This window comes from Campylobacter sp. (genome assembly GCF_052170435.1).
Classification (GTDB): domain Bacteria; phylum Campylobacterota; class Campylobacteria; order Campylobacterales; family Campylobacteraceae; genus Campylobacter_A.
Map to the genome: position 1 here is coordinate 168,899 of NZ_JBQNAN010000001.1, position 57,671 is coordinate 226,569.

General features: G+C 45.7%; 55 protein-coding genes and 1 other RNA gene (2 of these 56 running past the window's edge). 44 read left to right on the forward strand and 12 right to left on the reverse strand.

Going from position 1 to position 57,671, the window contains the following annotated elements:
- Positions 1-186 carry the 5' portion of a helix-turn-helix domain-containing protein gene (locus tag ACTTJF_RS00915; protein ID WP_442550349.1) on the reverse strand. 78 nt of this gene lie to the left of the window's left edge, so the window shows 186 of its 264 coding nt (coding positions 1-186); its start codon is at positions 184-186; its stop codon lies off the left edge, out of view.
- A gap of 172 nt (positions 187-358) precedes the next feature.
- On the opposite strand from ACTTJF_RS00915, the gene ACTTJF_RS00920 reads away from it, so the two are divergent.
- The 26 genes from ACTTJF_RS00920 (at position 359) to ACTTJF_RS01045 (ending at position 24,845) form a co-directional block, all read left to right on the forward strand.
- Positions 359-745: a helix-turn-helix domain-containing protein gene (locus tag ACTTJF_RS00920; protein ID WP_148820059.1), complete on the forward strand. Its 387-nt coding sequence runs from the start codon at positions 359-361 to the stop codon at positions 743-745.
- A complete protein-coding gene (locus tag ACTTJF_RS00925) occupies positions 745-1,044 on the forward strand; it encodes a hypothetical protein (RefSeq protein ID WP_442550350.1) in 300 nt (99 codons plus the stop codon). The genes ACTTJF_RS00920 and ACTTJF_RS00925 overlap by 1 nt, the downstream gene beginning before the upstream one ends.
- Positions 1,045-1,053: 9 nt before the next feature.
- The gene (locus ACTTJF_RS00930) at positions 1,054-2,595 is read left to right on the forward strand and encodes a restriction endonuclease (protein WP_442550351.1); all 1,542 of its coding nucleotides are present in this window, start codon (positions 1,054-1,056) and stop codon (positions 2,593-2,595) included.
- A gap of 104 nt (positions 2,596-2,699) precedes the next feature.
- Positions 2,700-3,743, forward strand: a complete 1,044-nt coding sequence (locus ACTTJF_RS00935; protein ID WP_442550352.1) for a hypothetical protein — start codon at positions 2,700-2,702, stop codon at positions 3,741-3,743.
- 63 nt (positions 3,744-3,806) lie between these two features.
- The gene (locus ACTTJF_RS00940; RefSeq protein WP_442550353.1) at positions 3,807-5,501 is read left to right on the forward strand and encodes a portal protein; all 1,695 of its coding nucleotides are present in this window, start codon (positions 3,807-3,809) and stop codon (positions 5,499-5,501) included.
- 178 nt (positions 5,502-5,679) lie between these two features.
- Positions 5,680-6,216: a hypothetical protein gene (locus ACTTJF_RS00945; RefSeq protein ID WP_442550354.1), complete on the forward strand. Its 537-nt coding sequence runs from the start codon at positions 5,680-5,682 to the stop codon at positions 6,214-6,216.
- Positions 6,216-6,734: a hypothetical protein gene (locus tag ACTTJF_RS00950; protein ID WP_442550355.1), complete on the forward strand. Its 519-nt coding sequence runs from the start codon at positions 6,216-6,218 to the stop codon at positions 6,732-6,734. Before ACTTJF_RS00945 ends, ACTTJF_RS00950 begins: the two co-directional genes overlap by 1 nt.
- A 15-nt stretch (positions 6,735-6,749) precedes the next feature.
- Positions 6,750-7,676 (forward strand): SU10 major capsid protein, encoded by a 927-nt coding sequence (locus ACTTJF_RS00955; protein ID WP_442550356.1) that lies wholly within the window; start codon positions 6,750-6,752, stop codon positions 7,674-7,676.
- Between the two features lie 2 nt (positions 7,677-7,678).
- A complete protein-coding gene (locus ACTTJF_RS00960) occupies positions 7,679-8,323 on the forward strand; it encodes a hypothetical protein (RefSeq protein WP_442550357.1) in 645 nt (214 codons plus the stop codon).
- On the forward strand, positions 8,320-10,182 hold the full coding sequence (locus ACTTJF_RS00965; protein WP_442550358.1) for a hypothetical protein: 1,863 nt from the start codon (positions 8,320-8,322) through the stop codon (positions 10,180-10,182). The genes ACTTJF_RS00960 and ACTTJF_RS00965 overlap by 4 nt, the downstream gene beginning before the upstream one ends.
- Position 10,183: 1 nt before the next feature.
- Positions 10,184-10,786, forward strand: coding sequence for a DUF7338 family protein (locus ACTTJF_RS00970; protein ID WP_442550359.1), 603 nt, complete (start codon positions 10,184-10,186; stop codon positions 10,784-10,786).
- 82 nt (positions 10,787-10,868) lie between these two features.
- Positions 10,869-11,249 (forward strand): hypothetical protein, encoded by a 381-nt coding sequence (locus ACTTJF_RS00975; RefSeq protein ID WP_442550360.1) that lies wholly within the window; start codon positions 10,869-10,871, stop codon positions 11,247-11,249.
- Complete coding sequence (locus tag ACTTJF_RS00980; protein WP_442550361.1) at positions 11,233-11,499, forward strand: hypothetical protein; 267 nt, start codon at positions 11,233-11,235, stop codon at positions 11,497-11,499. Before ACTTJF_RS00975 ends, ACTTJF_RS00980 begins: the two co-directional genes overlap by 17 nt.
- A 90-nt stretch (positions 11,500-11,589) precedes the next feature.
- A complete protein-coding gene (locus tag ACTTJF_RS00985; protein ID WP_442550362.1) occupies positions 11,590-11,955 on the forward strand; it encodes a phage holin family protein in 366 nt (121 codons plus the stop codon).
- Positions 11,945-12,127: an anaerobic ribonucleoside-triphosphate reductase gene (gene nrdD, locus ACTTJF_RS00990; protein ID WP_442550363.1), complete on the forward strand. Its 183-nt coding sequence runs from the start codon at positions 11,945-11,947 to the stop codon at positions 12,125-12,127. Before ACTTJF_RS00985 ends, nrdD begins: the two co-directional genes overlap by 11 nt.
- On the forward strand, positions 12,114-12,668 hold the full coding sequence (locus ACTTJF_RS00995; protein WP_442550364.1) for a glycoside hydrolase family 108 protein: 555 nt from the start codon (positions 12,114-12,116) through the stop codon (positions 12,666-12,668). The genes nrdD and ACTTJF_RS00995 overlap by 14 nt, the downstream gene beginning before the upstream one ends.
- A gap of 1 nt (position 12,669) precedes the next feature.
- The gene (locus tag ACTTJF_RS01000; protein WP_442550365.1) at positions 12,670-13,044 is read left to right on the forward strand and encodes a hypothetical protein; all 375 of its coding nucleotides are present in this window, start codon (positions 12,670-12,672) and stop codon (positions 13,042-13,044) included.
- On the forward strand, positions 13,044-14,198 hold the full coding sequence (locus ACTTJF_RS01005; RefSeq protein WP_442550366.1) for a hypothetical protein: 1,155 nt from the start codon (positions 13,044-13,046) through the stop codon (positions 14,196-14,198). Before ACTTJF_RS01000 ends, ACTTJF_RS01005 begins: the two co-directional genes overlap by 1 nt.
- Entirely contained in the window at positions 14,198-14,665 is a 468-nt protein-coding gene (locus ACTTJF_RS01010) for a hypothetical protein (RefSeq protein ID WP_442550367.1), read from the forward strand. The genes ACTTJF_RS01005 and ACTTJF_RS01010 overlap by 1 nt, the downstream gene beginning before the upstream one ends.
- Positions 14,655-14,957, forward strand: a complete 303-nt coding sequence (locus ACTTJF_RS01015; RefSeq protein ID WP_442550368.1) for a hypothetical protein — start codon at positions 14,655-14,657, stop codon at positions 14,955-14,957. The genes ACTTJF_RS01010 and ACTTJF_RS01015 overlap by 11 nt, the downstream gene beginning before the upstream one ends.
- The gene (locus ACTTJF_RS01020; RefSeq protein ID WP_442550369.1) at positions 14,954-15,604 is read left to right on the forward strand and encodes a hypothetical protein; all 651 of its coding nucleotides are present in this window, start codon (positions 14,954-14,956) and stop codon (positions 15,602-15,604) included. The genes ACTTJF_RS01015 and ACTTJF_RS01020 overlap by 4 nt, the downstream gene beginning before the upstream one ends.
- A 20-nt stretch (positions 15,605-15,624) precedes the next feature.
- The gene (locus ACTTJF_RS01025; protein WP_442550370.1) at positions 15,625-17,271 is read left to right on the forward strand and encodes a hypothetical protein; all 1,647 of its coding nucleotides are present in this window, start codon (positions 15,625-15,627) and stop codon (positions 17,269-17,271) included.
- Between the two features lie 134 nt (positions 17,272-17,405).
- The gene (locus ACTTJF_RS01030; protein ID WP_442550371.1) at positions 17,406-17,663 is read left to right on the forward strand and encodes a hypothetical protein; all 258 of its coding nucleotides are present in this window, start codon (positions 17,406-17,408) and stop codon (positions 17,661-17,663) included.
- The gene (locus ACTTJF_RS01035; RefSeq protein ID WP_442550372.1) at positions 17,653-18,426 is read left to right on the forward strand and encodes a hypothetical protein; all 774 of its coding nucleotides are present in this window, start codon (positions 17,653-17,655) and stop codon (positions 18,424-18,426) included. Before ACTTJF_RS01030 ends, ACTTJF_RS01035 begins: the two co-directional genes overlap by 11 nt.
- Positions 18,426-22,538 carry an LPD23 domain-containing protein gene (locus ACTTJF_RS01040; RefSeq protein WP_442550373.1) on the forward strand — a complete coding sequence of 1,371 codons (4,113 nt, stop codon included), beginning with the start codon at positions 18,426-18,428 and terminating at the stop codon, positions 22,536-22,538. Before ACTTJF_RS01035 ends, ACTTJF_RS01040 begins: the two co-directional genes overlap by 1 nt.
- A gap of 18 nt (positions 22,539-22,556) precedes the next feature.
- Positions 22,557-24,845, forward strand: coding sequence for a hypothetical protein (locus ACTTJF_RS01045; protein WP_442550374.1), 2,289 nt, complete (start codon positions 22,557-22,559; stop codon positions 24,843-24,845).
- Positions 24,846-24,882: 37 nt separating this feature from the next.
- Here ACTTJF_RS01045 and ACTTJF_RS01050 read toward each other — a convergent pair whose 3' ends face one another.
- The 3 genes from ACTTJF_RS01050 to ACTTJF_RS01060 all read right to left on the reverse strand — a co-directional run bounded on the left by ACTTJF_RS01050 (position 24,883) and on the right by ACTTJF_RS01060 (position 29,671).
- Positions 24,883-25,449, reverse strand: coding sequence for an ATPase (locus ACTTJF_RS01050; RefSeq protein ID WP_442550375.1), 567 nt, complete (start codon positions 25,447-25,449; stop codon positions 24,883-24,885).
- A gap of 898 nt (positions 25,450-26,347) precedes the next feature.
- A complete protein-coding gene (locus ACTTJF_RS01055; RefSeq protein WP_442550376.1) occupies positions 26,348-27,907 on the reverse strand; it encodes a hypothetical protein in 1,560 nt (519 codons plus the stop codon).
- A gap of 321 nt (positions 27,908-28,228) precedes the next feature.
- A complete protein-coding gene (locus ACTTJF_RS01060; protein ID WP_442550377.1) occupies positions 28,229-29,671 on the reverse strand; it encodes a nicotinate phosphoribosyltransferase in 1,443 nt (480 codons plus the stop codon).
- 254 nt (positions 29,672-29,925) lie between these two features.
- Here ACTTJF_RS01060 and pepE point away from each other — a divergent pair, with 254 nt between their 5' ends.
- On the forward strand, positions 29,926-30,636 hold the full coding sequence (pepE, locus tag ACTTJF_RS01065) for a dipeptidase PepE (protein ID WP_442550378.1): 711 nt from the start codon (positions 29,926-29,928) through the stop codon (positions 30,634-30,636).
- 265 nt (positions 30,637-30,901) lie between these two features.
- On the forward strand, positions 30,902-32,209 hold the full coding sequence (gene dcuC / locus ACTTJF_RS01070) for a C4-dicarboxylate transporter DcuC (RefSeq protein ID WP_442550379.1): 1,308 nt from the start codon (positions 30,902-30,904) through the stop codon (positions 32,207-32,209).
- Positions 32,210-32,400: 191 nt separating this feature from the next.
- Here dcuC and ACTTJF_RS01075 read toward each other — a convergent pair whose 3' ends face one another.
- Together ACTTJF_RS01075 and pepT are read right to left on the reverse strand one after the other, a co-directional pair.
- Positions 32,401-32,970 (reverse strand): tetratricopeptide repeat protein, encoded by a 570-nt coding sequence (locus ACTTJF_RS01075; protein ID WP_442550380.1) that lies wholly within the window; start codon positions 32,968-32,970, stop codon positions 32,401-32,403.
- Positions 32,971-33,355: 385 nt separating this feature from the next.
- Positions 33,356-34,591: a peptidase T gene (gene pepT, locus ACTTJF_RS01080; protein ID WP_442550381.1), complete on the reverse strand. Its 1,236-nt coding sequence runs from the start codon at positions 34,589-34,591 to the stop codon at positions 33,356-33,358.
- A gap of 136 nt (positions 34,592-34,727) precedes the next feature.
- Here pepT and ACTTJF_RS01085 point away from each other — a divergent pair, with 136 nt between their 5' ends.
- Together ACTTJF_RS01085 and ACTTJF_RS01090 are read left to right on the forward strand one after the other, a co-directional pair.
- Positions 34,728-35,057: a DUF6882 domain-containing protein gene (locus tag ACTTJF_RS01085; RefSeq protein WP_442550382.1), complete on the forward strand. Its 330-nt coding sequence runs from the start codon at positions 34,728-34,730 to the stop codon at positions 35,055-35,057.
- Positions 34,969-35,439 carry a hypothetical protein gene (locus ACTTJF_RS01090; protein WP_442550383.1) on the forward strand — a complete coding sequence of 157 codons (471 nt, stop codon included), beginning with the start codon at positions 34,969-34,971 and terminating at the stop codon, positions 35,437-35,439. The genes ACTTJF_RS01085 and ACTTJF_RS01090 overlap by 89 nt, the downstream gene beginning before the upstream one ends.
- A gap of 50 nt (positions 35,440-35,489) precedes the next feature.
- Here the strand turns inward: ACTTJF_RS01090 and ACTTJF_RS01095 are convergent, their stop codons facing one another.
- The 3 genes from ACTTJF_RS01095 to ACTTJF_RS01105 form a co-directional block, all read right to left on the reverse strand.
- Positions 35,490-36,860: a cation:dicarboxylate symporter family transporter gene (locus ACTTJF_RS01095; RefSeq protein ID WP_442550384.1), complete on the reverse strand. Its 1,371-nt coding sequence runs from the start codon at positions 36,858-36,860 to the stop codon at positions 35,490-35,492.
- A 115-nt stretch (positions 36,861-36,975) separates the two neighbouring features.
- On the reverse strand, positions 36,976-37,470 hold the full coding sequence (locus ACTTJF_RS01100; protein WP_442550385.1) for a peptidylprolyl isomerase: 495 nt from the start codon (positions 37,468-37,470) through the stop codon (positions 36,976-36,978).
- Positions 37,471-37,484: 14 nt separating this feature from the next.
- Complete coding sequence (locus tag ACTTJF_RS01105) at positions 37,485-38,192, reverse strand: YebC/PmpR family DNA-binding transcriptional regulator (protein WP_315017303.1); 708 nt, start codon at positions 38,190-38,192, stop codon at positions 37,485-37,487.
- Between the two features lie 117 nt (positions 38,193-38,309).
- On the opposite strand from ACTTJF_RS01105, the gene ACTTJF_RS01110 reads away from it, so the two are divergent.
- From ACTTJF_RS01110 to ACTTJF_RS01145, 8 genes are all read left to right on the forward strand, one after another.
- Positions 38,310-38,864, forward strand: coding sequence for a GNAT family N-acetyltransferase (locus ACTTJF_RS01110; protein ID WP_442550386.1), 555 nt, complete (start codon positions 38,310-38,312; stop codon positions 38,862-38,864).
- A complete protein-coding gene (locus ACTTJF_RS01115; RefSeq protein ID WP_276709847.1) occupies positions 38,861-39,064 on the forward strand; it encodes a heavy-metal-associated domain-containing protein in 204 nt (67 codons plus the stop codon). Before ACTTJF_RS01110 ends, ACTTJF_RS01115 begins: the two co-directional genes overlap by 4 nt.
- On the forward strand, positions 39,064-41,223 hold the full coding sequence (locus ACTTJF_RS01120) for a heavy metal translocating P-type ATPase (RefSeq protein ID WP_442550387.1): 2,160 nt from the start codon (positions 39,064-39,066) through the stop codon (positions 41,221-41,223). Before ACTTJF_RS01115 ends, ACTTJF_RS01120 begins: the two co-directional genes overlap by 1 nt.
- A gap of 49 nt (positions 41,224-41,272) precedes the next feature.
- Positions 41,273-41,830 (forward strand): hypothetical protein, encoded by a 558-nt coding sequence (locus tag ACTTJF_RS01125; RefSeq protein WP_442550388.1) that lies wholly within the window; start codon positions 41,273-41,275, stop codon positions 41,828-41,830.
- Positions 41,827-42,642, forward strand: a complete 816-nt coding sequence (gene lgt, locus ACTTJF_RS01130) for a prolipoprotein diacylglyceryl transferase (protein WP_442550389.1) — start codon at positions 41,827-41,829, stop codon at positions 42,640-42,642. The genes ACTTJF_RS01125 and lgt overlap by 4 nt, the downstream gene beginning before the upstream one ends.
- Before the next feature lie 105 nt (positions 42,643-42,747).
- Positions 42,748-43,446 carry a fumarate reductase cytochrome b subunit gene (locus tag ACTTJF_RS01135; protein WP_314068743.1) on the forward strand — a complete coding sequence of 233 codons (699 nt, stop codon included), beginning with the start codon at positions 42,748-42,750 and terminating at the stop codon, positions 43,444-43,446.
- 18 nt (positions 43,447-43,464) lie between these two features.
- Positions 43,465-45,483, forward strand: a complete 2,019-nt coding sequence (locus ACTTJF_RS01140; protein ID WP_314068742.1) for a fumarate reductase flavoprotein subunit — start codon at positions 43,465-43,467, stop codon at positions 45,481-45,483.
- Positions 45,476-46,195, forward strand: a complete 720-nt coding sequence (locus tag ACTTJF_RS01145; protein WP_002953066.1) for a fumarate reductase iron-sulfur subunit — start codon at positions 45,476-45,478, stop codon at positions 46,193-46,195. Before ACTTJF_RS01140 ends, ACTTJF_RS01145 begins: the two co-directional genes overlap by 8 nt.
- Positions 46,196-46,612: 417 nt before the next feature.
- Here the strand turns inward: ACTTJF_RS01145 and ssrA are convergent.
- Together ssrA and ACTTJF_RS01155 are read right to left on the reverse strand one after the other, a co-directional pair.
- Positions 46,613-46,970, reverse strand: a transfer-messenger RNA (tmRNA) gene (gene ssrA / locus ACTTJF_RS01150).
- Positions 46,971-47,036: 66 nt separating this feature from the next.
- On the reverse strand, positions 47,037-47,444 hold the full coding sequence (locus ACTTJF_RS01155; protein WP_442550390.1) for an Hpt domain-containing protein: 408 nt from the start codon (positions 47,442-47,444) through the stop codon (positions 47,037-47,039).
- Between the two features lie 85 nt (positions 47,445-47,529).
- Here ACTTJF_RS01155 and panB point away from each other — a divergent pair, with 85 nt between their 5' ends.
- From panB to ACTTJF_RS01180, 5 genes are all read left to right on the forward strand, one after another.
- The gene (panB, locus tag ACTTJF_RS01160; RefSeq protein WP_442550391.1) at positions 47,530-48,333 is read left to right on the forward strand and encodes a 3-methyl-2-oxobutanoate hydroxymethyltransferase; all 804 of its coding nucleotides are present in this window, start codon (positions 47,530-47,532) and stop codon (positions 48,331-48,333) included.
- A 196-nt stretch (positions 48,334-48,529) separates the two neighbouring features.
- On the forward strand, positions 48,530-49,417 hold the full coding sequence (locus ACTTJF_RS01165) for a tetratricopeptide repeat protein (RefSeq protein WP_442550392.1): 888 nt from the start codon (positions 48,530-48,532) through the stop codon (positions 49,415-49,417).
- A 333-nt stretch (positions 49,418-49,750) separates the two neighbouring features.
- Positions 49,751-50,770, forward strand: a complete 1,020-nt coding sequence (gene ruvB / locus ACTTJF_RS01170; RefSeq protein ID WP_442550393.1) for a Holliday junction branch migration DNA helicase RuvB — start codon at positions 49,751-49,753, stop codon at positions 50,768-50,770.
- Positions 50,771-51,037: 267 nt separating this feature from the next.
- On the forward strand, positions 51,038-52,078 hold the full coding sequence (locus ACTTJF_RS01175; RefSeq protein ID WP_442550394.1) for an AI-2E family transporter: 1,041 nt from the start codon (positions 51,038-51,040) through the stop codon (positions 52,076-52,078).
- A gap of 151 nt (positions 52,079-52,229) precedes the next feature.
- Positions 52,230-53,564, forward strand: a complete 1,335-nt coding sequence (locus ACTTJF_RS01180; RefSeq protein WP_442550395.1) for an OprD family outer membrane porin — start codon at positions 52,230-52,232, stop codon at positions 53,562-53,564.
- Between the two features lie 202 nt (positions 53,565-53,766).
- On the opposite strand, the gene ACTTJF_RS01185 is transcribed toward ACTTJF_RS01180, so the two are convergent.
- Positions 53,767-54,282 carry a ClbS/DfsB family four-helix bundle protein gene (locus ACTTJF_RS01185; protein ID WP_442550396.1) on the reverse strand — a complete coding sequence of 172 codons (516 nt, stop codon included), beginning with the start codon at positions 54,280-54,282 and terminating at the stop codon, positions 53,767-53,769.
- A 608-nt stretch (positions 54,283-54,890) separates the two neighbouring features.
- Here ACTTJF_RS01185 and napA point away from each other — a divergent pair.
- A protein-coding gene (napA, locus tag ACTTJF_RS01190) for a nitrate reductase catalytic subunit NapA (RefSeq protein ID WP_442550397.1) crosses the window boundary here: on the forward strand, positions 54,891-57,671 show its 5' portion. The gene runs 6 nt beyond the window's last position; the window shows 2,781 of its 2,787 coding nt (coding positions 1-2,781); it begins with the start codon at positions 54,891-54,893; its stop codon lies beyond the right edge, outside the window.

Genomic DNA, 57,671 nt, shown 5'->3' on the forward strand with positions numbered 1-57,671 from the left:
GGCGAGCTTTACCACCCACTCGTAGGGGATGAGCTTGCGGCCAAAACGCACCTCGTTAAAGATGTATTTCGTAGCCCCTAAAAACTCGCAAATTTGGTTTTGTTCTAATCCTAAAATCAACCTTACCCCCTCAAGCCTATCGCCCACGTTTGCAAGAACGATAACTTCGTTAGGTTTGTGCCTCATAAATAATCCTTTTTAGTCCAAAGTTTTGTTATAATTCGTAAAAACTTTTAATTTAACGCTTATTTTATTTTAGTGTTAAATTAAATACTTTGACTTAATTTGAACGTATTATACATTTATATGACTTATATGTCAAGTATTATACAGCCAAAAATTTAAAAAAGGGATAAAAATGGAAAATTTAGAAGCCGTTTTAGCGAGAATAAAGGGGGTGCTAGGGGTAAAGACAGATAAACAAATGTGTGAGGCTTTAGATATTCCGTATGGCACATTAGATACATGGAAACGTAGAAATAATATACCAAAAAGCAAAATTCTAGACATAGCACAAAAAATAGGAGTTAATATGGATGCACTTGTAAAAGGCTCTTTTAATCAGTTTGGTTTTAATAACAGCCAAAATTTTGGAACTATTATTTCTAATAGCCCAGCAAAAGAGAGCAATGAGATGATGCAGGAATTTGTTGAGTTGTTTAACAAATATGGTAATGCTGAAATGTTGAACGGTTTTATTGAAAAACTAAAAAAAATAGAAAAAATCTCAAAAGGAGAAATATAATGGAGACTCTTATTAATTGGTTTTTTAACTACATGAACTATAGGGCAGAAAATCCAAATAGCTCATATTATTTTGTAGCCCTTTGGATTGGTATTATTGTTATATCTTGGATATTAGGCATAATAAGAAAAAGAAAAAATAGGCAGCGCTTACATATGCTTGCAAAGCAAAAGCGTGAAGATAAAATAGAAATGATGGCTGAGGCAATGCGGCGAAGCGGAATAAAAAGCGGTATAAATATAGAAAATTCTTTTAACCAGTTTGGCGATGGCAATAATCAGAATTTTAAGTTGCAATAAATTAATATCATGAATATTGAAGACGCTCTCTTAAAGGTCTTTTTGGGCACTATTGCGTTTTTTGGGCTCTTATTTGTTGCAGATATCGTGTTGCGATATCTTGAAAATTTATTAAACAGTGTTTTTATTGTAAGGTCAATCAAAATTTTAGAAGAAAACGAAAAGGAACCGATTGCGGTAGATAGTAGAAATGTAGAATGTAATCCATCTGAGTATTCAACAAACAAATATGAGACATTGGAACATTGTTGCTTTCAGGAAGATATAAAAAAAGAACAAATTATAAATAATAATATTAAAAAAAAGATATCACAATACTGTGAATGGATAGAAAGTAATTTAATTCCAGAAAAGGCTCTACCGCTAGAGCAAGTTGAGATAGAAGAATTTAAAATAAATCAATATTTAAATGCAAAAAAAGACTATGAAAAAATAAGGGACATTGAGGCAGAGGATACTGATTTTTTAAAAAATAAATTGGTTATTTTTTATAATCTTTATAAAGAAATTAATCGTATATCCTGGCAAGTCAAAAAAACACTAGAGGAAATAAAAAATATAGAATATGAATTTGATAAAATAGACATCAATTTTTTTACGCATAAAGGTAGTAAAATTTTATTCTTTAGAAAAATGGGCTCCGATCAAGATTTCGTATTATCTATGCAAAAGTTATATTATGATTTTAAAAATGATAAGAATCTAAATATTGGTTTTTTGCATCAAAAGCTTTTTACATTTAGAGTGCTATTGGGTGTCAATAGGGATTTGTTGAAAAAATACAGCGGACAATGTAAACATGGGGTATATGGAGCATTCTTTTTTCCAAATGAGTGCGAAAAATGCAAAAAAGAGTATAACTCTTTTTTATATAAGCAAAAAGTACTATTTGACTATGAAAATAAGCTTGCAAATTTAACTCCTGAAGAGATAGGCAAGAGATATGAAAGATACATAGGATATTTATACGAGACAAACGGATACAAAGTAGAGTATAACGGTATAAAGATGGGCAAAAAAGACGACGGTATAGATATAATCGCAACAAAAAGACGAGAGCTCATAATAATACAATGCAAATGGTATAAGGAAGATAGCCAAATACACAGCAATACGATAAGGCAATTAAACGATAATTTACACGAGCGCACGGCCGATAATCCGAACAAAAACGTCGTAGCTCGGCTTTATTCTGCCTATGACAATCTCGACGAACAAGCGCGCGCAAGGTTAGCAAAAACACAGATAGAGCATATCGTACTACCATATGATAACGAATACCCAAAAATAAAATGCAACATCAACGATGATAGCGGAGAAAAAATATATCATTTGCCTGGCGCGGGAATGTATGATTACATAAAAATAAACGTAAATAGAGGCGAATTTTATGCAAAAACCATAGAAGAGGCTGAAAAATTAGGTTTTAGAGGCGTAAAAAAAGAGTTAAAGGCGATACATGGGGCGCAGCAAACTCAGGCGGCGAAAGAGCAAAACGAACCGAGTGAGGATGATGCGGAAATGGAAGCGTTAATAAACGGCGGCGTGTGATGGGTCGGCGTAGCCGTGGGCGTGAGCTGTGGGGAGGATAAAAACCCGTAAGGCCTAAAATTTGGAAAAAACTATATAAAAATAAAATTTTCAAAGGAGAAAAAATGGAAGAAGAAAAAAAGATTTTAGATCGGATTTCGGAGATACTGAAAGATGAAAATAAAGCAAAAGCGCTAGAGTCTGTTTTAAATGTTGCAAATATAGAAGATGTGAAGACCTTAAAAGAAGTATTGGACGACTATAGGGTAATTAATAAAGAAGTAAATGGAGTATCTTTGCAGGATAGAGTTAATTGCGTTATTAAATCGCCTGAGTTCATGCAGTTTTATGAGTTGCTACAAAGTGAAGATAAGCACAATGCGCTACAATTGATTTTAAATGATTTGATGGACGCTCAAATAATACAAAAAATACAAAAAATTGAAGAATATCATAATGTTTTATATGGAATTAATGGTGACAAGGATTGTATTGAAAAAATACATGAAACTATAAAAGATATGGAGAACAATAAGTCCAAGGCTGAAGAATTGGCTGAAGAAATTCGAAATATGGGTAAAAATTTGCAAGAAGAATGTAATAAAGTATTCGAGGATGCAAAAAAGATATTGCCCGGAATAGCGGCGGCAGAATTAGGAGAATCTTTTAGGCGACAAAAAGAAGATGCTGAAAAGCATATGGGTAGGTGGCATATAACTTTCATTGCCTCTAATTTAACTTTTATTATTATGTGCCTTGTTTACTTTTCAATAACTTTAATAGGGGAGTTTAGCTTTAATAGTTTTTTAAAAGTATTGCCACTTTGGGTTTTTAGCGGATTTTTTATTTACTACTCTACAAAGCAGATATCTGAATATAAAAGAATAGTATTAGAATATGGATATAAAGAATCTTTAAGTACTGCATATATAGGATGGAGAAAAGAAATGTATAGGCAAGATGGAGAAGAAGACGAAGAAAGAAGGCAAAAACTACTAGATATGACTTTTGATGCTATAAAAATAAATCCTAGCGATAAAATAGGCTCATCCGGAGGTAATATACCAACTTTGACTTTTTTGGAAGGAATTGTCGATGCGCTGCCTCTTGAGCTACTAAAAAAGCTTCATGACAAGATAAGTAATATTCTTAATATCGCAAAAAATTAACGATTTATACGTTTTTTAGGAAACTCATAATCTAAACTATCCGCAAAAAAGCGGAGAGTTTAGATGGATAACGATTTAGATTTAATCGAAAGAGCCTTTAAAGATCTTGAAGTCCACAAAGATAGATTTTTAAAATGCGAAGCGGCATTTCTCGCCACATACAAAGACGACAAGCGAACTAGCAAGCTCAAAAACTCCGAGCGTAGCCGTTCTAAACTATATGTCCCTCTAATCAAAACCACCGTTTTTATCATACATGCGATATTCAAAACAAGCTTCATGAGCGATCGATGCCCGATCGAGATTACCCGCGTCGGGCGCAGAAGCGATGATGATCTAATCTTACAAAACGCGCTCACGGCGGTACTCAAAAACCGATGGAAGAAAAAAGAGCACCGAGTAGGGCTTAGCAAAGCCGTACTAAGCGCGCTATATCTGCCTCTGGGCATAGTAAATCTTTTTTACGACAAAGAGCAAGGCGATATCGCTACGCGCTTCATTCCTATCACCGATCTAGCCTTTGACAAATACGCAAGCGACATCAACGACATAGAATACGTCTGCTACAAATGGCGTCAATCCGTGCGCCAGGTCGAAGAGAAAATCAAAACGAAATTTTACAAAGGTAAAGACAAAGATCTCATCCTAGGCTCAAAGGTAGAGTGGAGCCAAAGGGTGCAGATGAAGGATATCTACAAAAAAATTTACGTAAACGGCCGACAGATGTGGGAGCTAAAGAGCTTTGCTAATGATTTTTTGGTAAGAGAGACGAAATTTTCGACTCTGCCGTTTCACTTCGGCTACTGTATAGACGCGATGCCAAGCATCGAGGAGAGCATGCGCGAAAACGAAAACGCCGTATACGGCTCGTGCGTGCCGGAAATCGTTAAAGAGATCCAAGAAGAATACAACATCAAGCGTAATCAAAAAATCGACATCACCGAAAATCAGATAGATCCGTCGTTTGTGGTAGATAAAACTAAGGGCGCGGTGGCGGTTAGCGACGTGATGGCGAGGAAAAAGGTCATCAGGGTGGAAACGGACATGGGCGCTAGAGTGAGCGACGTGATAATGCCGTTCCCGACGCCGCCTACGTATCAGCTAAGCGAAGAGATAAATATGCTCGGCAAAGAGTACGAGATAGCTACGGGCGTAAATAGCGTAATGACCGGTCAAACCAGCCCGAGCGATCGCCGCGCTATGGGTGCGCTACAAACGGTGAACGCCGCAAGCTCGATGAGAATAGAAAGCATGATGCAGACTCTGCTAGAAACTATGCTCTCAAGCTACGCGCAGCACTTCGTAGAGCTGCTGTACCGCTTCGTAAGCGACGATGAATTCGTAAAAATCACCGAAGACGAGAGCGTGATAGACGTGATCGGCACGCTTGCGCAAAGAAAGGCGAACCGCCTAGACTTTGACGTTTCGGTAAATTTTGGCACGACGATAGCAAATGAAGTAAAAATCAATCAACTAAATGGGCTACTGGGCGTGCTAGCCCAAAATCAAATAAGCTCACCGCAAATAACGGGCGAAATAATCAAAGAGGTACTAACTCTAATCCTGGGCGAAAACGCGCCGATAGAGCAGGTGGACGAGGCTATGGCTCAGATGTCGGCGATGCAGGAGGCGGCGCAAGCTCAGGCTATGGAGCAGGCACAAATAGAACAAGCGCAAGCGGAGCAAGAAGAACAGGCGCAAAGAGAACCGAGTGAGGAGGAGATAGAGATGGCGGCTTTAGCAAACGGCGGAGTGTAGCTATGCAGCGCTTCCGTCGCGACGAAAACGGGTCTCCGCCGCAAGGGCAGGGCTTTAGGGGTTTTGAAAGGGCTAAGCCCTTCATCGTAAGGTGGGATTTATTTCCGCCGCGAAGTAAAAAGTTTACGTTTTTTAGGACGGCGATAAATAAAATAATAAAAATTTTAAAGGAGCAGACATGGCGTATAGGGACAAATACGAGGTTTTGGGCGTTATCATGGCAATGGCTAGCAACGGGCTTAGCGTCTATAAAAAAGGCGAAGACGAAGGGCAAATCAGCGGCGGGAGTATCGGCGACGTGGTGGTGCGAGATAAAGGCGAGGGCGGCTTTGCCTCCGTGAATATCATAGGCGAGCAAGAGTGGGAAGCTATGCCGCAAAACGAGGCAGCCGAGGCCGAGATGAAACAAACCGCGTCTGGCGCGAAAAATCTCGCTCCCGAGCTGGCTAAAGCTAAAAACGAGATCGAACGCTTGAAGGCTGAAATTTTAGAGGCCAAAGGCGAGGCTGAGCGTTTTAAAGAGGAGTGCGCAAATTTACAAGACCAAATAAGCGCTGCAGCTGGTGAAAATTTAACTTTGACGCAGGAAATTCAAAAACTTGAAGTCGAGAATAAAAAGCTAAAAGAGGCGGCCAAGAAAGCAGAGAAGAGCAAGGCTGATAACGCGCCTAAGGCAAATGAGCCGCAAGGTCTAAATTTAGGAGGTAACGAATAATGCCGGACGTATACGATCAGGATTTAGAGGGGCTGGCGGCCGCAGAGGAGACGCAAACGCAAGAAGCCGAGGCGGCCGTAAAAACCGCAGCAGATAAGCCACAGGTGCAGGCGGAGGCCAAAGCGCGGGCGGCGGCGCAGCCTGACGACTCCGTAAAACTCAATAAAGAAGAGTATGCGGACTTTCAAAGAATGCGTCAAGCTGCGCAACTTTCGCAGATGGAGACGGATTTCAGGAGGAGCTATCCGGATTTTGATATGAAAAAAATCACGGACAAAATTTTAGAAATCGATGAGAAAAATCCCGGCGCAGGCGATATGCTACTCAATCCGGTCGGGTTTGAAAACGTCTATCTAAAATTTTTCCACGGCAAGGCGCAGGAGCAGACGGATGATGAATTCGACATAGCGCGAGGAACGGGCGGCGGCGTCGACAGATCGGAGATGATGAGACGCATAAACAAAGGCGAAATAAGCCAAAGCGAAAAATACGCGTATTTAAGCAAAATTTTTAACTAAAAAAGGAGATAAAAGATGCCTATTGTTAGACAAGGAATAATGACCAGCGACGAGGCTTTCGGAAGAAGAGGCACCGAGTTTTGGAACACGATAAAAGAGATGGGGTGGAAGCAGACGCCGTTTTTGACGTCTATCCAAAATGGCGCTCCGGTAGACAGGAGCACGAACGCGGCGGCCGGACACACGTGGTTTTACGATGAAACGCCCGACGGCGAAGCCGATAACGCGCACTTAGAGGGCGGCGCTCCTGCCGCTTTGAAATACGCTACCGGCGGACAGCTAAAAAACCAATACCAAATCGTAAAAAATACTTACGGCGTTTCGGGTACGGAAGAGGATAGCAAAAGGGTGGACGGAAATTTGATCTTAACCAAAAACGGCGAGATGGAGGCGATCAGGCATAAAAAAACGCTAGAAAAGATACTGCTTTCCGATCAAGCTGCTGTTCAAAGGGTCAATACCGGCGTTAAAAAAGAAGGAAAACTCGGCGGACTAAAAAGCTTTACTACCGCGACCAATACCTTTGACGCCACAGGGGCGGATATGTCTATGCAGTTTATTAGAGATCTGCTTAAGATCGGACATTTAAGGGGTCTGCCTTACGATTTTATACTTTTGCCCGATAAACAAATGGATAGAGTGATGGATCTGCTCGATAAATACAAGCAAGCCAACTACACCGTAGAATATCTGCACGACAAGGTTACGGCGATAAACTCCCAATACGGCGAGAATGTAAAGCTACTTTTGTCGCCGGAGCTCGCTAACAACGAGATAATAGCCTATAGATCCGAGGATATTTACGCAGTTTACTGGAGAATGACGAAGAAAAAAGACTTGCCTACCGAGAACGACGAGATCAAAAAAGAAATACTAACCGAGCTTACGCTCCGCGTGTGCACGCCGGTGGCATTTGCTTGGCTTAAAAATTTAAAGGTATAAAGATGACCGTCTCGGAGTTTAGGCAGAGGTTGGCGGTGTATACGCGCGGCGATATAAAGATGCCAGACTTTGAAGAGTTTAAAATCTTAGCGGGCGTTACGGCGGCGGAGATAATGCGCTCTGTAACGCCGCTTGAAATGATAGAGCTTGATACCCTAGACTTCGAGGCGGAATATCACCTTGACGATAAGTATTTCGTGAGGAAATTTAAGCCGCCCTTGGATGCGAAGGACGGAGAGATAGATTTTCTTGACGAAAAGCTTATCGACGCTTTGGCGTACGGCATGGCCTGCAAAAGAACCGGCGATATACAAAAAATCGCCAAATACAAAAACTTGTACTTGCGAGCTCTTAGTGGATATGAGATAAATAACTTCGACGAGCGCAGCTACGACCTAGATCACGCCTTGGCGGCGCGCGGCTGGGCAAAACCCTACGATATCAACTACGCACTTGATACTCATTTCGTTTGGGATGAGGCATTTTTGGACAAACTTGACTACTGGATGGCTAATATCTCGACTACTAAAAATTTGTCGTATAGAAAATTCGTATATCTTTTTATCGATTTTCAAAACGGCAAAGGCGTAGATAGGCGCGATATGAAAGAACTTGACGTAATAATGAAAAAAAGGATAAGACCATGAGTAAAGAATTCACTCAAATTTGTAGAGAGATTTTAGACCTCGCTGACTGGATAAAATCCAATGCGGCGAATTTTTCGATCCTAGAAACTACGACTGCGGAGCTCAAAGAAACCATCGCTAAAGCTACTCTCATAAATCAAAATCTCAAAGAGCTGCGCGAACATCTGGAAAACAATGACTTCAGCACTCTTTTGGCCGCATATAACGAAGCAAAGCCTAAGCTTGACGGCTTTAGCGAGAAGATGAGTAATTTTGATGAAAAATACTCAAAAATAGAGGGTGCGCTAACAAATCTGCCGGAGATAAAAACAAAGATCGAACAAGCTGCGCAGCTTTTAGAAAACGCACTGCCTACTCTCACGGCAAAAATAGACGAATTCAATGAGAAGCTAGCGCAGGGGCAGACAAAGCTCGATCAAACTTCGCAGGATTTTGAGGCCAAATACGGCGAACTGGTGACGCTAAAATCCGAGCTAGAAACGCTCAAAGGCGAGATAAATACGCTGCTTTTGCAAGGCGTGATCAACGATACGCAAACGGCTACTACGACTACTTTTTCAAGCGTAAAGATTAAAGCCGAGCTTGACGCGTTAAAAGGGCAAATCCCCGATACCGCAAATTTGCTCACGTCTGAAGCGGCAGAGCAAACATACGCTAAAAAAGAAGACATCCCTGACGTGAGCGGCAAACTGGATACCGCTACGGCCGAGACGACGTATGCTAAAAAGATAGAGATACCTAGCGTCGCGGGTTTTCTAAAAACCGAAGTAGCCGAGCAAACCTATATGAAAAAAGGCGAAATACCAAATATCGAGGGATTGCCGACTATGAAAAAGATAGAGCAAACCTTTGCAAAAAAAGATGACGTAAATTTATCTTTGGCAACAAAGCTAGGCAAAAACGAAAAGGCTAGTGATAGCGCTATGCTTGAGGGGAATGCGGCTAGTACATTTGTAAAGGCGGATAGCGTCTCAAGCGAAGCTACGGCAAACAAGATCGTAAAACGTAGCGAAGACGGCAGCATATACGCAAAAGCGATAAATAGCGAGAAATTAAATCTAAACTCTACGGTAGAGGATGGGGCTTTAGCGGTAAACTCAACCGTACTTTTCTCTGAAAACGGAAGCGAGCTAGTAAGAAAAGCTAGTGTTAGCAAGCTAAAAGAGCTTGTAAAAACTGAAGTAAATTTGAGCGAATATATCAAAAAGACTGATGCGGACAATAACTATCTAAGCAAGACCGCAAAAGCTAGTGATAGCGCTAAGCTAGGTGGACTTGCAGCACAAAGTTATGCACAAAAAACAGAGTTGCCAAACTTTGCTGAATATCTCACAAAGACGGCAGCTGATCAAAAGTATGTTCTAAAAGAGGGCAATAATGGCGGGGATATAGTTTCTTTTAATGCGGACGGTGGATATATTAAAAGAGCTAACGGGCATATAACCCAAATAGCAATTTTAACTAAAGACAGAATACGCACATTAACAGGTGGTCAATCTGATGCGCAATATATACATTTACCTTTACCTATTGATTTTCCGAACGGTGTCTTAACTATAAATTATACTTATTTTATAGATTCCGACAGGGCGATCTCTTCGGGAAACCATAGTTTTGGTAGGCTCCAACAAAGCTCTGCACTCTATAAAAAATACCCTTTAAGAATAAATGCTGTTTTTTCCAAAAAACCAAAGAATAAACTTATTTGTTCTTTTTTATGGTACTACGAAACGTATAAGGAGTACAAGGAGGTAAATGGCGGGTTTCTTGCGCTTAATGATCTACTAAAAACCCTAACAGACGGAAGTGTGTCTGCAGAGCTAACAGAGAAAATTGTGTTTACGGTGGAGGGCTATTAAAATGAAACTAACATTAAAACAAAAACTACAAATAGCTAGAAACCTAGTCTTTGAGATACCTATCGAGATACTGCATTTTTTCGTCGTGCCGATCGCTTTGATTTTCTGCAACAAAGATAGCGAAAATCTACCGAGATGGGCAGCTTGGTTTGATGACCCCGATTACGGGGTCAATGGCGACGACGGTTGGAAAAACGAGCATTTCCCGAACGGAAAGAATAGAACATACTGGGCAAGACTTTGCTGGCTGTATCGCAACCGCATAGGAAACTTCAGCGCGAAGTATCTGGGCGTGCGAGTAGAGGACATCGACTCAAATACCGTGCGCACGATCGGCGATACGCTCGCTACCTACAACAAAGGACAAAAGAATACCGAGTGCCTAGTAACGTGCAAAATGAAAGACGGACGCGAGCGTTTCGGCTACTATCGCGAGATACGCTACGGCAAATCAAAATGGTATTGCAGAATATACATCGGCTGGAAGCTGATGGATGTCGTAGGCATGCGTGAGGATAACAAAGCCGAGTATATGGATGAGAACGACAAAAAAATACTGCAAACCGTTTGGGCTATCAACCCTTTCAAAAGGATCAAACAATGAAGCCGTCCACAAAGAAATTCGTGATCATAGCGACGGCTATCATAGCGGTAGCGACTATCCTAAATTTGATTAAAGGACTATGATGAATTTTTTAATCGCAAACAAACTTTGGCTGATCGTAATCGGCGCTCTTGCCGGCGTAATGCTTGGTCTTGGGGCTGAAATTTATAGGCTAAAAGGCGACATAAGCGACGCAAAGAACGCACTAAAAGAAGCACAAAACGAGCTAGCGATAAAAGAGGCAAATTTGCAAATCTCAACCGCAAACCTCTTTGAATGCAACACAAAAATACAACTACAAAATGCCAAGCTAGAGCAAATTAAAGCGCAAGCCCCCGATACGGTCGAAGTAAAAGAGCGGGTAATAACGAAATTTGAAAAAATAAAAATACCCGTTAAAGATGCCGAGTGCGAAAAAAAGCTTAAATTTTACGAGGAGCTAATCAATGAAGCCGCTAAATAAGGCAACTGCCAACTTTTGGTTGATAGTTGGAGTGGTTTTATTTTTAGCTGGTTGTGCGGCTAAAGAGCCGACCGTAATTACACGCACGGTTTATCAAGAAGTCAAAATCCCTGTAGTTTGTATTGAGGAAATGCCTGAAAAGCCAAAATTTGAGGCAAACGACCCACAAAGCGCGCGTGAGCTAATGGAGTATTTCAAAACCTGCGAGGAACTTTTAAAAGGGTGTGCCAATGGACGAGTTGGTAATTAAAGCTAGGAAATTCTGGCTTAGCAAAAAGGCTATTATCGAGATCATCTTGTCGATCTTGCTTATGTGGTTAGTCACAATGTGAGGCGCGGGATGAATAATATATTAGAGGAGATAGGGCTTTATTTTTGGGTGATTTTGGTGGGGCTAGTAGGCGGACTGCTAAATCTAGCAAATAGCAAGAAAAAAGGCGCGCAAAGGCTCATAAACGCGCTTGTAGGTACGGCAAGCTCGATGTTTGTATGTTGGCTAGCTTATGAAGCTACTTTTTACTTCACGCAAGCGCCGAAGTTTTCGCTAGCCGTCGGCGGATTCTTTGCGTGGAGAGGGGCGGAGTGGGCGACTGCGATGATAGATAAAGCCGTAGAGAAAAAAATAGAGGGGCTAAATGACAAGAGCTACGACTATCAAGACTACGGCGGAAGCTTTAGACACGAGGAGTGGAAAGATGACAAATAGCGAGATACTAGAGAGCTTGCAAAAAAAGCGCACCAAATGCACCGTATGGAGCAGAGTAATGGGCTATCACCGCCCCGTCGAGGGCTTTAATATCGGCAAAAAAGGCGAGCATAAGGAGCGCGCCTTTTTCGAGGAAAATAAACTAAAAAGGATAGAAAATGGCAAATTTTAACGAGGCGTTTCAAATTTTGATGAGACTTGAATTCTCTAAGCCCGAGGATGCGCTAGATAGAAATCCGACCGAGAGCGGCTGGACGTTTATGGGCATCTATCAAAACGCGCACCCGCACTGGAAAGGGTGGGATGAGATATTAGGCGCGGTCGCATACGGCGGCGACATCGAGAAAATATCCCGTGCGCTTTACGGCAGAGAGAATTTGCGTGCTGAAGTGCGCAGGTTTTACAAGGAAGCGTATTGGGATCGCATGAGGCTTGACGAAGTACAAAGCCAAATCAAGGGCAATGAAATGTTTATTTTTGCCGTAAATATCGGCATAAAACCCGCCGTAAGAGTCACACAGCAGCTGGTGGGCGTAGTGAATGACGGCATTGTCGGCGAGCAGACGCTAGCGGCGATAAACCGATATGACGAGGCGAAGTTTGACAAAGAATTTGATCGCGCCGAGCTTCAATACTATAACGGCCTGATCGAGAAAAATCCGAAGTTTAGAATTTACGCCAATGGCTGGCGCAATAGGGCTTTGGCGGTGTAAGGTGAACGCAAAATACGACAAAACCTTTGTGATCGGCAGCGCTTTTATCATCGACATAAAATACTACGGCGCAGACAGCAAGCCTCTAGCCTTCCCCGCTAAATACACGAGCGTCGATATGATTTTCACCAACATTGAAAACGATAAAAAGCTAGTGCTTAGCGGCGTTGGTAGCGTAAACGGCGGCAGAGTAAGGGTAGAAGTGCCCGCCAACGCGTGGGATAAGGCAGAAAGCGGGTTTTTTAGAAACGACGTGAGCGATATATTTGGCTCTGGCGGCAAGTGGCACAGCTATTCCGTGTGGCTCAAAAGCTCAGTGTCAAACGACGAGCTAAACATACTTCGCGGCGCGGCGAAGCTGGTAAGAGGTAAATAATGGCAGATGAATTTTTAAACCCAAACGTGTTTGTGACACCTGATTATCTCGAGGTATTTCCTCTAGGTATAAATCCCGACGCAAAATGCGACGAGAACGGTGGCGGCGGAAGTAGCGGAGGTGGTAGTGGCGGTAGCGGAGGAAGTAGCGGCGGGAATAACAAATTTAATCCTTTCGACTACCTAAGCGAGCTTGACCAAATCATCGAAGATTGGATGAATAAAAATTATACCTTTGATGACGTAAATTTGAGAAATAAGCTTCTTGGTATTATAAAAGACATCAAAGAGACCAAAAGCGAGCTAATAGCCGTCAACGGAAAAATAAAGGCCATCGTAGAAAATAACGACGTAGCCATAACGACTGACGACGAAGCACTAGCACAGGCTATCAAAAAGATCAATGCAAAATTTGGCGAAATAAGCGCGAGCATAGATCAAATCAAACAAGCCTACACTTCGGCAGACACCGCCATAGCTCAAAAATTTGAGCAACTCAAAGCGTCAATGCCCGATGCTTACGGCATAGCAACCGAGATCACTAAAAACGTAGAAACCCAAATCAAGCGAGCGGTGGACGGCAAGGTGACCTCAATCACGGGCGATTTAACGCAGCTAAAAACCAAGGTAGATAATCAAGACATAAAAATCACCAACGCCTCAGCTATAGCTACCCAAGCCAAAGATTGGGCGGCCAGAGTAAAGTCCGTAGTAACGGACGGCAACAGAATCACCGGCTGGCAATACGCCGACGGCTCGGGTAGAACTTCGACATTTGAGATTATGGCGGATAATTTTAGAATTTCAAACTCGAGCAAAAGCCTAAGCCCGTTTGTGATCGTGGGCAACAAAATAAGATTCACGGGCAACGTGGAGTTTGACCAAATTCAGCAAAAAGGAACGGTCGTAAGAATCAGATGCTACAGAAAAGCCGGGCTAAGCGCGATAAATCCTCACAAAGAAGCGGGGTCTTTCAACCCTGACGAGCAATACGCCTTAATCTGTATGGAATGGCACGAGGACGCAGCAAGAACGAAATATAAAAACGGCGTCTATATCACCGATAGAAATGCTGCATCTCAGCTTGTCGGCGCTCCGGCGATGGTGCCTTTTAGCGAGGGCGTGATAACGATATTTTATTTTAGGAATACGTGATGTTTTATCTCATTTCAAAAAAGGACCAAAAAATCAGCGGCTACGCTACATCTTTTGAAAACAGCGAGGATTTCTTTTGCGTTTCTAAGGAAGCCATAGACGAAGCCGCCAAGAGCGCGGGCATAAAGGATGTCTACGGCAGGACGTGGAAAAATGGAAAGCTGGGCAATGAAAACGGCAGCGCGAGTATTTTTTTGGATAATAGCAAATATATCAAAAAGCTTGAGCGAGATAGCAAAATACAAAATCTCAAAATTCAAGTCGACGATAAAGCATTTGACGCGGACGAAAAAAGCCAGCAAAGGATGATGATAGCGATCCAGTCTATGGACGATGGGGAAAGTACGATATGGAGGCTGGCAAACAACATGGATGAAAAAGTGAGCAAATACGAGCTGGAGCAGGCACTAAAGCTTGCGGCGGCGAAGATGAGCGAGATAATCCTAGGAAATAAAAATGCCGATTAGCGATCCTGAATTTAATGCTCTAAAATCAAGAGTGGATATGCTTGAGGTTGAAATAGATAGCGCAAAGTCTGAAATTTTAACTTTAAAAAATAGCTTTTTACTCTTGCAAAGTACAACGGCGAATCAATACAAACTAGCCATGGACAAGATAGCCGCGCTAGAGGAAAAAGATAGGGCCATAGAGCAAAGGATGGACGGGGCGGAGCGGAGCATAGGCGAGCTGGATACCGATACATCGTTTGCAAGATCAAAAATCAATAGGCTCGAAAGACAAAGAAAGGGGTTGGCGTGAAAATAAAAGGCGATAATTTTAAAAAAGCGTATGTGGATAATTTTAAGGAAATTTTACGGACTGCGACGTGTCCAGAGTCGCCTTTTGCAAAAACGACGCAGTATATAGACGAGCAGTTTGACAAATACAACATCGGCGACGATGTGAGAGCCAGGACGATCTCCGGGCTGCTTGCCGATCTATCTATAAATTTTACTCAAAACGCTATGCAAAACGCGATGGATCTAGTGCAAAAAGAGCTGACCTTTGAGCAGGAGCTGCGCGCCCTTGAGCTACGCAATCAAGGGCTAGAAAAAGAGCTCGAGGCGCTAGAGCTAAAAAACAAATACATGAAAGAAAAGCACCCGCTGGAGATGAAACAGCTCGAAGCGCAAAACGATCTCACTGCCGCGCAGATAGAAAAAATAAAGGCCGAACAAAAACTCGCAGAAGAGCAGCACAAGGCCATCGAGCGGCAAGTTAAAGACAACCGTATCATCAAATCGACCTCGATCCTGGGCGACTTCTTGCAAAACCTCGCTCAACGCGATTTGATTCCACCTGCGTCAATGAACGAGCATTTTTTCAATCTGCTCGCAGCTATCACCAAAGGCGACGGCATAACCGCCAAGCCGATAGCAGACTACGAAATCAAAAAAGGCAAATAGTTTGCCGGCAAAGGCTAAATTTGCAAACATACATAGCGTTTAACGACATTTTAAACGTCACTAATCCAGAAGATAGCGACGTTTTTTCTTTTATGGCGGGAGCCTCGGCGTTTGATTATCTCTTTGCCGGCGGCTCGGCGTATAGCCCAAGCTTCGAACCTATGCCAAACCTCGCATCTCTTTTTATATCTCAAGGTTATTCTCTTACACTTTCGTTACTCGATCTGAACGAAGACTACGCCGAGCTGGCGCTACTGCCTATGCAAATTTTGATATTTCGCGAGTGGAACAAAAGGGCTAGAGACGAGGCGGCCGAGGCCGCAGGCGAAGAGATCGACGATGTGGTCAAAAAGGCTGTAGAAAAAGCTAGAAATATATTGCGCGAGAGAGACAAAGACTTTGCCGGCCCCGACGGTAGAACGATGGGGCGAAGCGGAGCGGTGAGCGGCGAGTTTTTAAGGGAGCTAGCCGAAGAGAGAAAAAAGGGCGCGTTAAGAGCGGCGCTGCAAGGATACGCTATGAACAAGTGGGGGCCTATGGGCGCGATCGTGGCGGGCTGGGCGTATGACGGACAAATAAGCGCAGCCACGATCCACGACGTAGTGACCGCAAGCCTAAAAAAAGAGATAGTAAGCCTGGGCGTGCAGACGCTATCAAAGGCGCTTGGCGTAACTTCGGCTTTTGGTACGCTGGCGATAGGTTTTGCACTGGATAGCCTTTTTACGGAGACGTTTGAAGTGATGAGCGGGCTTGATAATCATTTTGGCTTCGGCGGCGATTTGGCAGGATTTACGAGCAAAGGAGAGCCGATGTATGAGCAAAAGATAGGTTTTTTAGACGGTGTGAAAAGGGCGCTAGGGTTTGATATAGGCAGGATCGAGCTGGAAAATCAATACGGCCAAACGGTGGGGTACGAGTGGAAAGGGAAGAAATTTGAATACGCGCATCCGATAGAAAAATTTAGCGACTATCTAAACACGCCCGCAAGGGACATGGGACTAACGCGCGCAAATAGATTTATGGACGCGGGTAGCATAATGTCGAGGATGAATCAAAGCTACAGCCGCTCTCAGATAGAAAGGGCGCTAGAAAAGAGCACGTTTGGCTCGGTGGCGGGGTTTAAGCCAGACGGCTTTTCTCCGTTTGGAAGGCAGCTATACTCCGCGGCGTTTGACGACATCATGGATGCGGTGGAGCCTGCGGTTACTTCGGTGATGAGGATGCAACAAGGCGGCATGCAACGACTCGGAACGAACAAGAATACGTTTGAAGGGTTTGCGGGGTCTAGATTCGGACAAACCGCGTATAACTATCACGGCTATTCGAGATGGGGCAAGACGCTAGGAATGCAAAAATTTAAAGAGGATTATGAGCGCGGATTTTTTGGGAATCGTGAAGTGGGTAGCCGAGGCGGAATCAACGGCACCGGAGCGCACAGCAGAGGCGGTGCAATGGCGGCCGAGGCAGCCGACAAAGCCGGCAAAAGCGGCAGCGTAAGTGGCGCCATGAACTCCAGCGGACGCTCAAATAGCTCGGGCAACCGCAGGGGCGGAAACATCGGCGGTACGACCGGCTACGGAAAGACAAGCCGCGGTGAAAAATCAAGACAAAGACAAGCCGAGAAAAACTCATCAAACAACAAAAACGGCTCAAATGGCAAAAAATAATATACGAAATTTAGGAAAAAAATAGGTAAGTTTTTAATCGAAACTTGGGTTTTGTGTTTGCCGGTAAAACGGCGGACTTCCGCCCGGTTTTTCGCAAGAACGGCCGGGCGTTTTTTAAAAATAAGGAGAGAAATATGTGGGATTGGTGGAAAAATCTTTCAAGCGGGATTAAAAATAATGCCGATAGCTTGCAGGCCGCAGGCGCGCTAGTCGGCGGTCTAGGCAGCGCATATAGCGCCTACAAACAGGGCAAGGCCGCGGATAAAACTTATAAACTAAACCTCGACATACTCAAGGAAGAAAAGCGTCGCCGAAATCAGGCGCAGCAAAATTTAGAGCAAGGATGGCTAAGCGCGATGAGCAAGAGAAAGGACGAGGAAAATGCGATTTAATATCGACTATCTAAGAGCGCCCGAATATAGCAAGGGCGCAGGTATCGGAGCGGGCTTTGCGGCTCTTGGCGATAGTCTCGCGAAAATAGGGCAGATCGGCAAAGAGCGTCAAAAAATAGACGATGAAAATCAAAGATATCAAGACGAAAAACTCTTTAAAAACGACGAGCTAAATTTTAGGAAAAACTCGCACGCCGAGACGATGAAAGCTAAGGCCGACGAACTTGCGTGGGATAAAGATAAATTCGGCAAAGAGCAAGAGTGGAATAAGAAAAAATTAGACATGGAAATGCTAAGGGCCGATAAAGATAGGGCCGTGGATTGGGCGCGAGCTAACGCGCAAGCGGGCTACTACGGCTCGCTAGCGCAGGAGCGTACGGACAAACTAAACCGCCAAAAACAAGAAGATGCAGCAAACGTAGCGGCATATAGGCAGTTTTTCCCGAATGAAACAAAAGGCAAGAGTGACGAAGAGGTCTTGGCCATAGGAAATATCATGCAACGTTTTAGCTCAAACAAGGCTGCGCCAGACGATGAAAGCTGGGTGAAAGTCGATGCGGCCACATATAACGAGTATGCGCATCTTGGCGTAGCAAAAAACTCCAAAGACGGTTACTATCTAAATAAAAATTTCGTAGACGAGCTGGCGAAGGAGTCCGATGCTAGGCGCGAAGCCAAAGGCGATCAATCCGGATATAAAGAGAGAAAAAGCGATCTAGCGAGGAAAAAGCCGTTTATTTTCGGCGATGACGGAGCAATGTGATGCCTATTACAATACGCGAATATTTAGGTGACGAGAAAATAACACAGCTAGAAAATATGGGGTTTTTGCCAAATTTGATCGCCGATATAGCCAAACGTCAATACATGTCCGACAAGCAAGCCAAAAGAAATGAGCTATCTGACGCCGGGCTAGACGGCAAGTTGGTCCAAGGCATCATGCGCGGCGATATTAACGAAGAAGAAGCGAGAAACGCGCAAAAATTTGAAGACTTTGGCGCAAAAAAACACGGCTGGGGCCTGGGCGCAGTCAAAACGGTAGCCGGCATCGCAAACGCTGCCGAACGCGTGAGCGATTTTGTTAATCCGTTTTATGAAGGCAAACGCGACGAAAAAGGGAACTACGTCTATCAAAATGCGTTTGAAAAAAGTCTTCGTCCAAAAATCAAAAGCGCGGAGAAATTGCGAGACGACTACGAAAAGGCTACCGGCGAGACGTCGTGGGGTAGCCGTGCGGCCGAAATAGGTACGGAGATGGTTGCCGATCCGATAAATTTCGTCGGCGGTATGGGGCTGCTCAGCAAAGGAAGCAAGCTGGCGCAGTTTGGCAAGAAGAGTTTATATTTTGCTGGAACGGGCGCGGCAAGCGGCGGCGTGATGGCTCTAGGCGAGGGCAAAAACGACGAAGAGATGCTAAAAAATATGGGCTACGGAGCGGCGGGCGGTTTTGTTTTGGGGCATGCGATAGATCAAGGCATCCAAGGTATCGGAAAACTCATAGCAAAGCGTCGCGCGAGCAAGGCGGCAAACGAAGCGGACGCGATAGAGCATGCCGAAAATAGCGAGTTTATAGGCGGCAGGGACGACGACGGAGGCGGTACGGGCGGTACGGCCGGCGAACTAAAAACTGCCCAGACGATGACCGCGCGGGAGTTTGCGACCGGCGAAGCGGGTCTGGACGAGGCTACGGCCGCAAAGGTAATAAAAGAAACTGCACAAGGCAAAGAAAAAAGCGACTTTGTAGACGCGGATACTTACGCAGATATAGTAAAATTTAAAAACTTTGAAAATCAAAGAGACTACGCTAGAGCTTACGGCGAGCAAATAGAAGCCGCAAAACAAAGCCTAGAGAGCGCGCGTGAACAGTCGGCCGTAAGATACGCAGACACGCAAAGAGCTATCAACGAATACCAAAAACAAGGCATGTCCGCAAGCGCGACGAAAGAGCTGATTAACGCTAAATTTAAACCCAGCGCGGACGAGATAAACTATACGAGAGCTTATAACGACGGCGCGGACGTAGATCCAAGACTTGCCGGGCAAGGGATATTTTACGCGCTTGAAAAAGATATCGCAGCCCAGGCCTACACTCCAGAAATTTACACCGCAAGACTAAAACAAAGAGGCTTTTCGGACGAGAGCGCGCAAGCCTTTACGCAAGCCTACGTCCAAAAAGATATAAATATCGCCAAAGACTACGCAAATGGCAAAGTAGCTGAGGCGTATGAAGGGCAAATACAAAAACAAATCGCAGAGGAGATTAGGGCGAGAGATGAAGCAGAAACTAACGGATTATCAGATAGCGTTTCTAGTATCGGCGATAATGCAAGCCGAGCAGGCGGACGACAAGCTGGCGATGAGCAAATACTACGCCAAGGCCGACGGGATACTGCAAATGCTAGCCAGACAGAGCGGCCAGCCCAGAGCGATGAGCAAGTGGAGCAACAATGGGCCGCTAAAGCAGATGGCGAGGTTGATGCCGCAGCTTCAGGCGAGCAAGTGGTGGAAAAACAAGGAAGCGGCGCTAGCATCGGCGGCGGGTTAGCGGTAAACTCAAACGCTCATCTAGGTAGCGGCATGGTAGCTGGAACTCTAAACTCCGTAGACGAGGACGGGAATTTTAGCCCCGAGCGATTTGCCGCGGGGTTTTTAGTGGGTCTTGCAGGTGGCAAAGCCGTAGCTACAGGCCTAAGAAAGATGACGCCGAAGCTTTATAATCAAATCCTAGGCGTAGCCGAAAAGATGCCGCAGATGGCAAACGGCAATCCAAGGCTCTTAGGCAAGCTCTACTCAAACGGTAAGGACGTAAGTTTAAATTCCTTTGCCGGAGAAAAAGCGATCACCGCAAACGTCGGCAAACTAGATCAGGCTAAAGCGATGCTAGAAAAAGGTGCGGACGAGGTAGAAATTTGGCAAAAGACGGGGTGGTTTAAGGACGAAATCGACGGCAAGTGGAAATTTGAAATAAATCCAAGAGGCGGAGAATTAAAGCCGAATCCTCCGAGAAACACCGTTTTATATAATGTTTTAAACGACGAAAAGCTTTATGAGGCCTATCCCGAGTTACAGCTATACAAGGTGGAGGTAGCCGGCGAATACAACCCGGCAGCGCTAAAAACAATAGGTAGCGCAAACGGCGGTTTTATCCCATCCCAAAAAACATTCATAATAAACGAAAAAACGACGGATTTTAAGAGCACTTTATACCACGAAATACAGCACGCTATCCAAGAAATCGAAGGATTTAGCCCCGGGGCTAGCTCTAAAAATGATAAATATTGGCTCGCGGGCGGGGAAGTAGAAGCTAGAAACGTACAAAAAAGAATGAACGACGTAAGCTATGACGGCTTTAAGAACTCTACTTCTATGGGGTTTTTCCCGTATAAAGAAGAAGCTCAACTACAAAGGATGGCGGGCGATAAAGAGTATATGGAATATCATAAATTATCCAAGAAGTACAGCGATTATCTTAACGATAAGGGCGATGGCCTTAGCGCGCAAGAAGAAGCTAGGGTTATGGAACTTTTTGAAAAGCTAAAGGGTAGGCTAGGTTTTGCCGAGGACGACTATAAAAAAGGCTATGAGCTTTATTTAAAAGAAAATGCCGAGTACCATAAACATCCTCTTCATACCCTTGACGTACCTAGAAGCGAGCGGGTGAATATAGGCCGCGGCGACTTAAATTTAAGTAAAGAACTTGAGAAAAAGTATATTCTAAAGGACGGAAGCATCAATGAAGCCGCCGTAAGAAAAGAAGCCGAGCCGTTTATAGAAAAAGAGTATAACCTAGAAAATTTTAAGGCCGAGTTTCCAAACGGTAAGGTAGATACGCCGATAGGGGAGGTCAATATAAGTTCTTTTCAGCTTAAAAAACTTGAATTAAAAGGTCGTAAAAAATATCTAGGGTTAATAAAACCGACTCTTGAAAGGCCCGCATTTGTCGTGGATTTTGAAGATACTACGTTTTTCTTTAAGCCTTTTAGAGATAAAGACGGCGTCGTTAAATTTGCTTCCGTAATTAAGGAAAGAGACGGGGGATTAGATGTAACTTCTAATTATCCTATGGCGAATAGAAAATTTGAGCTAATAGCAAGAGAAGGCAAAGTAAGATATGTCCAAGGCTCTGTGGCGAAGCCCGTAGAACACTCCTTGGACGATACCGTCCGAAGCTCTGGTGATATAAAATCCTTAGAACACTCTTCGGACAGTAAGGGTATTATACAGCAAAACGAAGAAAAAGTCTATCATGGCCGCAAGATAGAAGAGATAAAGCGCACACATCCAAACGTGGAGCGCGAGCTGGACGAAAGTATAGTGGCGATGAGAAAAGAGAGCTTTAACGACTCAAATTTTAAAGACGGGCTGATAAGTAAATTTGATACGAAAGAGATAACTACCCAAGAGCTCGGCAAAAGCGTAAATCTAAGCGACAAACAGCTAGCCGTCCTAAAAAACGATATAAAAAATGCGGACTTTAAAGTAATCAATGAAAGCAAAATTTACTTTGACAAGATCGGCAAAGACGGGGATAAAAAGAGGTTTTTCGTCGATATCGCAGAGGATGGGAGCCTAAGAGTAGACGCATACGCAAAATCGCAAGTAGATAATATACCAGTAAAGCAAAGCGCACTGGAGGAGCTCGCAGGCGTCGGCGACGCGGCAAGGCTAAAAAACATGAGCTTTGAAGTAAAAGCGGCGTATCGCAATGAGCTAGATCCCATCAAAAAAGAGGCGATACTAAAGACCGCCGAGCTAAACAAGCTAAAAAAGGCGGCGCAGGGCGGAGATAAGGCTGCCGCGGCTAAATTTGAAGAGTTCAAGGCTAGAAATTTAGACGAAAACGGAAATATAAAAGACGGGCTAAGTCTATGCTAAATCTGCCGAGGAGTAAAAATGAGTAATGAAAAATGTCCACTAAAACAGATTCAAGAAAGATCAGGGAAGCTACTCGATCGCTGGGCGCTAAAGGTTGATAGCACATTTGAAAAGGCGGGCGAAAAGCTGGATGAAGCCGCAAAGTGGGCTGATGAAAATATCCCGTTTGCCGGTGAGCTGTTAGACGTGCGTGATCACGCCAAGGAGATCGACGAGCTGCTGGGCGAATACCACAGAACCACTGCGGCGATATACGCGCAAGCAGGGCAGTTTAAAGAGTATCTAGGCAAGCTAAGCCTAGGCAATAGAAAGGCGATGTTTAAGGCGCTAGACGGCGAGATGAATCCTAGCGAGCTACCGGAGCACGTCAGGCCGCTATACGAAAAAGTGCGCAAGACTATAGACGACGGAGCGCAAGCCCTGGTGGACGCGGGGGCGCTAGAGTCAAAAAACGTCATCAAAGACTACGTCAAACACTACTACAGAAAACACCTAGACGAAGCTAAAGAAAATAGCCGCATCGCAAAGGCGCTCAGGCAGAGCAAGTTTTTTGCTAGAAAGCAGATGAGTTGGGAGCAAAAGCAACTGCGCGAGATAGAGGACGATGCGGCCTTCGCGGTAACAAATACGATCCTAGAGCAAAAAAAGCAGCTCGCAAAAGCCCAAACCCTAAAGCTTTTCGCGGATAAATTTGCTAAAGACGCGCCGCCTGAAGGGGCCGAAGGGCTAAAATGGGTAAGGATAAGCGACGAAAGCGCGGGCGGCGGTATCAAAAAATACGGCGCGCTGGCGGGCAAATACGTGCCTGAAGACGTCGCAAACGCTCTAGCCGAGGCTGAGATGCTAGGCCGAGAGATGGCGAAATTTAACGGCTCATACTACAAGCTGATCGATCATATCAAGGTAAACGTGACGGTGAAAAATCCTTTTACGCATCTTTATAACTTCGGCTCAAATATGGCTCTTGCGTTTTTGCACGGGGATTTTAACGAAGCGGTAAAGACTACGACGGCGTGGATAGGCGGGAGCCGGCAATTTAAAAAATGGGAAAATTTAGCCAACTCGCTAGGTCTTGATAGCCACCTAAGCGACCTTGAGGGGCTGGTACGACCGCTACAGAGCGACTCAGGCGGCAATATCCTAACAAGGGCGCTAAAAAACGCGTATATGGCCGAGGGTAGCTATCTGGGCGACAAAGCCAGATATCTATACTCGATGGAGGATAAGGTATTTAAGATCGCGAGGTTTAAAAAAAATCTTGAAATGATCGCCAAAGACAAGGGCTTTGACGTAAACGACTTTAGCAAATTTAGCGCGGATGAGCTAAAGGCGGCGATGAAAGACGCGCAGTACTCGTATGTGGACTACTCAACGCACTTTAACGGCACGCTAAAAATGCTTGATAAAAGCGGAGTGCAGCCGTTTCTTCACTATGCCGTGAAAGCGACTCCGATGGTCGTAAAGGCCGCGCTAAAGCGTCCGGATAGATTTTTGATGATGCAAGCGGTGCTAGCCTACGGCGGCGGTAGTGCATGGCTGGGGGCGGACAACGAGCAAGATAATCTAGCAAAGCCGGAGTGGGCCGAAAGCGGCGCGCTGCCAAACCTCGTGGGCGTAAAAAGTTGGATGAGGGTTGGCGGTACGGACTGGTATTTTAACTCCGGGCGCTTGGTGCCGGGCTTTAGGTTTGATGGGTTTGACAAGCTGGAGTTTAACGGAGGCTTCGTCGGCGGCGCTATAAACATAGCAAGCGGCAAGAGTACGCTAGGCTACAAGATAGAGGGCGAAGAAGACTCGGCCGCCGAAAAAATAACCAAAAGAGTGCTGGAGCTAACCAAAAGCTACTTCCCGCCGATCTCTCCGCTAGGTCGCTACGGACAGCAGCTAGGAGCACAGGCTACGGCCGACATCACGGGGCTAAACGTCGCGCCTAAAGACTACAACAAAGACGATCTAGGATACGGCGGTATAATGGCAAGGGGCGTGGGCGTAAGAAGGTTTAACAAAGAAAAAGAGTACGGCAAGGAGCTAAAAAAGGCTCGCAAGGAGTATGAGCAGCTAGTGCCGGTAAAAGTGCCCGACTCCAAAGATAAGGAAAAGGTAGAAAAAGCCAAAGCCCATAACGAAAAGATCGCAAAGCTAAGCGTGCAAGATCTGCGCGAGGCTAAGGCTAGGGCGGAAGCTAAATTTAAGCGTATAAAAGACGCCGCGACCGCAGACGGCGTGAAGCTAGATATCGAGCTGCTAAAGCAAGGCAAGCAGGGCGGCGGGGCTTTTGGAAGCTTTAAATTTAAGTTTGGGGAGTGATCGATTTTCTTTACTTTTTTAGAAATTTGAGCTATAATCAACCCGAAGTTAAAGGCGAGAGCTTCTCTTTCTCGCCGCTCTCATTTAAATATCCTCTTAAATTCTCATGAAAACATCCCATAATATCGTCTAAAAAGATACTCAAATTTTGCGGCATTATGCCCGTTACTTCCCCGTTTCTTAACGTGCTCACGCGAGGTTTGCCGTCGTTGGTTTTATATAAATTTTCAAAGTGGAAAGCGCGGTTTCTAATCGAAACCAAAAGATCGAGGCATATCCTGACTTTGTAAAAATTTCTTAGCTTGGTTTTTCTGTTTGTCTTTGAGTATTTGCGAAAGTCCACACCTCTAAGGTCTAAAATCAGGTTATGAATACTGCGGCGGTTGATCAGCTGCGCCCAGTAACCGAAAGTCTGATGCGAGACAAACGCGCCATCGCCGATGTCCAAAATCTGCGCGACCCTGTTTCTAGTCGCGATCTCGATGATGCCCAGCTTTGGTGCTAGCTCGCGGATAAGCAAAAAATTTGCCCTATGCTCGTCAGCACTGGAGTATCCGGCTAGTCTATCTTTAGAGAATATCGCCTCGAGTTCATCTTGGTTCATCTACAGCCTTTTATATAATTTGCGCGATTTTAGCCAAAATTTGCTTAAGCTCGGTCGTGTATGCGGGGCATTAAATAGGCCGAGCGGTGGCGATCGCGCGAGTTTAGAGCGACACAAGCGGCAAGCGATGCGGCGACGGGGCGCGGTTTGGCATTTTCTCTTACGGCGACGGCGCAAACGCGAACACGCAAAACAGCCGGAGCAAAATAATGAGATAATCCCTCGGGGCGGGGCGAGCGTGCGGGTTTTGAAAGCCAAACCCAGCCCGTTTTTTGATGTTTTTGCGGGCTTTGGCGAAAAAATAGGCAGACATGGCGGCTTGCTCGGGTGGCTTTTGCTCGCAAACGGCTTAAGCTTCGCGAGTGGAAAATCAGCGAAAAACGGTTTGAAAATTTAGTAACGAAAAGAATACTTTTCAATACTACTTTTTAAAGAGTGCCTAAAATAGGGCATTTGCGCACGGTAAAGAAAAGCGGCTTAAGGTTAGGGTGGGCAAATTTAGCTAAATTTGGGCGAAAAACGGCGATTTGGTTTAAGGTTAGGGCGGCTTTTGCTCGGGCTGATTAGTTTTATTTTTTAAGCTTCGCGGCGGCGGCTTTATTAAACTAGCGGCAGCCGATCGGAGCGAGCGGGTAAATTTAGATGTTATAGGGGGGGGGTATGAACCCACTCGCCCCGCGCACTACAATACTACAGTCACCCTTAAAATTTCAAAATTTTCAAACTTTTTTATTATAAAATTTACTTATAATTTCACTTGCAAAGCCCTAAAATAGCGCTTTTTTATCTAATTTGGTCGATCCTCTTATAAAACTTTATCTTTTTGTGAGCCACCCTCTCGAGCGCGCCAGCGTTGGGGCTTGCGGCCGCCGCCCCCTCCGCTGTGCTCGGTTTGGACTCACACCCAACTCTCCTCATCTTCATATTCCTCGTAAATTTCATCGTAACTTTCGTCGAAAAATCTTCCTGCGATATACTGTAAAATATATGCGGCCGCATCCATAATATCGTCGCTCTTGCTCTCCGTTTCCGGGTCAAACCCCAGCAGCTGTGCCTCTAGTTCGTCGGTGGCGTTTAAATTTGCATTATGATAAATTTGCCTAGTGCGGTAGTAGGGCTCTAAATTTGAGATACGTTTGTTTTTGGAGTTGCCGCCGTGGCTGAGTGGATCTATCGGCAAATTTACGCCCGTTAATTTTTGAATAGTGTCGATCGTGTAGAAAAAGTCGTTTTGCATGCCGGCCTTTTCTATACCGATGCGCGCGGGATTAAAGGTAAGGTAAATTTCGATTATCCGTAGGCTTCGCTCAAACGGCGTAAAGTATCCGCTTGTGATGTCGATGATAAAAAGCCTGTTTTGCCTATCTATCGCAAAGGTAACGTAGGCAGTCTGGTCCCTACCTTTCCCGCTTGATATGTCGGCCACGGTATAAATTTGACACTCTTTTAGCCAAATTTTCTCTCCGCTTTCTAGCTCAATTTTGTTTGCTCGTCTGATTTTTAGCTCTTGTTTGTTTACCCCGTCGGTTACGGTCACGGTCGTAAAAGGTTCGTCCGCCCTATACTCCACTCCCTTAAAGTACCTGAAATATTCGCGCTTAAAGATGGCCTTTTGCGGATCTATTGCGGCGCACATATACTCTTGATAAAATTCGTTAGCTAGCCCTTTTGAGACTAGGGTGCTTTGTATTTTTTTGATTTTATCCATCGAAAAGCGAGACGGCCATGAGCTGGCGCCGTTTCTGATGATCGGAATTTTTATGTAGGTCCAGTCTTGTTTGGCGTCCATTTCCTCGGTGTTGTTTACGATGTTGTTCAGGATGCTGTCCCCATTTAGTATGGTGCCTAGTATCACGGCCTTGCCGCGGGTAGGGTGTAGAGTAGGGAGTAAGTCGGCGTAAAACCAGCTGCGCAGCTTTTGGCGGTTTGCGTTTGAATCGATAGGGTATCTGCCTACTTTACTCTCCAGGTCATCGATGATCAGCAACGTTGGGCGCATGTTGTCGATATTCATACCGCGAGGATCTTGCCCAGCCGAGAGAGACACTACGTAGCATTTTTTCTCTATACTTTTGCCGTCTTCATCCTTCATACCTTGATTAATAATAACCTCGATAAACCCTTTGTTCCAAGCCTTGCCGCGAGCCAAGGCGTAGCCTTTAGCAGCTGCTTTGTCGATGCTGCCTTTTATAGCTTCTAAAAACGCCGTAGCCTTGTCTTCGTTGGCCGAAACGATCATAATAAAGGGCTCGGTGGCGAAATAAAGGCGGCTTAATACGTAAATTTTATTTAGTAGGGTAGTTTTGCCAGCGCCACGAAAAACTGCCACGGCCTTATATTGCCCTTCGCCGTCGATAAAGCGTATAATTTCGAGGTGAAATTTAGGCGTCTTGTTTTCAAAAATTTCAGGTTCGACGTCTTTAGCAAATTTGAGATATAGCTCAGGAGATAGATTCATTTAGCGTCCTTTTTGTTTAAAAAGGTAACATGGATTTTCCTAAATTTTATAAAAAGCTACAAGACAAAAAAGTAAACGGATATTTTTACGGATATTAAAAATATACAACTTCAACAATATGCAGTATTTTGGGGATATTTATTGTAAGTATGGTAGTTGGTGAACCCACTACCTATTCATATTAAATTATCTCAGATTTTTAAAGCTATTTTGTCATTGGATTTACTCTAAAACAGTTATCGTAAGTCAAATTTAAGCCGATTTTTAAAATTTGCGGTCAAATTTGACGTCAAAATCAAGCAAAGGCGAAATCTAATTCGCCTATTTTTTGGTTTGTTTTAGCAGGTTCATCTTCATCTCGTAGTAGCCTACGCTCATATCGACGTAGTGTTTGTGCGGGTTTTCAAAGCGCTGCTCCTCCTGCCAAATTTCATTTTCGAGCTGCTCTTTTACGTACTCTCTGATTTGCGCTAAATTTACCTTCTCGCCCGTGCGCTTACCGTCTTTTACGACTAGATTTTGTAGCTGCCGCGCCGTGCAGCCCTCAAAATACAGCTCCTTCCACGGTTTTTCGGGATCTATGTAGCGGTACGGCTTGGATAGATCCGGCGTTTCGTCTGCGTTTGTGATGAGGTCGGCTATGGCTTGGCCGTTTTGGTAGATGCGCCAGACCTTTTTTATGCCGGGATTGGTCATCTTTTCTACCGCTTCTGAGAGCTTGATGCGAGGGCTAAATTTGCCGTTATTCTCGACTGCGACAAGCTTATAAACCCCGCTAAAGATCGGATCGCTCTTGGAGGTTATCAGCCGTTCTCCCACGCCAAAGCCGTCTATCTGTCCGCCTTGAGCCAGGATCGAGGCGATGGTGTATTCATCCAGGCTGTTTGAGACCGTGATCTTGCAGTCTTGTAGCCCTGCGGCATCCAGCATCGCGCGCGTTTTTTTGGATAGATATGCCAGGTCGCCGGAGTCTAGCCTGACCGCTTTTAGGCGCTTACCGAGCGGTTCTAGCACCTCTTTTGCCGTTTTTATCGCGTTTGGTACGCCGCTATGCAGCACGTCGTAGGTATCTACGAGTAGCGAAGCGGAGTCCGGATAGAGCAGGGCGTAGCGCTTAAAGGCTTCAAATTCGTCGCCGAAATACATAACCCAGCTGTGCGCCATCGTGCCCGTCGTCGGTATGCCGAAAGCCTTAGCCGCCAGTACCGTCGCCGTGCCGTCCGCGCCGCCGATATAGGCCGCTCTAGCGCCGTATACGGCCGCGTCGAAGTTATGCGCGCGTCTGGCGCCGAAGTCAAATACGCTCCTGCCGTCCGCGGCCTTTACAATGCGTCTAGCCTTGGTCGCGATGAGGCTTTGGTGGTTTATCTGCGATAAAATCGCCGTCTCTATGAGCTGCGCGTCTATAGGCGAGGCCACGACTGTCATAAAAGGCTCTTGGGGATAGATGATCGTACCCTCGGCAAATGCGTATATATCGCCTCTAAAGCGAAATTTGCGCAGGTAATCCAAAAAATCCTCGCTAAATAAATTTAACGAGCGCAGGTAGCCAACGTCGCTCTCATCAAAGTGTAAATTTTCCACATACTCTATAATCTGCTCAAGTCCCGCAAATATCGCAAAACCGCCGCCGTCGGGCACCTTGCGGTAAAAAACGTCAAACGCCACGCGCGGTTGATCCCCGCTTTTAAAATACCCCTCCGCCATCGTAAGCTCGTAAAGATCCATCACCATGCTGACATTTCTCGCGTCAAACTGCGTCATTTTTGCCCTTTCTCGTTAAAATTTGATAATGATATAACCCCGCGGCTTGCGAGACGCTGAAATTCGGCGGAATGATTTTAAACAAATATATTATTTAATCTCATAATATTATCACTTTTTATCGGTTTTTAAGCTCCTTTAGCATATAGTTTTAAATATTTTATTTAAAGAAAATTTTTTATATTATCTTTATATTTTAAATTACGTTTTTTGATTTTCGAAGGAAATAAAAATTGAAAATTTAGGAGGATTTTATGAAGCAGGCTTTGCTTTTAAGCAGTTCGAGTTACAAAGATACGGGCTATCTTAAGCATTGTAAAAACTGGATATACGAGTTTTTGAAAGAGTGCGGAGTTTGGGACGAGCAGGTACTTTTCATCCCGTACGCCGGGGTTCGCCGCACGAATGACGAGTACGAGCAAAAGGTCATCGACTGCCTAGAGTATAAAAATATCGCGTCCATCCATAAATTTAGCGATCCAAAGCGCGCCGTAGCCGAGGCTAAAGCTATCTGTATCGGCGGCGGAAACACCTTTGCGCTGCTTTACTATCTTTATAAATTTGATTTAGTCGAAGCTATCAGGCAAAGAGTGGAGGCCGGAGTGCCTTATTTTGGCTGGAGCGCGGGCGCAAACGTTGCCGGAAGCACGATGATGACCACAAACGACATGCCTATCATCATGCCAAAAAGCTTTGACGCGTTAAATATCTTCCCGCATCAGATAAATCCGCATTTTATCAGCGGTAAGATCGCCGGACACAACGGCGAAAGTAGGGAGGAGAGGCTGGAGGAGTTTTTGATAGTAAATCAAAAAAGCCTGATTTACGCGCTGCCTGAAGGCACGGCTCTAAGGATAAAGGGCGAAAACGCAACCGTGATGGGCATGGAAAACAGCCCCGTCTTAAAAATGGCGTATCAAAAAGAAACCGAGCTCATAAAAGTCGGCGAGAGCTTTAAATTTTAGCCGTTTGGGCCCGCACTCAAATTTAACGAGCGGGCTAAAATCGGCAAAAACGTTCTTTAAATATTCGTTTCGATTTGGCGAAATTTGGCGAAAATCTCAAATTTGAGGAGCACTTTTTAGAGGCTCGCAAATTTTAGATAAAAGCTCACCGATAAATTTAAACGAAAAGATTAAATTTGACTCAAATTTAGCGCGCAAAAGCCAAGCGGCGCAAATTTGATCAAAATTTGAAATAAGTATAAAACACAAAACGAAAGGGGACAAAATGGCTACTGCTAAGCTAATCTGTGCGGTCATAGGCTTGATCGCCGTCGTGTTTTTATTGGTCAAAAAAAGAGAGACCAAAACCGTGCTCATCGGCGTGGGACTCGTACTCTGCGTCATCTGTCTAAATCCGCTCGGAGCGCTTGAGAGCTTTACGAAGTCGATGACTTCGGCCGGCCTTATTAAAGCCATTTGCGCCAGTATGGGCTTTGCCTACGTTATGAAGGTGACTAAGTGCGACCAGCACCTAGTTTTGCTACTTACCAAGCCGATGAAAAATATCGGATTTTTGTTGATTCCGGCTACCTTCGTGCTGACTTATTTTATCAACATCGCTATACCGTCGGCTGCGGGCTGCTCGGCTGCGGTCGGGGCTACGATGATACCTCTTTTGATGGCGTCGGGCGTACGTCCTGCGATGGCGGGAGCTGCGGTGTTTGCGGGAACGTTTGGCGGCGTGCTAAGCCCTGGCTCGGCGCACAATATCTTCGTAACCGACATGGTAAAAAAGACCAATGAAGCCTACACCGTCCAAGACGTCATCGGCGTTCAGTTTCCAAACGCCGTCGCTGCAGGCATCGTCGTTTTGATCGTGATTAGCTTGACGGCGATTATCTTTAAAGATTATCAAAAAGGACAGGATTTCTCGTCTAAATCTACAAGCAACGCGGGCGAAGCGACGCAGACGAAGGTAAATTTACTCTTTGCCCTAGCGCCTCTCATCCCGCTAGTTATCCTAGTCGTCGGCGGCACAAGCCTAAATAAAATTTCGTGGCTAGCATGGACGAAGATGGGCGTGGCCGAGGCTATGATCCTTGGCGCTATCATCGCGATTTTCATCACGTGGACGAGCCCTGAGAAGATCACCAAAGAGTTTTTTAACGGTATGGGCAGCGCATACGCCGAGGTTATGGGTATCATCATCGCAGCGGGCGTTTTCGTCGCGGGTCTAAAGGCGTGCGGCGCGATCGACGCGGTCACCGAGTGGCTAAAACACTCTCAGGAGTTCGTGCGCTACGGCGGTACTTTCGTGCCGTATCTCATGGGTACGGTTACGGGTTCTGGGGATGCGGCTACTATGGCGTTTAACCAAGCTATCACCGTTCATGCCGCAGATCTTGGCTTCGCGCAAGATAAACTAGGCATGGCCGCTGCTATCTCAGGCGCGCTAGGCCGCTCGTCGTCTCCTATCGCGGGTGCTGCGATCGTGTGCGCCGGTCTTGCGATGGTTAGCCCGGTCGAGATAGCTAAGCGAACGGCTCCGGCGATGGCGATAGCCGTGTGCGTTATAGCGTTTTTTATGCTCTAAATTTAGAGTTAAATTTGATAAAGTCGGCGCTTTGCCGACTTTTTCCATGGGTGGCGCTAGTCGTCCTTTTTTAAATCTCTAAATTTTAGAAAATTAGTTAAATTTAATCCTTGCGCGCCTCGTATCTCACAAGCAGGTACTTTTTCTATCAAATTTACCGAGTCAAATTTGCCGCGCAAAGGCGGTCAATGTTATTTTTGAGTAAATTCTTTATAGCGGTCGCAGGCTAGCTCGGGCTCCATTTCGCACGCTTTTTTGAGGTATTTTTCGGCTGCGTTTGCGTCCTCTTTGACGCCTCGTCCCTGTGCGTATAGGTTGCCTAGATTGTAGCACCCGCCGCCGTTGCCCATCTCGCACGCTTTGGCGTAAAATTCGCTAGCTTTTGCGTAGTCTTGCCTGGCGCCGCGTCCGTTTGCGTAGGCAAAGCCCAAATTTGAGCAGCCCGCTTCATCGCCCATATCGCACGCTTTGGCGTAAAGCTCGGCGGCTTTTTTGCTATCCTGCGCCACGCCGCTTCCGTTATCGTATAAAAAGCCCAAATTTGAACAGCCGGCGCCGTTACCTAGATTGCAAGCCTTTGAGTAGAGCTCGGCCGCCTTTTGATAGTCTTGCGAGGCTCCTTCCCTAGCGTTGTCGTACAAGACGCCAAGCTCGTAGCAGCTTGCGCCGTTTCCGCCGTCGCACTCCTTTTGTAGCGCGTCTAGATCGGCGCCGTTCATCAAAGCCGCAGTTACGACCAGGGTTAAAAACGTCTTTTTCATTAAATTTGCTCCTATTTAAAATCACTCTTTGCATTTTACGCAAAGCGAGCTTAAATTCGGGCGAGCGGGTTAAATTTGACGTAAATTTGGGTTAGCGCCGTAAAGGAGCGGGTCTCGGAGCGTAAGATAAAAGGCGGTTGCAAATTTGACCCTGATCGGATTTGCAGTGCTCAGGCGGGCAAAATGTCGCCGCAAGTCCGAGTGAGCCGAGCTAAATTCGTCTCGGCGACGGATCGCAAATTTAAAAAGCAGCCTAAAAATTTGAGCGCAAAGCACGCTTACTAAAAAGCGCATAAATTTAAAAACCGGCATTTTCAAAAAGCGCGTAAATTTCAGTTTGACTTTTAAAATTTGAGAGCGAATTCGCCCTCAAATTTGACCGAGTTTATTTCTCGGCTATGATTTTTACGATCTCGCAGATGACGTTGCTGGCCGCGCGTAGCGATTTTACCGGCAGGTACTCGTAGATGGAGTGAAAGTTGTGCGCGCCGGTAAAGAGATTCGGACACGGTACGCCCTTTTCCGAGATGACGGCGCCGTCGTAGCCGCCTCGCATCGGGATAACTTTTGGTTCTATGTTTAGCCGAGCGTAGGCTTGTTTTGCCGCGACGACCGGCAGGCTGTTTTCGCCGTCCGCTAGGTAGTTAAATACGTTTTTATAGCGGTCTTTTAGGCTGATTTGAATTCTGTGAGCGCCGTAAATTTTAGCAAACGAGTCGGAAAGATCTTGTAGAAATGCCATACGCTGCGCGTATTTTGCCTCGTTAAATTCGCGAACGTCCAGCTTTAGCACGGTCTTTGCGCTGTTGCCCGATAGCTCTTTGACCCAGTAGTAGCCCTCGACGCCGTCAGTGTACTCTGGTGCTTCGCCGCCGGGTAGCATCGAGATAAATTTATGCGCGAGCAACAATGAATTTACTAGCTTGCCCTTGGCGTTCATCGGGTGCGCGGACTGCCCGACGAAGGTCACGACCGCGTCGCCGGCGTTCCAGTTTTGATAAATCAGCTCGCCTATGCCGCAGCAGTCCAGGCAGTAAGCAAAATCGGCCTTTATCTCCGAGACTTCAAGCGCCTTGGCTCCGCGCAGGCCTTGCTCCTCGTCGGGTAAAAAGCCAAACGTCACGTCGCCGTGCTCTATTTGCGGATTTTGTATGAAGAACTGTGCGGCGTTTACGATGGCGGCGATCGCAGCCTTGTCGTCCGCACCTAGCAGGCTGGTGCCGTCCGTTACGATGAGATCGTCTCCGACGTAGTTGGCAAGCTCTGGAAATTCGCTAAGTTTTAGCGTTATGTCTAGCTCTTTATTTAGCGTGACGTCGCCGCCCTCGTAGCGCACGATTTGCGCTTTCGTGTCGTTTTTTTGCTCCGCGCTCGTATCAAGGTGCGCGAAAAACGCCACGGAGGGCAGCTTTTTAGCGGAATTTGACGGCAAAACGGCCGTGGTTATAGTGTTTTCTCGCCTTTTTATATTTTGCAAGCCAAGCTCCTTTAGCTCGCTTTCTATCAGCTTTGCCAGATCGTGCTCGGTAGGGTTTGAAGGCATGATGCCCGCCGCGCCCGCTTCGCGGTTTGTCGTTGTGTTGATCTTTGTATAGCGTAAAAATCTCTCGACTATGTCCATGTTCGCTCCTAAATTTGAGATAAAATTTATGAAATTATACTATCTTTTAATTAAGCTTAAAATAAAATTTTAATATTTTTGGGCAAGTTTAAAATTTAATCGGTATAATTCGCAAACTAAATTTAAAGGAGTAAAAATGCGAAATTTATGCTATGTGAGCGACCTTTCGGACTTTCATCAGGTTTTTTCGGCGACGCTGGGCAAGATGGCAACCGTGCAAGGTAGATTTGCTGATATCGTCGGCAACCTCGACTGGAACGTTGATTTTGATCGATGCGAGATAGCTTTCGGCGATCAAATTTACAAGATACAGTTTATCGGCAGCGAGTCAAACGTGAGCGACACGTGGCTGTGGGGACACGCGAACGTAAATAACTTTGGCGAGGAGGCGACGCGGTTTTCGGCGGAAGTGTTGCGCGCGGGGCTGGAGTGGGGTTTGCAGGCTTTTAGCGAGCCTAAGCTTTGAGCTTGATGAAACCTTTAACGGACATACGCTGTGTATCGCAGCGTGTGGAGTCGCTGACGAAAATTTATGCTACTACGGCTGCAGGCACGATAAGGGCTGTGCGTTTGTAGCGATCACCGACGCGCCGGATTTGCTTTTTGAGCCTCTTAGCGTGCACGAGTTTGTCAAAACAGCAAGCGGCTGCATACAAAATCACGACGTAGATCATAAAATTTTCATCAAAAGCTTTTTGGAATTTAACGGAGTCAAATTTGATGAAAACGTTGAAAAGGGCGGACTTTTTAAGAAAGCCAAAGACGAGATCGTAGCCAAATTTGACAAAGAGCTTTTGATTAAATTTGACGATAAGGGTAGGATAGTCGGGTTTAAATACGAATTTTAATTTGGGTGGTTTGAGCAAGGCGATGAGCTAAAAGCCCACCGCCTTAAATTTTACGAATGGAAGTGAAACTCGTCCGGGTGATCGAGGGCGTAGCGGAATTTCTCCATATCTACTTTTTTATCCCAGATCGAGATGATTAGGCAGCCTACGGCGTTGCCGCAGAGGTTTCCGACCGCGCGCATCTCGGACATAAATTTATCCACGCCAAGCAACACCGCAACCGTGACGACCGGGATACCTGCGCTAGGAAGCGCGGCAAGAGTACCCGCAAGTATGATAAATCCGGAGCCCGTGACGCCGACGGCGCCTTTGCTCGTTACCATCAAGATAACTAGAATTTGTATCAAATGCTCGACGGTTAGCGGGATACCGAAGGCTTGAGCGAGGAAAATAACGCTAAGCGATAGGTAGATGTTCGTACAGTCGAGGTTAAACGAGTATCCCGTCGGTATGATGAGTCCGACCGCGCCTCTGTGGATGCCCGCGGCTTCTAGCTTTTGCATGAGCGGAGCTAGCGCTGTCTCCGAGGAGCTCGTCGCAAATACGATCAAGACTTCTTTTGCGATGAAGCGCATAAATTTAAAGATATTAACCTTCGCAAAATAGCAAATCACGCCGAGAACTACGAATATAAAAAACAAGCTCGCAAACGCCATAACGAAAAGTAGCTCAAGCATACCCAAAAGCGAGTTGATGCCGAATTTACCGATCAAAAACGCCATCGCGGAAAATGCCGCGACCGGGCTAAATAGCATCAAAATCGTAAGCAGTTTTAGCACCCAGTGCTGAGCGATTTCAAGCGGTCTTAGGATTTTCTTCTTATAGTCGTGCTTTAAAAACGAAATCGCGACGGCCGTCACGATCGCCAAAAATAGCACTTGAAGCGTGTTTGATTTGATAAACGGATCAAGCAGATGCACGTAAGGGAAAATGCCGTCAACCGGTACCGCGCCGCGTAAAATATGAAGCGTATGCGCTAAAATTCCGCTATTTGCGTCTATATTTGAGGCTTGGCTCGTAAATTTTTCTACGCTAGAGGCGTCAAGCTGCGTGTAGTCAAGGTGCATGTCGTGACCCGGTCTTAGCGTCTCGCCAAAGATTATTCCCACGGCAAGGGCTATGGTGCTAACGACCTCAAAGTAGATAAATCCTTTAAGTCCGATGGAGCCCAGTTCCTTCATACTCTCAAGTCCGATGATGCCTGAGACTATCGTGAGGAAGATAATCGGTCCGATGAGGGCTTTTAAGGCTTTGATAAAGTAGTCGATGCCCGGCTTGCTCGCGATGCCTAGATCAGGGAACATCATACCGACCGCGATGCCTGCGACGATGCCGAAAACCACCCAAAACGCTAGGTTGGTAAACATTCTAATAAGAAAAGGTTTTTGCGGTTTTGCCGCGTTTGAAACGCTTGGGTTCAAGAGGTGTCCTTTAAAAATTATTAAAAAGCTATTTTAACAAATAAATTTATATAAAAAGATAAAATCACGGCGACTTTGGTCAAATTTTACCCGCCGCCGCAAATTTCATCAAATTTTACAAACTCTCTAAAATTTCGATCGAGTTTATCTTATCGCCTTGTCTGACGCTATCTAGAGTCTTTAGGCTAGGCTCGTCCACGATCTGTCCAAACACCGTATGTACGCCGTCAAGGTGCGGCTGCGCGCTGTGGCAGACGAAAAACTGACTGCCGCCCGTATCGCGTCCGGCGTGCGCCATAGATAGCGCTCCGCGTTTGTGCTTGTGTTTTTGGCCTACGCACTCGCATTTGATGCGCCAGCCCGGCCCTCCGGTGCCCGTACCGTGCGGGCAGCCGCCCTGGATCACGAAATTTGGGATCACGCGGTGGAAATTTAATCCGTCGTAAAAGCCGCTTTTGGCTAGGTGCGCGAAATTCGTCACCGCTTGCGGCGCTTCGTCGCCGTAAAGCTCGAGCTTCATATCGCCTTTTTCGGTGTGGATCACGGCAAATTTGAGCTTAGCAAGCTCGGCCGCGTCGATGTCGTAGATTTTTAGTTCGTCGTTTCTCATTTTATTCCTTAAATTTATTCGATATTTGTATAAACCGCTTGCACGTCGTCGTCGTCTTCGAGCTTATCAAGCAGCTTTTCTAGCTCGTTCATTTGCTCTTCGTTTAGGCTTACGGGTGAATTTGCGATGTATTGCAGGCTGGCTTTTTTGGCTTCAAGCCCCAGCTTTTCGATACCTTCGCTAAGAGTGCCAAAGCTTGCGTAATCGCCGTAGATATAAAGCACGCCGTCTTCCTCCTCGATCTCGGTTAGACCAAAGTCGATGAGCTCTAGCTCGATCTCGTCAAGCTCCTTTGCGGGCATATCAAGCTCAAAAACGCTCTTTCTCGTAAACATGAAATTTAGGCTTCCGCTAGGCAAAATTTCGCCGCCGTTTTTGCTAAATATCGCCTTGACGTTTGCGACCGTGCGAGTCGGGTTGTCGGTAGCGCACTCGACGATGATCTGCACGCCGTGAGCGCCCTTGCCGTCGTAAAAGATAGTCTTGATATCCGCGCTATCCTTGCCGCTGGCGCGTTTTATCGCCGCGTCGATGTTGTCTTTTGGCATATTTTGCGCTTTGGCCGCTGCTATCGCAGCGCGAAGTTTCGGGTTCATATCAGGCTCGGTGCCGCCCTCTTTAGCCGCCACGGTTATGGCTTTTGCGAGTTTTGGAAAAACCTTACTCATCTTGTCCCAGCGCGCTTCCTTCGCGGCGCGCCTATATTCAAACGCTCGTCCCATTTCGTTCCTTTAAAAATTTTTGCCCAATTATATCTAAAAAAATTTTGCATTTTTTTAAAAACGCGAGGTTTTGAGCGTATTAGCAAAAAATTTAGCTTTAAGTCCTATAATCCGAATATGATTTTAAATGCCCAAAAAGACGACGCCGCGCGCTGTATAGAGTTGTTAAATTTAGCTATGGAGGACATCGCTTTTACGCTTAGTGGCGTGAGCGACCCCGTTAAGAGCGATGAAATTTTGCATAAATTTTTTAGAAGCGAGATAAACCGCCTAAGCTACAACAACGTATTCGTTTTCAAATTTGACGGCGAGATCGCGGGTGCGATTTGCGCTTACGACGGAGGAGAGATTGAGGTATTGGATGAGCCTATTAGGGCACATTTGCGGATGCTTGGCTCAAACGAAGTTCCGCAGACGGAGTGCTTTGCGGATGAGCTATATATCGATAGTCTAGCCGTTGACGAGAGGTTTCGCGGACGAGGTATCGCAAAAGAGCTGATCAAATTTATCTTTACCCTCGCACCAAAACGAAATATCAAAAAAGTAGCCCTCATCGTCGATGAAAAAAAGCCTAAAACCATGGTTTTTTACGAGCGTTTGGGCTTTGAGACCGACTGCGAAATGATCATAAATTCTCACAAATACTACCATATGATAAAGGAGATAAGATGACTAAATTTAAGGTTGCTAATATCCACTGCGAAAACTGCGCAAACACCATAAAAAACGCTCTTGGCGATGAATACGGCGAGATAAAGGTCGATCTTGGCGTAGAGCCGAAGGTCGTGAGCGTAAATTTAGACGGTAAGGACGAGGCGAAATTTAAAGAGGAGCTGGATGATTTGGGATTTAGCGTCATAGAGAAAATTTGATGCAAAATATCAAACTAAACATCGCGGGCATGACCTGCGTAAACTGCTCAAACGCCATCGAGCGCGTAACCAAAAAGATCGCGGGCGTACTGGACGCTAAGGTCAGCTTCGCAAACGGCTCGGGCGAATTTGTCGTCGAAAACGCTCAGGTACAAGCTGCGATAGAGGAAAAAATAAAAAAGCTAGGCTACGGCGTGGCAAAGGATTTGGCGGAATTTGAAGCTAAGCGCGAGAAGCATATCTTAAATTTACGCCGAAATTTCCTAGCCGCCGCCGCTTTTAGCGCGGTGATCATGGCACTTGAGATGAGCGAGCAGCCAAGCGCGGCAAAATCAGCTATTATGCTGGCGCTTGCCTTTATCACGATAGCTACGTGCGGGCGGGATTTTTTCATCCATGCTTACGGCGCGCTAAAAAATAAAAATTTCGACATGAACGTACTCGTCGCGCTGGGCACTAGCACGGCGTTTGTGTACTCGCTGGGGGTTTTTATCGCGGGCGAGCGCCTACCCGAAAGCATGCGCCACCTCTACGTTTCTGGCGCGGCTATGATAACGGCTTTCGTGCTACTGGGTAAATTTTTAGAAGAACGTTCAAAAGCTCGGGCAGGCGATTATATAAAATCGCTCATGGATATGTCGCCAAAGACCGCTCTCGTACTACAAAAAGACGGTAGCGCGCTGGAAGTGGATGCAGTGAGCCTAAAAATAGGCGACATCGCGGTCGTAAAAAGCGGCTACGCGGTGCCTTGCGACGGAGTCGTGATAAACGGCGGCGCAGAGATCGATACCTCGATGCTAACGGGCGAGAGCCTGCCCGTCTATAAAAGGCAAGGCGACGAGGTCAATGCCGGGACCATAAATCTAAACGGCTACATAAACGTAAAGGTTACTAAGCCCGCTAATCAAACGCTTTTGTCGCAAATTCTAGAGCTTTTAAGCGACGCGTCGAGCAAAAAGATGCCTATCAGCCGCTTTGCCGACCGCGTGGCAAATATCTTCGTGCCTAGCGTGATAGCTATCGCTGTTGTTACGTTTTGCGCGTGGTTTGCTATTACGGGAAATGCGCTACAGGGCGTGCTAAGCGCGGTTTGCGTGCTGATTATCTCGTGTCCTTGCGCGCTGGGGCTAGCTACCCCGATAGCTATCGTCTCCTCGCTATCTCTGGGCGCTAAAAACGGAATCCTCATTAAAAACCCCGAGGTTTTAGAGGTTCTTGGCGGCGTGAAATACGCGGTATTTGATAAAACGGGCACGCTAACCAAGGGCGAAATTTCGGTAAATTTTACCGATATAAACGATGAAAATTTAGCCAAAATCGCCGCGCTAGAGGCTAAAAGTTCGCATCCGATATCAGCCGCTATCGTTAGATACGCAAACGAGCTGGGGCTTAAAATTTTAGGCGACGAAAAGGGCTTTGAAAATATCGCGGGACGCGGCGTAAAAAGCGACGATGAGAATGTGATAGCGGGCAACGAGGCATTTTTAAGCGAGCTTGGCGTAGAGATAAGCGTTCAGGCTAAAGAGCAAATCGCCAAAGCGCAAAACGAAGGAAACGGCGTAATACTCGCGGCCGTGGATAAAATTTACGTTGGATTTATAGCCCTTAGCGATACGGTAAAAGAAGACGCCGCACAGGCTATGCAAAGCCTAAAAAACGCCGGCGTAACGCCGGTAATGCTAACCGGAGATAACGCCTTTACCGCAAAAAACGTAGCGGGCAAGCTAGGCATAGAAAAGGTCTTTGCCGGCATGTTGCCTAATGAAAAATTTGAAACCATAAAACGCCTGCAAGAAGAGGGCGGAGTGCTGTTTGTCGGCGACGGTATCAACGACGCCGCACCGCTAAAGCAAGCAAATGCGGGCATCGCGATGAGTAGCGGCGCGGACATCGCAAAAGACGCCGGCGACGTAGTTTTGGTAAAAAACGATCTAAAAAGCGCGGTAGCTACGATAAATTTAGCCAACGAGACGATGAAAACGGTAAAGCAAAATTTATTTTGGGCGTTTGTTTATAACGCCGTTTGTATCCCCGTCGCGGCGGGAGTTTTTGCGCCGCTAGGATTTATGCTAACGCCTGTTTACGGGGCTGCGGCGATGTGCTTTAGCTCGGTTACTGTCGTGTTAAATTCGATCAGATTACGATTTAAGCAAATCTAAAATTTAGCCTAAATTTTGTAAAATCCCGCAAAAAACACAAAGGAAAACGATGAATTTAGGTAAATTTTATGCCGTGATCGCAAGGATATTTGCGTTAAATTTCGCTCTACCGCCGAGCGCGAAGCTTTTTAGCGAGTTAAATAAAAATCCAAAATGGATAATAACAAACGATAGCGAAGCAAACGCCAAAGGACGAGCGCTATACGAGGAGTCGATAAAAACTGAAAGCACCCTAGAGATCGCGAAAGACTTCGCAAATTTGAAAAAATATTTTAACGCGGAGTTCTTTTTCGAGGGCGATAAGGCGCGGCTTGATGGATTTTATAAAAAATGCAAATTTAGCCCGAATTTAAACGTCAGCGCGCTTGATAGCGTAACGAACGAGCTCTCGTTTTTCTCCTCCGTCGTCGAGCTAAAACAAGACGAGCAGACGAAGGAAATTTTGGGCGTTTTGCTAAGCTCGTATCTGCTACCGTACGCAAAAAAGCTAGCCCCGGTCCTGCAAAACGAAGCAAAAAGTAAATTTTACCGCGCGATGGGGTATCTTTTCGAGGATTTTGCGAGCGGCATCGAAAATACGCTAAAAGTCAAAGTCGTGCCTAGATGAGTTGGTGGAACGACTTTTATATAAATTTTGATCCCGTCGCGTTTGAGCTGTTTGGCATCAAGGTGCACTGGTACGGGATAATGTACGTCCTAGCGCTGCTCGTGGCGCTCGGGATGGCTAAATTTATCGTCAAGCGCGATAATATGCAAATTTCAAATTCGCTGCTTGATAACTATTTCTTTTGGGTGGAAATCGGCGTGATACTGGGCGCGAGGCTCGGCTACATCGTCATTTACGATCCAAATACCGCTTATTATCTCACTCACCCTTGGCAGATTTTTAACCCCTTTCACAACGGCGAATTCGTCGGTATCCGTGGTATGAGCTATCACGGCGCGGTGGTCGGGTTTTTGATAGCGACATGGGCTTTTTGCCGTAAATTTAAGCAAAATTTGTGGCAGCTTTTGGACCTCGTCGCGCTTAGCATTCCACTTGGATATTTTTTCGGTCGTATCGGAAATTTTTTAAATCAAGAGCTGTTCGGTCGTATCACGGACGTCTCATGGGCGATCAACGTCGCGGGACAGATGCGCCATCCGTCGCAAATTTACGAAGCCGTTTTAGAGGGGCTTGCTGTTTTTGCGATTCTTTTTATTTATAGAAAATTTAAAAAATTTGACGGCGAACTTATAGCTCTTTATGCCATACTTTATACATTTGCCAGATTTGTCTGCGAGTTCTTTAGAGAGCCTGATTTCGGTATCGGCTTTGTATTTTTAAATTTATCTATGGGGCAGATACTATCCTTTTTAATGTTTGCGTGCGGGATTTTCCTTTATATTATCTTAAATAAAAAATATACAAAATTTTAAAAGGTTTTTAAAGTAATTTGCGATACTATTACACCGTTTTTCTAGTATCATAATTTAATTTTCTCTTAAGTTATGATAATTTATTTCAATTTTATAGGAGGGCTCATGAGTGGGCTAATCGAGGGCTTCTTAGGTAGGCAAGCGGATACGAAAAAAAGTCGTACTCCTGCCGTTTGGGACAGATGGCAAAGTATAACGGGACTGATTTTGGCCTGTTTTATTTTGTGTCACATGGTATTTACCTCTACCATTTTATTCGGCAAGGGCGCATTTAACGCCGTTGTAGGTTTCGCGGAGGCTAAATTTTTATTCGGCGAGGCTACGTGGTGGATCACTAACGTTATCGCTGCGGTAATATTTGTCATTTTTATCGCTCACGCATTTTTAGCGGTGAGAAAATTCCCTGCAAACTACAGACAATATATCATGTTTAGAGGTCACAAAGACCGCATGAAACACCTTGATACTACGCTTTGGTGGTTTCAGTTTTTAACCGGTTTTGCTCTATTTTTCGCAGCCAGCGCGCACTTAGTCGATATAATCTTCGGCGGACACATCACTGCCGATAAATCAGCGGCCGCATTTCATCAACTAGAAATTTTCTACTTCGCTTTACTTGTATTTATGGTCGTTCACGCCGGCGTGGGAATGTACCGCCTATATGTAAAATGGATAAGTATCGACGGAGTAAACAAACAAGAGATGTTCGCAAAAAGAAATAAAGCCAAAACTGCGATATTTGCGGTTTTTGGAGTGCTCGCGGTCATCGCGCTGATCGCCGATTTCGTGTGGATCAGTCTTTAGGAAAAGGAGCTTTGAAAAATGAACGTAAAATATTATGATGCATTAGTTATCGGAGGCGGTCTAGCGGGGCTTCGAGCTGCCGTTGCCGCTGGAGAAAAGGGGCTAAGTACGGTAGTTTTAAGCCTAATTCCGGTTAAGCGCTCGCACTCTGCGGCTGCGCAAGGCGGTATGCAAGCCTCTTTGGGAAATTCAAAAATGAGCGAAGGCGACAACGAGGACGTACACTTTGCCGACACGGTAAAAGGTAGCGACTGGGGCTGCGATCAGCAAGTTGCACGTATGTTTTGTCAAACTGCGCCTAAGGCGATCCGCGAGTTAGCAGCTTGGGGCGTGCCTTGGACTCGTATAACAAAAGGCGAGAGAAGCGCTATCATCAACGCTCAAAAAACGACTATCGTAGAAAAAGAAGAGGTCCACGGACTCATCCACTCTCGCGACTTTGGCGGAACTAAAAAATGGAGAACATGCTTTACGGCAGACGCCACCGGACACACTATGCTTTTTGCCGTAGCAAATGAAGCTCTAAAGCACAACGTCGAAATCCACGACAGAAAAGAAGCTATCGCGCTAATCCACGCAAACAACCGCTGTTACGGCGCGATCGTTCGCGATCTAGTTAACGGCGAGATCACGGCATACGTCGCAAAAGGTACTCTAATCGCTACGGGCGGCTACGGTAGGGTTTATAAACACACTACAAACGCCGTAGTTTGCGAAGGTATCGGCGCGGCTATCGCACTTGAGACCGGCGTAGCTCAGCTAGGAAATATGGAAGCGGTGCAGTTTCACCCGACTCCGATCGTTCCAAGCGGTATCTTGCTAACGGAAGGTTGCCGCGGCGACGGCGGAATTTTACGTGACGTAGACGGATATCGCTTTATGCCCGACTACGAGCCTGAGAAAAAAGAACTAGCTAGCCGCGACGTCGTAAGCCGCCGCATCATGGAGCATATCCGCGCAGGCAAGGGCGTACCTAGCCCATACGGATATCACGTTTGGCTAGATATCTCGATCCTAGGACGCGAGCATATCGAGAAAAATTTACGCGACGTTCAAGAAATTTGCGAAATTTTTAACGGTATCGATCCTGCTGACACCGAAGTATATACCGACGAGAACGGACGACAGCGCGGTAAAGGCTGGGCGCCGATCCTTCCTATGCAGCACTACTCTATGGGCGGCATAAAAACTAAGCCTACAGGCGAGAGTCCGACGCTAGCGGGTCTATTTAGCGCCGGCGAGGCTGCTTGCTGGGATATGCACGGATTTAACCGTCTAGGCGGCAACTCCGTTTCTGAAACGGTCGTAGCTGGTATGATAGTTGGTGATTATTTTGCCGACTACTGCGGTAGTCACGAGATCGAGATAAATACCAACGATATCGAAAAATTCGTTAAAAAAGAGGAAGACTATCTAAAGAGCCTAGTGGAAAAAGAAGGCAAATTTAACGTATTTGAGATCAAAAACAAGATGAAAGATATCATGTGGGAGCACGTGGCGATCTTTAGAACGGGCGAAGGTCTAGCCGTGGCGGTAAAAGAGCTTGAAGAGCTTTATAAACAATCTTTAGACGTTAAAGTCGCAAACAAGGCGCTTTTTGGCAACCCTGAGCTTGAGGAAGCCTACCGCGTACCGAAAATGCTAAAACTGGCACTTTGTATAGCAAAAGGCGCGCTTGATCGCACCGAGAGTCGCGGAGCGCACTGCCGCGAAGACTATCCGAAACGCGACGACCTAAACTGGCTAAACAGAACTCTAACTAGCTGGAAAGAGGGCGATACGCTACCGACTATCGTGTATGAGCCGCTTGATATTATGAAAATGGAAATTCCGCCGGCATTCCGCGGATATGGAGCTAAGGGTAACATCATCGAGCACCCGGACAGCGCCGTACGCCAAGCGCAGGTCGATGAGATCCGCGCCAAAATGGAAGCCGAAGGCAAAGGCAGATACGAGATCCAAGAAGCGCTAATGCACTATGATCTTCAGCCTAAATATAAAGCACCAAACGAAAGAGCAGGAATAGGATATGAGTAGAAAAATAACCATAAAAGCATTTAAATATAATCCGTTAAGCAAAATTTCAAAGCCGCATTTCGCGACCTACGAGCTAGAGGAAACCGACGGCATGACGCTTTTTATAGCGTTAAATCAAATTCGCGAGAAATTTGACCCGGATCTTAGCTTTGACTTCGTTTGTCGCGCCGGTATCTGCGGTAGCTGCGGTATGCTAGTTAACGGTACGCCAAAGCTTGCTTGCCGTACGCTAACCAAAGACTATCCAAACGGCGTGATCGAGCTTATGCCTCTGCCGGTATTTAAGCTACTAAAAGACCTAAGCGTAGACACGGGCAACTGGATGAACGCGATGAGTAAGCGCGTGGAGAGCTGGATACACACCGACCACGAGACCGATATCTCTAAGCTTGAGGAAAAGGTTGAGCCCGAAGTGGCGCAGGAAGTATTTGAGCTTGACCGCTGCATCGAGTGCGGTATCTGCGTGGCTGCGTGCGGTACGGCTATCATGAGGCCTGATTTCATCGGTGCGGTCGGACTTAACCGCGTAGCTAGATTTAAAATCGACGCGCTTGATAAGCGAACCGACGAGGACTTTTACGAGCTTATCGGCGACGATGACGGCGTGTTTGGCTGTATGACTTTGCTAGGCTGCGAGGATAACTGCCCTAAACACCTCCCGCTACAAAGCAGGATCGCGTATATGCGCAGAAAGATGGCTGTAATAAAGTAGCCAAGGGGTCTTAGGACCCCTTTTAAATTTCACTTCAAATTTTACTTTTATTTCTATTTTACTTCTCTCAAATTTTAGCGTCAAATTTATTTTTTAATTTGGTTAAATTTGTTCAAATTTAATGATGCTTGTAGTATTTAAGTTTTTCAAAATATGCAGATATATGAAAGGGTCAAATTTTGCCTAAATCTAAATTTGATTACGGTTTTTTTACACTCGGTTTTTGCCTGCTTTGATTTGCCGGTATAAATTTAGAAATTGTATCTATTTGAATGTAAGGCTTAGAGTATTTAATTATTTTTGCTTTAGACGATAAAATATGCTTCTTTTCTTGAAAGCGCATATAAATTTATAATAAGGAAAAACAATTTTAAGCTTGTGTTTTGAAGTCTTTTGAAACCTCGTGAAAATGTTAAATGGTGGAAGCGAGGGGGATCGAACCCCTGTCCAAAAACAAACCGATTACAGCCTCTACACGCTTAGCAAAAGTGAAAATTTCATCTAAAAGGGCTCACTTTCCAAAACCTTATTTTAGACTAAGACAAGATTTCGGCTAGCAGCTCGTCAGGCCGCCAGCCTACGCTAGCTAGGGTTACTCGCCGTTATCTTAGCTAGTATCGGACTAGGCGAGGCTCAACTGAACTTACGCAGCTTTAGCGTAAGCAGGAGCGTAGTTAACGTTGTTTGCGTTTAAATTTATTTGAGCTTTTTACGCTTTGCTCAAAGCGACGTGCCACCGTGACCGCTCTGCTCCTGTCGAAGCCAAGTCGCTCCCGTAAGAATAGGCTAAATTTAGCCTTGTTTTAAAGGTTGTGGATTATATTATTTTTTGTATTTTTTGTCAAACGTCTAGTTTTTGGGGGATTTTTACGATATTTGTATCCAAAACTCCGAAAAACTCCGCATCGGTTTCTATATCGTTTTTGTATTTTTCAAACTGATCGCTCACCAAAAGTAACCAGTCTACAAAGTCGTCGTTTGCGGGCCCTTGTAGCTCTCTAGCCTCGCCGCAAATTTCCTCTGCCAATGTCGTTAGCTTAAATATCGGATTGAGCTTCATAAAGCTCGAGGCGGACTTGATATTATGAAAAATTCTAAAAAGCTCATTGATATTGGCGTTATATCTATCGTTTCTAGCTAGCCCGATGATGAGAGGTTCCATCAGGTCGCACATCAAGGAGTAATGCGACAAAAACTCCTCCACAATATCGTAAGAGTAGTCTATCTCGAGGCTTTTTAGTATTCCCATTTATTTTCCTTAAAATTATTGCCCTGATTGTATCATTTTTTTGATAAAATTAAAAATAAAATACCTAAATTTAAGGATGAAATTTATGTTAAAAAATGATAAAAAAGTTACAATTTATGATATAATTAACAAAAAGGGCGTAGAGCCCATCGTTATGATCACGGCTTACGACGCTCTTTTTGCGCGGCTTTTTGACGATTACGTCGACATTATCTTGGTAGGCGACAGTCTAAATATGAGCTTTAACGGCAAAAAAGACACCCTTAGCCTAAAAATGAATGACGCGCTTTACCACGTTAAGGCCGTTTTGCAGGGCGCAAAGCACGCTTTTGTCGTGGCCGATATGCCCTTTGGTAGCTATCAGGACGAAAAATCCGCGTTAAAAAACGCGACTAAACTTATCAAAGCCGGCGTGGACGCGGTCAAATTTGAAGGCGGTCTAAAAGCCGCTCCTATCGTGAAAAGGCTCGTTGGCGAGGGCATAAACGTGATGGCCCACATCGGGCTGATGCCGCAGTTTGTGCGAAACGAAGGCGGCTACAAGATAAAAGGACGAAGCGAGGCTGACGAGTTACGCCTGATCGAAGAGGCAAAAGCTCTCGAGCGCGCGGGAGCGTTCTCAGCCGTGGTCGAGGGTACGTTAAGCCCGGTTGCGGCAAAGGTCGCAAAGAGCGTGCAAATGCCTATCATCGGTATCGGGGCGGGTGTCGACGTAGACGGACAGGTGCTCGTGTGGAGCGATATGCTCGGGTTTTTTAACGAGTTTAAGCCAAAATTCGTCAAGCACTATCTTGACGGCTCAAATTTGGTGCGAACGGCGGTAGAAGCCTACGCTCGCGAAGTTAGAGAAAAGACCTTTCCGAGCGAGGAGTTCGAGTATAAAATTTAGCTTGTTTTGGGTAAATCTAGTCGGCGGGGTAAATTTGATCACCCGGCAAACGGCTGCAAATTTGGTCCTTAGGCGTTAAATTTGACGAACAGAGTTTGGTTAAAATTTGAACGCTTGCATTTACCCGCCCCTCGTCAAATTTGACGGGTAAAATTTGGCTATCAAAACAAGACTAGTTAAAAACAAGGAGCGTGTTTTGAAAATTTTATTGATTTTAGCGGCGTTTTTTAGCGCGCTAACGGCTTCAAATCCGAATTTTGGGCTAGGCATCGATAGTCTTGGCGAGCAAAACGAGCAAATGCAGAACGAGAAGCGATTTTCTAAGCGCGAGGAGGCCGCGAGACAGGCTATCGAAAATGCCGATTATGACGCTGCTTTTAAGATTTTATCGCCGCTTTGCGAGGAGGGCGACGCGATGAGTTGCGCGGCGCTGGGCAGTATGCATTTTAGTGGGCTTGGAGCCCAGAAAAGCAACGAAAAAGCCGAGCTTTTCTTTGTAAAATCGTGCGAGCTGGGAAATGGCACGGGTTGCTTTGACCTGGCGCTTTTAAACGTCAAGGAAATTTTCGGTCCCAAAGATGAAAATAAAATATTCCGCCTCTACGAAAAAGGCTGCGAGCTGGGCTCTGAGGCGGCTTGCAACAACCTGGGCCTCATCTACGAATCTCAAAACGATCTCAAAAAATCCGTAAATTTATACGCCAAAGCTTGCAGGAAATTTGACGGCGCGGGCTGCTACAACTACGGCAGGATGATGCATGAGGGGCTGGGCGCAGAGCGCGATCTAGCAAGCGCGCACAAGGCTTTTGACACCTCGTGCTATATGAAAAACGCGCTTGGCTGTTATGCTCTAGGCTACGTTTACGAGCACTCGCAGGGAGTGGAGTTTGCGGTTTATGACGCGTACGACGGCTATTCGCGCGCTTGCAAGCTCGGCAACGACGACGGCTGCAGGGCGCTTGGTTTTGAAAATTATGAGAAAAATATCGAAATTTACGAAAAATTCGAGTCCATCGCTGAGGGTTGTAAATTCGGCAACGATAGCGACTGCAAGCTTTTAAAAGCGAGGATAGCGGAGTTTTAAGCTCGGACCGATTTGGTCGGTCGCGATCTGTATTTTTCGTCAAATTTAAGCTGATTTTTGAGATTTATCCGCTTTGCCGAGGCGGATAAATTTGAGGCTTTGGGTTTTGCGTACATGGTAAAATTTGCTTTGTACGGTTTTAAAACCCTGACCCTTATGGCGTCAAATTTGGCGTCGTGGTTTTAAAAATAAATTCTTTTCTCTCAATTTTAATTACACCGTTTTTTTAAATTTAGCTCCGAATGCGAAGCCTAGTTTAAACCGAGCCCAAAGCCAAAACTTACCCAAAATTTTGTAAAATGCGGCAAATTTACGAAAAACAGAGCCGAAAAAATGGATAGAATAGTCGAAATAGAAAAAATAAGCTTCGAAAACGATTTTGAGGTGTCGCTGCGCCCTACGCGCTTTGAGGACTACATCGGGCAGGAAAAAATCAAGCAAAATTTAGGCGTATTTATAAAGGCTGCCAAAAAGCGCGGCGAGTGCCTGGATCACGTGCTTTTCTACGGACCGCCGGGCCTTGGTAAGACGACTCTGGCGCACATCATCGCAAACGAAATGGGCGTGAGCATCAAGATGACGGCGGCGCCCATGATAGAAAAAAGCGGCGATCTAGCAGCGGTGCTAACCAACCTCCAAGAGGGCGACGTGCTGTTTATCGACGAGATACACCGCCTAAGTCCCGCGATCGAGGAGGTGCTGTATCCGGCGATGGAGGACTTTCGCCTAGACATCATCATCGGCTCGGGACCTGCGGCGCAGACTATCAAGATCGACCTGCCTAAATTTACGCTCATCGGCGCTACGACGCGCGCGGGTATGATCTCGGCGCCTCTTAGGGATCGCTTCGGGATGGATTTTAGGCTGCAGTTTTATACCAGAGAGGAGCTGGCTCGTATCGTGCAGATCGCCTCGGTAAAGCTTGGCAAAGAGTGCGAAAAACCAGCCGCTCTAGAGGTCGCCGCTCGCTCGCGCGCTACTCCTAGGATCGCGCTGCGGCTGCTAAAGCGCATACGAGACTTCGCCGAGGTAAACGACGAAGCGATCATCTCGCAACCTCGCGCCAAAGAGGCTCTGGACGCGCTTGGCGTAAATGACATCGGCTTTGACGAGATGGATATCAAGTACCTAGAAATCCTGCTCGCCGCCAAACGTCGCCCGATGGGGCTAAGCACGATCGCAGCGGCTCTAAGCGAGGATGAAGGCACGGTCGAGGACGTGATCGAGCCCTATCTGCTCGCTAACGGCTACATCGAGCGTACGGCAAAAGGCAGGCTAGCTAGCGCCAAAGCCTACGAGGTGTTTAAGCTTAAATTTGACGGAGATGTGCAAAAGGGACTCTTTGAGGAGTGAGGCGAATTCGGCTCTTTTGCGATGGTCGCTTTTTGCTAAATTTTATCCAAGCAAATTTGAGTTTTCAAATTTGCCGCCGTTTGGATATTTAGCCGTCAAATTTGACCGTATTTTTGCTATGCGTTCGGATTAAAGGCGCTTGCGAAATTTAACCCTCTCAAATTTCGCCTCAAATTTATCAGCCGTCATAAGACTACCGCGCCCAAGCGTCGCCCGTCCGCAAAACCCCGCAAAATCTGATATAATAAGCCCCTCAAAAGGAAAAAAATGAATAATCGAGTGTTTTTCGGTATCTTCGCTCTTTGCGCGTTGGCGCTAGTGGTGTATCTTTTTAAGCCGTTTTTGCTAAACATCTTTATCGCCGCCTTACTCGCGGTCGCCACCTCAAATGTCAACGTCAAATTTTTACAGCTAACGAAGGGTAAAAGGACGCTCTCGGCGGCTCTTACGACGCTAGCGCTATTTTCGCTATTTATCGCGCCGCTTTTGTACGCCGTGATCGAGATCGCCAAGCACGCCGCAAACTTTAACACCGGCTACATAACAAACACGCTAAATTATTTTCAAAGCGGGAATTTTCAGCTACCCGAACCGATCAAATTTCTAGAGCCCAAAATCAAAGAGATGATCGCAGACATCGACGTCGGAGCGATATCTAGCAATGTGCTTTCTAGCCTTGGCGGCATCGGCAAGTCAAGCGTTAAATTTCTCATCGATATGATTTTTATCCTCGTGTTTTTCTTTTTTGCGGTGCTTTACGGTAGCGAGCTCGTGGGCTACCTAAAAAGCGCGCTTCCGATGAAGGAGAGCGAGAGCGAATTTATCCTAAGCGAAGTGGCCAACGTCATGAGCGTCGTGCTTTACTCTATCGTTTTAAACGCGATTTTGCAGGGCTGTCTTTTTGCTATCATCACGATTTCGTACGGCTACAACGGCTTTTTGATGGGCATACTCTTTGCATTTACCTCGCTCGTGCCGGTCGTTGGCGGCTTGCTCGCGTGGGGACCGATCAGCCTTTACGAGTTTGCTAACGGCAACACCGCGGCCGCGATCGTCATCGCCGTCTATACCATCGTCGTGATCTCTATCATCGCAGATACGTTTTTAAAGCCGATCGTGATTAAATTTATCAACGATAAACTCGTAAAAATCCCGACCAAGATCAATGAGCTACTGCTGTTTTTCTCGATGATAGCAGGCATCTCGACGTTTGGCTTTTGGGGGCTTATCTTGGGACCTGCGATCGTGACGTTTTTCATCTCGACTATCAAGCTTTATACATTGCTTAAAGAGCACTCGGTCGTGTAAATTTGCCTAAAATCGGCGATATTTTTAGCAAATATCACAAATCTAACACGAATTTTATTATTTTCTGTGCTATAATCCTTAAATAAAAAAATTAATGTTCCGCATTCAATTTGCGGAACGTAAATTTGCTAAATTTAACCAAGGAGTTTTTATGAAACTAGCAAAACTAAGTTTAGCCGCCGTTTTGGCGCTTGGCTTTTTGGGCGCCGCAAACGCAGCCGATACGTTTGGGGAGGCGTTTACCAAAGGAAAACTAGCGGGTAAGATCCAGGCTACCTACGTGGATCAAAAAGACGAGCGCGCGCCGATACACGACGAGCAGATGACGTCTATACAGCTTGAGCTTGGCTACGTGACCGATCCGTTTTACGGCTTTAGGCTCGGCGTTACGGGGCAGGGCAACTTCTTGCCGTTTAACAGCATGAGAAAAAGCGGCACTCTATACGACAAAGAGTGGAGAACGCAAGGCGCGGTAATGTCTGAGGCATACCTAGGCTACGGCATAGGGCAGACCGATATAAAATTCGGCCGTCAATACGTAAACACTCCGCTAGTAGCGGGCAATCCGACGCGCGCGTTTAAAGAGGCGTTTGAGGGTCTAACGATCGTAAATAAAGACATACCAAACACCGCATTGATCGGAGGCTGGTATTATAAATTTCAAGGCAGAAGCGCCGTCGTAGCAGGCGGCAAAGAGGGGCGCGCTCCGCACTTTAAAGATAGAGTCGTAGTGGGCGGCATGGGACCCGTGGCGTATGAGTTTGACAATATCTTTACCGGCGCGGTCATAAATCAAGGCATCCCGAATCTAAAACTAACCGGCGCATACGCTAGAGTGACCGACCTTAGGCGCGGCGCGCTGCAAGGCGACATCAACTTCTACCTAGCCGAGGCTAACTATAAAGTACCGGTAGGCGACTTTAAGCTCGGTTTTGACGCGATGTACAAGGGCTCTCGCACCACAAGAGGGCTGGAGGATCTAAACTACGACGGAAATATGATCGGCCTAAGGGCTGGGATTTATGATTTTGTTGGCTTTAGCGCCTCTTACGCCTATACGACCGTCGGCGACAACGACGCTTTGGCGTTTGGTCTAGGTAACGGCCCGGGCTCATACACGCTGCTTCCTATCCGCGGGCCTTTCGTGTTTACGGGCTATGCGGGTATGAATACGCATAAGCTTTTGTTTGAGTACGACTTTAAAGACGCGGGCGCCGAGGGCTTAAAAGCAAAACTACATCTAGTAAAAGGCAGACAAGACGCCCCTCACCGCAACGCCGGTCCGACTGCGGCTAACACGCATATGAACGTCCAAGGCTGGGCGGCGCAGGCTAGCTACGATATGCCGTGGGTCAAGGGGCTAAGCGCAAGCGTCACCTACACGGCTCTTGAAAGAAAGAACTTTGATACCAGAGGAGCCGTTAGAAAGACCGACAACAACGAGCTTTGGCTACAACTCGGATACAAATTTAACCTTCTAAACTAGCTTTTAGCCACGCGGACGCAAATTTGACGCGTCCGCTACTTCTTTTTTATTTTATTTTTTGCGTTTGAGGCGTAAATTTAGCCTCGTAAAACCCGTATAAATTTGATGTAAGCCGTAAATTTGAAGTACGCAAATTTGACTTTTATGGCAAATTTTGCAGTTTACTGACTGGGTAATCAAATTTGACCCCTAAAGCGGCAAATCACGAGCCGGATTTTAGACTTCTTTTGTGTTTTCTTATCTTTTTTATCGCCCAGTCGTAGTGCGATGAGGTACTGCCGGTGACGTAGGAGGCGAGATTTAGATTGCCGGTGAAATCAAAATGCCCGCGCGCAAAAAGCTCCTCGTCGCTAAAATTTGCCGTAAGCGCCATTGCTTTTTCGTGAGTTTGCGCTAGTAGCGCTTTAGCCTCACAAAGCGGCGTATCTTGGTGCTTACGCCAAATTTGCGCGTTCATCTGCGGGTATGTTTTCCAGTTATAAGGCTCGGGTAAAAACGCAGTCCGCTCGCCGCTTAAATTCTTTTGGATAAAATTTATCAAAAGCAAGTGCCACTCGTAAAGGTGCGCGAGCACGTCACGGACGCATTTATCTCTATCCTCGAAGTCAAATTTAGCCTCTTGCTGCGCCTCGCTCATGCTCTCAACTAGCGACAAAAGTTTTTTAAAATTTGCCTCCGAAGCGTTTAGTAGGTCTATTTTATTCGTCGGTCGCGGCATGTTTTTTCCTTGGCTAAATTTGACCGAATTATACACCGCGTTTTTTGAAATCGTGCTTTAAAGATGCGGGTATCGCCAAAAACGAAAAATATCAAAGGCAAAATTTAATTTATATTTATATTTTAAAAATTAAAAATAAAACTTAAATATATAGCTCAAATTTGATCAAATTTCAAATTTGCGAGTTTTACGGTCTTGAATTTTAATAAATTTTATACCTTTGATAATTTAGCCTAAATTTAGCCGTTTTTAAGGCTTAAAATTAAAAATATGCAGTAGTTTTGAACTTAGATATAAAAATTTATATTTATGTCTTAAAATTGTTACGGATTTACACGTTAAATTTATATTTTAAAAAAAGTTTCTGAGATATTATGGGTTTTGTTATCAAAAAGCATATCAAGTTTTGTAAATATAAAATTTTATATTTATCCGCAGTTTTGTGAGCTAGCCTTAAAATAGGCGAAATAAGGATAATTTTCGTCTTAATTTGAATACCAAATATTGCTAAAGAATTAGTTATTTTTAATCAACTTAAATTTAGGTTGTAACGGTTAATATCCGCCTGATTTTTAAGAACTATCTTAAAAAATAAACGAGGAGAGAAAATGGATCGACGAGATTTTATAAAAAGCGCCGCCGCTTCTGCTGCTTGCGCAAGCGCGGGTATAGCACTGCCTAGTTCTATGGCAGCTGCGCAAAACGCCGCCGAAAAGGGCTGGCGCTGGGATAAAGCCGCATGTAGGTTCTGCGGAACGGGCTGCGGAGTAATGATCGCAACCAAAGAGGGCAAAATCGTAGCCGTCAAGGGCGACCCTGAAGCGCCGGTAAACCGCGGCCTAAACTGCATCAAGGGCTACTTTAACGCCAAGATCATGTACGGCGCGGACCGTATCACTCAGCCGCTTTTGCGCGTAAACGAAAAGGGCGAATTTGACAAAAAGGGCAAATTTAAGCCGGTAAGCTGGGAAAAAGCCTTTGATATCATGGCCGAAAAATACAAAGAAACCATGACTAAAAACGGCGTGCACTCAGCCTGCGTTTTTGGTTCGGGTCAATACACTATTTTAGAGGGTTATGCAGCCGTCAAACTATGGAAAGCGGGCATCAGAAGCAACTCCATAGACCCGAATGCTCGCCACTGTATGGCGTCTGCGGTCGTCGGATTTATGCAGACTTTCGGTATCGACGAGCCTGCGGGCTGCTACGACGACATAGAGCTAACCGATACTATCGTGGCTTGGGGCGCTAATATGGCCGAGATGCACCCGATACTTTGGGCGCGCGTAAGCGATAAAAAGCTAAGCAATCCCGAGCGCGTAAAGGTAGTAAATTTAAGCACGTATTCGACTAGAACGTCAAATATCGCCGATTCCGAGATTATTTTCGCTCCTTCAAGCGACGTCGCTATCTGGAACTACATCGCTCACGAGATCGTTTATAATCATCCCGAAGCCATCGACTGGGACTACGTAAATAGCCACTGCGTATTTGCGACGGGACCTGCCGATATCGGTTATGGGCTTAGAAATAATCCAAATCATCCTAACTACTCAAACGAAAAAGACGTCGTAGAGACGGAGCTTCATAAGAAACTAAGCAAAAACGAGGGCGTGACTCTGGGCTATCTAGGCTATAAAGAGGGCGACGTGATGGAAAATAAAAATACGGCTACCGCGGGCAAACACTGGCAAATCACGTTTGAGGAATTTAAAGAAGCTCTTAAGCCTTATACGCTTGATTTCTCAGCTCCGCTAATAAAAGGCGATCCGAACGAGGATATGGAAGAATTTAAGAAAAAACTAAAGCAACTAGCCGACTGGTACATCGAAAAAGGCAGAAAAGTAGTGAGCTTTTGGACGATGGGCTTTAACCAGCACCAACGCGGCACTTGGGTAAACGAGCAAGCCTATATGGTGCATATGCTACTTGGCAAACAAGCAAAACCGGGCGAGGGCGCTTTCTCGCTAACCGGACAACCAAGCGCGTGCGGAACGGCGCGCGAGGTCGGTACTTTCGTTCACCGCTTGCCTGCGGATATGGTCGTAGATAACGCCGAACACCGCGAAATAAGCGAGAAAATTTGGAAACTGCCTAAAAATACGCTAAATCCAAAAGTCGCTTCCCACTACGTAAAAATGATGCGCGATATGGAAGACGGAAAGATGAAATGGGCGTGGGTGCAGGTAAATAACCCGTGGCAAAACACCGCAAACGCAAACCACTGGATCAAAGCCGCTAGAGAGATGGATAACTTTATCATCGTCTCAGACCCGTATCCGGGCATCTCGGCTAAGGTTGCCGATCTAATCTTGCCTACTGCGATGATTTACGAAAAATGGGGCGCGTACGGTAATGCCGAGCGCCGAACGCAGCACTGGCGTCAGCAAGTCCTTCCGGTAGGCGAAGCGATGAGCGACACGTGGCAAATGCTGGAATTTGCTAAGCGCTTTAAGCTAAAAGAGGTCTGGGGCGAACAAAAAGTGGACGATAAGCTAACGCTCCCAAGCGTGCTAGACGAGGCAAAAGCCATGGGTTATAGCGAAGAAGATACGCTATTTGACGTGCTTTTTGCAAACGAAGAGGCTAAGAGTTATCCTGCAAAAGACGCGATAATGGAGGATTTCGATAACTCCGAAGTTTTTGGCGACAGCAGAAAAGTAGTCGGCTCAGACGGCAAAGTGTTTGAGGGCTATGGATTTTTCGTTCAAAAATATCTTTGGGAAGACTACCGCAAATTTGGCTCGGGTCACGGACACGATCTAGCCGACTTTGATACATATCACAAAGTGCGCGGCCTAAGATGGCCTGTCGTAGACGGTAAAGAAACTCAGTGGAGATTTAACGCCAAATACGATCCGTACGCGAAGAAATTTGCCGAGGATGGCAAGCAGTTTGCATTCTACGGCAATAAAAAAGCCAAGTTGCAAAAAGGCGATTTGACCAAAGTAACTAGCGGAGACGAGAAATTTTCTATCGCTAATAAAGCCAAAATTTTCTTCCGCCCTTATATGGATCCTTGCGAGATGCCTGATACTACGTATCCTTACTGGCTATGCACGGGCCGCGTTTTGGAGCACTGGCACTCAGGAACGATGACTATGCGCGTTCCGGAGCTTTACCGCGCCGTTCCGGAAGCTCTTTGCTATATGCACGAGGGTGACGCGCAGAAGCTAAATTTACAGCATAACGACGTAGTTTGGGTCGAGTCTCGCCGCGGCAAGGTAAAAGCAAGACTAGATCTACGCGGACGAAACAAACCGCCTATGGGTCTTATTTATGTACCGTGGTTTGATGAAAACGTATTTATTAACAAAGTTACTCTTGACGCGACTTGTCCGCTATCAAAAGAGACCGACTATAAAAAATGCGCGGTTAAAATTTACAAG

Coding starts and splice junctions, on each gene's coding strand:
- ACTTJF_RS00920 (WP_148820059.1), top strand. CDS start 359: ATGGAAAATTTAGAAGCCGTTTTAGCGAGAATAAAGGGGGTGCTAGGG.
- ACTTJF_RS00925 (WP_442550350.1), top strand. CDS start 745: ATGGAGACTCTTATTAATTGGTTTTTTAACTACATGAACTATAGGGCA.
- ACTTJF_RS00930 (WP_442550351.1), top strand. CDS start 1,054: ATGAATATTGAAGACGCTCTCTTAAAGGTCTTTTTGGGCACTATTGCG.
- ACTTJF_RS00935 (WP_442550352.1), top strand. CDS start 2,700: ATGGAAGAAGAAAAAAAGATTTTAGATCGGATTTCGGAGATACTGAAA.
- ACTTJF_RS00940 (WP_442550353.1), top strand. CDS start 3,807: ATGGATAACGATTTAGATTTAATCGAAAGAGCCTTTAAAGATCTTGAA.
- ACTTJF_RS00945 (WP_442550354.1), top strand. CDS start 5,680: ATGGCGTATAGGGACAAATACGAGGTTTTGGGCGTTATCATGGCAATG.
- ACTTJF_RS00950 (WP_442550355.1), top strand. CDS start 6,216: ATGCCGGACGTATACGATCAGGATTTAGAGGGGCTGGCGGCCGCAGAG.
- ACTTJF_RS00955 (WP_442550356.1), top strand. CDS start 6,750: ATGCCTATTGTTAGACAAGGAATAATGACCAGCGACGAGGCTTTCGGA.
- ACTTJF_RS00960 (WP_442550357.1), top strand. CDS start 7,679: ATGACCGTCTCGGAGTTTAGGCAGAGGTTGGCGGTGTATACGCGCGGC.
- ACTTJF_RS00965 (WP_442550358.1), top strand. CDS start 8,320: ATGAGTAAAGAATTCACTCAAATTTGTAGAGAGATTTTAGACCTCGCT.
- ACTTJF_RS00970 (WP_442550359.1), top strand. CDS start 10,184: ATGAAACTAACATTAAAACAAAAACTACAAATAGCTAGAAACCTAGTC.
- ACTTJF_RS00975 (WP_442550360.1), top strand. CDS start 10,869: ATGAATTTTTTAATCGCAAACAAACTTTGGCTGATCGTAATCGGCGCT.
- ACTTJF_RS00980 (WP_442550361.1), top strand. CDS start 11,233: ATGAAGCCGCTAAATAAGGCAACTGCCAACTTTTGGTTGATAGTTGGA.
- ACTTJF_RS00985 (WP_442550362.1), top strand. CDS start 11,590: ATGAATAATATATTAGAGGAGATAGGGCTTTATTTTTGGGTGATTTTG.
- nrdD (WP_442550363.1), top strand. CDS start 11,945: ATGACAAATAGCGAGATACTAGAGAGCTTGCAAAAAAAGCGCACCAAA.
- ACTTJF_RS00995 (WP_442550364.1), top strand. CDS start 12,114: ATGGCAAATTTTAACGAGGCGTTTCAAATTTTGATGAGACTTGAATTC.
- ACTTJF_RS01005 (WP_442550366.1), top strand. CDS start 13,044: ATGGCAGATGAATTTTTAAACCCAAACGTGTTTGTGACACCTGATTAT.
- ACTTJF_RS01010 (WP_442550367.1), top strand. CDS start 14,198: ATGTTTTATCTCATTTCAAAAAAGGACCAAAAAATCAGCGGCTACGCT.
- ACTTJF_RS01015 (WP_442550368.1), top strand. CDS start 14,655: ATGCCGATTAGCGATCCTGAATTTAATGCTCTAAAATCAAGAGTGGAT.
- ACTTJF_RS01030 (WP_442550371.1), top strand. CDS start 17,406: ATGTGGGATTGGTGGAAAAATCTTTCAAGCGGGATTAAAAATAATGCC.
- ACTTJF_RS01035 (WP_442550372.1), top strand. CDS start 17,653: ATGCGATTTAATATCGACTATCTAAGAGCGCCCGAATATAGCAAGGGC.
- ACTTJF_RS01040 (WP_442550373.1), top strand. CDS start 18,426: ATGCCTATTACAATACGCGAATATTTAGGTGACGAGAAAATAACACAG.
- ACTTJF_RS01045 (WP_442550374.1), top strand. CDS start 22,557: ATGAGTAATGAAAAATGTCCACTAAAACAGATTCAAGAAAGATCAGGG.
- ACTTJF_RS01050 (WP_442550375.1), bottom strand. CDS start 25,449: ATGAACCAAGATGAACTCGAGGCGATATTCTCTAAAGATAGACTAGCC.
- ACTTJF_RS01055 (WP_442550376.1), bottom strand. CDS start 27,907: ATGAATCTATCTCCTGAGCTATATCTCAAATTTGCTAAAGACGTCGAA.
- ACTTJF_RS01060 (WP_442550377.1), bottom strand. CDS start 29,671: ATGACGCAGTTTGACGCGAGAAATGTCAGCATGGTGATGGATCTTTAC.
- pepE (WP_442550378.1), top strand. CDS start 29,926: ATGAAGCAGGCTTTGCTTTTAAGCAGTTCGAGTTACAAAGATACGGGC.
- dcuC (WP_442550379.1), top strand. CDS start 30,902: ATGGCTACTGCTAAGCTAATCTGTGCGGTCATAGGCTTGATCGCCGTC.
- ACTTJF_RS01075 (WP_442550380.1), bottom strand. CDS start 32,970: ATGAAAAAGACGTTTTTAACCCTGGTCGTAACTGCGGCTTTGATGAAC.
- pepT (WP_442550381.1), bottom strand. CDS start 34,591: ATGGACATAGTCGAGAGATTTTTACGCTATACAAAGATCAACACAACG.
- ACTTJF_RS01085 (WP_442550382.1), top strand. CDS start 34,728: ATGCGAAATTTATGCTATGTGAGCGACCTTTCGGACTTTCATCAGGTT.
- ACTTJF_RS01100 (WP_442550385.1), bottom strand. CDS start 37,470: ATGAGAAACGACGAACTAAAAATCTACGACATCGACGCGGCCGAGCTT.
- ACTTJF_RS01105 (WP_315017303.1), bottom strand. CDS start 38,192: ATGGGACGAGCGTTTGAATATAGGCGCGCCGCGAAGGAAGCGCGCTGG.
- ACTTJF_RS01110 (WP_442550386.1), top strand. CDS start 38,310: ATGATTTTAAATGCCCAAAAAGACGACGCCGCGCGCTGTATAGAGTTG.
- ACTTJF_RS01115 (WP_276709847.1), top strand. CDS start 38,861: ATGACTAAATTTAAGGTTGCTAATATCCACTGCGAAAACTGCGCAAAC.
- ACTTJF_RS01120 (WP_442550387.1), top strand. CDS start 39,064: ATGCAAAATATCAAACTAAACATCGCGGGCATGACCTGCGTAAACTGC.
- ACTTJF_RS01125 (WP_442550388.1), top strand. CDS start 41,273: ATGAATTTAGGTAAATTTTATGCCGTGATCGCAAGGATATTTGCGTTA.
- lgt (WP_442550389.1), top strand. CDS start 41,827: ATGAGTTGGTGGAACGACTTTTATATAAATTTTGATCCCGTCGCGTTT.
- ACTTJF_RS01135 (WP_314068743.1), top strand. CDS start 42,748: ATGAGTGGGCTAATCGAGGGCTTCTTAGGTAGGCAAGCGGATACGAAA.
- ACTTJF_RS01140 (WP_314068742.1), top strand. CDS start 43,465: ATGAACGTAAAATATTATGATGCATTAGTTATCGGAGGCGGTCTAGCG.
- ACTTJF_RS01145 (WP_002953066.1), top strand. CDS start 45,476: ATGAGTAGAAAAATAACCATAAAAGCATTTAAATATAATCCGTTAAGC.
- ACTTJF_RS01155 (WP_442550390.1), bottom strand. CDS start 47,444: ATGGGAATACTAAAAAGCCTCGAGATAGACTACTCTTACGATATTGTG.
- panB (WP_442550391.1), top strand. CDS start 47,530: ATGTTAAAAAATGATAAAAAAGTTACAATTTATGATATAATTAACAAA.
- ruvB (WP_442550393.1), top strand. CDS start 49,751: ATGGATAGAATAGTCGAAATAGAAAAAATAAGCTTCGAAAACGATTTT.
- ACTTJF_RS01175 (WP_442550394.1), top strand. CDS start 51,038: ATGAATAATCGAGTGTTTTTCGGTATCTTCGCTCTTTGCGCGTTGGCG.
- ACTTJF_RS01180 (WP_442550395.1), top strand. CDS start 52,230: ATGAAACTAGCAAAACTAAGTTTAGCCGCCGTTTTGGCGCTTGGCTTT.
- ACTTJF_RS01185 (WP_442550396.1), bottom strand. CDS start 54,282: ATGCCGCGACCGACGAATAAAATAGACCTACTAAACGCTTCGGAGGCA.